General features: G+C 72.5%; 65 protein-coding genes and 2 pseudogenes (2 of these 67 only partly in view). 33 read left to right on the forward strand and 34 right to left on the reverse strand.

Going from position 1 to position 52,333, the window contains the following annotated elements:
• The 3 genes from ACZ63E_RS37610 to ACZ63E_RS37620 all read right to left on the reverse strand — a co-directional run.
• A protein-coding gene (locus ACZ63E_RS37610) for a cytochrome P450 (RefSeq protein WP_465341091.1) crosses the window boundary here: on the reverse strand, positions 1-1,022 show its 5' portion. Its footprint begins 187 nt before the window's first position; only the first 1,022 of its 1,209 coding nucleotides appear in the window; the start codon lies at positions 1,020-1,022; its stop codon lies off the left edge, out of view.
• Between the two features lie 216 nt (positions 1,023-1,238).
• Positions 1,239-2,630: an aspartate aminotransferase family protein gene (locus tag ACZ63E_RS37615; RefSeq protein ID WP_465341092.1), complete on the reverse strand. Its 1,392-nt coding sequence runs from the start codon at positions 2,628-2,630 to the stop codon at positions 1,239-1,241.
• Between the two features lie 117 nt (positions 2,631-2,747).
• Positions 2,748-3,242 carry an Lrp/AsnC family transcriptional regulator gene (locus ACZ63E_RS37620; protein ID WP_465313920.1) on the reverse strand — a complete coding sequence of 165 codons (495 nt, stop codon included), beginning with the start codon at positions 3,240-3,242 and terminating at the stop codon, positions 2,748-2,750.
• 172 nt (positions 3,243-3,414) lie between these two features.
• Here ACZ63E_RS37620 and ACZ63E_RS37625 point away from each other — a divergent pair, with 172 nt between their 5' ends.
• A complete protein-coding gene (locus ACZ63E_RS37625) occupies positions 3,415-4,791 on the forward strand; it encodes an APC family permease (RefSeq protein ID WP_465341093.1) in 1,377 nt (458 codons plus the stop codon).
• Position 4,792: 1 nt separating this feature from the next.
• On the opposite strand, the gene ACZ63E_RS37630 is transcribed toward ACZ63E_RS37625, so the two are convergent.
• Positions 4,793-5,350 carry a copper resistance CopC family protein gene (locus ACZ63E_RS37630; RefSeq protein WP_465341094.1) on the reverse strand — a complete coding sequence of 186 codons (558 nt, stop codon included), beginning with the start codon at positions 5,348-5,350 and terminating at the stop codon, positions 4,793-4,795.
• A gap of 125 nt (positions 5,351-5,475) precedes the next feature.
• Here ACZ63E_RS37630 and ACZ63E_RS37635 point away from each other — a divergent pair, with 125 nt between their 5' ends.
• From ACZ63E_RS37635 to ACZ63E_RS37655, 5 genes are read left to right on the forward strand one after another with little or no spacing between them, the layout of a single operon-like run.
• Positions 5,476-5,952, forward strand: coding sequence for a hypothetical protein (locus tag ACZ63E_RS37635; protein ID WP_465341096.1), 477 nt, complete (start codon positions 5,476-5,478; stop codon positions 5,950-5,952).
• Positions 5,945-7,108 carry a PPE domain-containing protein gene (locus ACZ63E_RS37640; RefSeq protein WP_465341098.1) on the forward strand — a complete coding sequence of 388 codons (1,164 nt, stop codon included), beginning with the start codon at positions 5,945-5,947 and terminating at the stop codon, positions 7,106-7,108. Before ACZ63E_RS37635 ends, ACZ63E_RS37640 begins: the two co-directional genes overlap by 8 nt.
• Positions 7,105-7,392, forward strand: coding sequence for a hypothetical protein (locus ACZ63E_RS37645; protein WP_465341100.1), 288 nt, complete (start codon positions 7,105-7,107; stop codon positions 7,390-7,392). Before ACZ63E_RS37640 ends, ACZ63E_RS37645 begins: the two co-directional genes overlap by 4 nt.
• Positions 7,385-8,077, forward strand: coding sequence for a hypothetical protein (locus ACZ63E_RS37650; RefSeq protein ID WP_465341101.1), 693 nt, complete (start codon positions 7,385-7,387; stop codon positions 8,075-8,077). The genes ACZ63E_RS37645 and ACZ63E_RS37650 overlap by 8 nt, the downstream gene beginning before the upstream one ends.
• Complete coding sequence (locus tag ACZ63E_RS37655; RefSeq protein WP_465341102.1) at positions 8,074-8,676, forward strand: hypothetical protein; 603 nt, start codon at positions 8,074-8,076, stop codon at positions 8,674-8,676. Before ACZ63E_RS37650 ends, ACZ63E_RS37655 begins: the two co-directional genes overlap by 4 nt.
• On the opposite strand, the gene ACZ63E_RS37660 is transcribed toward ACZ63E_RS37655, so the two are convergent.
• Positions 8,588-9,376 carry a helix-turn-helix transcriptional regulator gene (locus ACZ63E_RS37660; RefSeq protein ID WP_465341103.1) on the reverse strand — a complete coding sequence of 263 codons (789 nt, stop codon included), beginning with the start codon at positions 9,374-9,376 and terminating at the stop codon, positions 8,588-8,590. The two genes, ACZ63E_RS37655 and ACZ63E_RS37660, sit on opposite strands and share 89 nt — an antisense overlap.
• Positions 9,377-9,424: 48 nt before the next feature.
• On the opposite strand from ACZ63E_RS37660, the gene ACZ63E_RS37665 reads away from it, so the two are divergent.
• Positions 9,425-10,198, forward strand: a complete 774-nt coding sequence (locus tag ACZ63E_RS37665) for an ESX secretion-associated protein EspG (RefSeq protein ID WP_465341105.1) — start codon at positions 9,425-9,427, stop codon at positions 10,196-10,198.
• A gap of 9 nt (positions 10,199-10,207) precedes the next feature.
• Here the strand turns inward: ACZ63E_RS37665 and ACZ63E_RS37670 are convergent, their stop codons facing one another.
• Genes ACZ63E_RS37670 through ACZ63E_RS37685 form a run of 4 tightly spaced genes read right to left on the reverse strand, consistent with a single transcriptional unit; the run spans position 10,208 to position 12,723 of the window.
• Positions 10,208-10,705, reverse strand: coding sequence for a hypothetical protein (locus ACZ63E_RS37670; protein ID WP_465341106.1), 498 nt, complete (start codon positions 10,703-10,705; stop codon positions 10,208-10,210).
• A complete protein-coding gene (locus tag ACZ63E_RS37675) occupies positions 10,702-10,968 on the reverse strand; it encodes a YbaB/EbfC family DNA-binding protein (protein ID WP_465313931.1) in 267 nt (88 codons plus the stop codon). The genes ACZ63E_RS37670 and ACZ63E_RS37675 overlap by 4 nt, the downstream gene beginning before the upstream one ends.
• Entirely contained in the window at positions 10,965-11,996 is a 1,032-nt protein-coding gene (locus ACZ63E_RS37680) for a CHAP domain-containing protein (RefSeq protein WP_465341108.1), read from the reverse strand. Before ACZ63E_RS37680 ends, ACZ63E_RS37675 begins: the two co-directional genes overlap by 4 nt.
• Position 11,997: 1 nt before the next feature.
• Positions 11,998-12,723, reverse strand: a complete 726-nt coding sequence (locus ACZ63E_RS37685; RefSeq protein WP_465341109.1) for a transglycosylase SLT domain-containing protein — start codon at positions 12,721-12,723, stop codon at positions 11,998-12,000.
• Between the two features lie 140 nt (positions 12,724-12,863).
• On the opposite strand from ACZ63E_RS37685, the gene ACZ63E_RS37690 reads away from it, so the two are divergent.
• From ACZ63E_RS37690 to ACZ63E_RS37720, 7 genes are all read left to right on the forward strand, one after another.
• Positions 12,864-13,358: a L,D-transpeptidase gene (locus ACZ63E_RS37690; RefSeq protein WP_465341111.1), complete on the forward strand. Its 495-nt coding sequence runs from the start codon at positions 12,864-12,866 to the stop codon at positions 13,356-13,358.
• 12 nt (positions 13,359-13,370) lie between these two features.
• On the forward strand, positions 13,371-14,168 hold the full coding sequence (locus ACZ63E_RS37695) for a putative protein N(5)-glutamine methyltransferase (RefSeq protein ID WP_465341112.1): 798 nt from the start codon (positions 13,371-13,373) through the stop codon (positions 14,166-14,168).
• A gap of 13 nt (positions 14,169-14,181) precedes the next feature.
• Positions 14,182-14,664: an RNA polymerase sigma factor gene (locus ACZ63E_RS37700; protein WP_465341114.1), complete on the forward strand. Its 483-nt coding sequence runs from the start codon at positions 14,182-14,184 to the stop codon at positions 14,662-14,664.
• Positions 14,661-15,254 (forward strand): methylated-DNA--[protein]-cysteine S-methyltransferase, encoded by a 594-nt coding sequence (locus tag ACZ63E_RS37705; protein WP_465341115.1) that lies wholly within the window; start codon positions 14,661-14,663, stop codon positions 15,252-15,254. Before ACZ63E_RS37700 ends, ACZ63E_RS37705 begins: the two co-directional genes overlap by 4 nt.
• 579 nt (positions 15,255-15,833) lie before the next feature.
• Complete coding sequence (locus ACZ63E_RS37710; RefSeq protein WP_465341116.1) at positions 15,834-16,547, forward strand: 2OG-Fe(II) oxygenase; 714 nt, start codon at positions 15,834-15,836, stop codon at positions 16,545-16,547.
• Positions 16,544-16,921 carry a hypothetical protein gene (locus ACZ63E_RS37715; RefSeq protein ID WP_465341117.1) on the forward strand — a complete coding sequence of 126 codons (378 nt, stop codon included), beginning with the start codon at positions 16,544-16,546 and terminating at the stop codon, positions 16,919-16,921. Before ACZ63E_RS37710 ends, ACZ63E_RS37715 begins: the two co-directional genes overlap by 4 nt.
• Positions 16,921-17,409 carry a methylated-DNA--[protein]-cysteine S-methyltransferase gene (locus ACZ63E_RS37720; RefSeq protein ID WP_465341118.1) on the forward strand — a complete coding sequence of 163 codons (489 nt, stop codon included), beginning with the start codon at positions 16,921-16,923 and terminating at the stop codon, positions 17,407-17,409. The genes ACZ63E_RS37715 and ACZ63E_RS37720 overlap by 1 nt, the downstream gene beginning before the upstream one ends.
• Before the next feature lies 1 nt (position 17,410).
• Here ACZ63E_RS37720 and ACZ63E_RS37725 read toward each other — a convergent pair whose 3' ends face one another.
• Positions 17,411-18,013 (reverse strand): LysE/ArgO family amino acid transporter, encoded by a 603-nt coding sequence (locus ACZ63E_RS37725; protein ID WP_465341119.1) that lies wholly within the window; start codon positions 18,011-18,013, stop codon positions 17,411-17,413.
• 66 nt (positions 18,014-18,079) lie between these two features.
• On the opposite strand from ACZ63E_RS37725, the gene ACZ63E_RS37730 reads away from it, so the two are divergent.
• The gene (locus ACZ63E_RS37730) at positions 18,080-18,967 is read left to right on the forward strand and encodes a LysR family transcriptional regulator ArgP (protein ID WP_465341120.1); all 888 of its coding nucleotides are present in this window, start codon (positions 18,080-18,082) and stop codon (positions 18,965-18,967) included.
• A gap of 252 nt (positions 18,968-19,219) precedes the next feature.
• The gene (locus tag ACZ63E_RS37735) at positions 19,220-19,537 is read left to right on the forward strand and encodes a hypothetical protein (protein WP_465341121.1); all 318 of its coding nucleotides are present in this window, start codon (positions 19,220-19,222) and stop codon (positions 19,535-19,537) included.
• Between the two features lie 4 nt (positions 19,538-19,541).
• Here the strand turns inward: ACZ63E_RS37735 and ACZ63E_RS37740 are convergent, their stop codons facing one another.
• The 3 genes from ACZ63E_RS37740 to ACZ63E_RS37750 are packed head-to-tail and all read right to left on the reverse strand — an operon-like array spanning position 19,542 to position 22,084.
• Positions 19,542-20,333, reverse strand: coding sequence for an ABC transporter permease (locus ACZ63E_RS37740; RefSeq protein ID WP_465341122.1), 792 nt, complete (start codon positions 20,331-20,333; stop codon positions 19,542-19,544).
• Positions 20,330-21,061: an ABC transporter permease gene (locus tag ACZ63E_RS37745; protein WP_465341123.1), complete on the reverse strand. Its 732-nt coding sequence runs from the start codon at positions 21,059-21,061 to the stop codon at positions 20,330-20,332. Before ACZ63E_RS37745 ends, ACZ63E_RS37740 begins: the two co-directional genes overlap by 4 nt.
• A gap of 33 nt (positions 21,062-21,094) precedes the next feature.
• A complete protein-coding gene (locus tag ACZ63E_RS37750; RefSeq protein ID WP_465341124.1) occupies positions 21,095-22,084 on the reverse strand; it encodes an ABC transporter substrate-binding protein in 990 nt (329 codons plus the stop codon).
• Positions 22,085-22,212: 128 nt separating this feature from the next.
• On the opposite strand from ACZ63E_RS37750, the gene ACZ63E_RS37755 reads away from it, so the two are divergent.
• The 3 genes and pseudogenes from ACZ63E_RS37755 (at position 22,213) to ACZ63E_RS37765 (ending at position 24,173) form a co-directional block, all read left to right on the forward strand.
• Positions 22,213-22,923 carry a methyltransferase domain-containing protein gene (locus ACZ63E_RS37755; RefSeq protein ID WP_465341125.1) on the forward strand — a complete coding sequence of 237 codons (711 nt, stop codon included), beginning with the start codon at positions 22,213-22,215 and terminating at the stop codon, positions 22,921-22,923.
• A gap of 330 nt (positions 22,924-23,253) precedes the next feature.
• Positions 23,254-23,427: pseudogene (locus ACZ63E_RS37760) on the forward strand (NADP-dependent oxidoreductase); the annotation flags it as partial.
• An 86-nt stretch (positions 23,428-23,513) separates the two neighbouring features.
• A complete protein-coding gene (locus ACZ63E_RS37765) occupies positions 23,514-24,173 on the forward strand; it encodes an NADP-dependent oxidoreductase (protein ID WP_465341126.1) in 660 nt (219 codons plus the stop codon).
• On the opposite strand, the gene ACZ63E_RS37770 is transcribed toward ACZ63E_RS37765, so the two are convergent.
• The gene (locus tag ACZ63E_RS37770; protein WP_465341127.1) at positions 24,165-24,797 is read right to left on the reverse strand and encodes a TetR/AcrR family transcriptional regulator; all 633 of its coding nucleotides are present in this window, start codon (positions 24,795-24,797) and stop codon (positions 24,165-24,167) included. The two genes, ACZ63E_RS37765 and ACZ63E_RS37770, sit on opposite strands and share 9 nt — an antisense overlap.
• A gap of 65 nt (positions 24,798-24,862) precedes the next feature.
• On the opposite strand from ACZ63E_RS37770, the gene ACZ63E_RS37775 reads away from it, so the two are divergent.
• Complete coding sequence (locus ACZ63E_RS37775; protein WP_465341128.1) at positions 24,863-26,383, forward strand: FAD-dependent monooxygenase; 1,521 nt, start codon at positions 24,863-24,865, stop codon at positions 26,381-26,383.
• Positions 26,384-26,522: 139 nt separating this feature from the next.
• Positions 26,523-26,795 carry a hypothetical protein gene (locus ACZ63E_RS37780; RefSeq protein ID WP_465341129.1) on the forward strand — a complete coding sequence of 91 codons (273 nt, stop codon included), beginning with the start codon at positions 26,523-26,525 and terminating at the stop codon, positions 26,793-26,795.
• On the opposite strand, the gene ACZ63E_RS37785 is transcribed toward ACZ63E_RS37780, so the two are convergent.
• From ACZ63E_RS37785 to ACZ63E_RS37795, 3 genes are read right to left on the reverse strand one after another with little or no spacing between them, the layout of a single operon-like run.
• Positions 26,792-27,184 carry an RDD family protein gene (locus tag ACZ63E_RS37785; protein ID WP_465341130.1) on the reverse strand — a complete coding sequence of 131 codons (393 nt, stop codon included), beginning with the start codon at positions 27,182-27,184 and terminating at the stop codon, positions 26,792-26,794. The genes ACZ63E_RS37780 and ACZ63E_RS37785 overlap by 4 nt on opposite strands.
• Positions 27,185-27,217: 33 nt before the next feature.
• Positions 27,218-28,243, reverse strand: a complete 1,026-nt coding sequence (dmpG, locus tag ACZ63E_RS37790; RefSeq protein WP_465341131.1) for a 4-hydroxy-2-oxovalerate aldolase — start codon at positions 28,241-28,243, stop codon at positions 27,218-27,220.
• Positions 28,240-29,139 carry an acetaldehyde dehydrogenase (acetylating) gene (locus tag ACZ63E_RS37795; RefSeq protein ID WP_465341132.1) on the reverse strand — a complete coding sequence of 300 codons (900 nt, stop codon included), beginning with the start codon at positions 29,137-29,139 and terminating at the stop codon, positions 28,240-28,242. Before ACZ63E_RS37795 ends, dmpG begins: the two co-directional genes overlap by 4 nt.
• Positions 29,140-29,279: 140 nt before the next feature.
• On the opposite strand from ACZ63E_RS37795, the gene ACZ63E_RS37800 reads away from it, so the two are divergent.
• Positions 29,280-29,495, forward strand: coding sequence for a hypothetical protein (locus ACZ63E_RS37800; protein WP_465313954.1), 216 nt, complete (start codon positions 29,280-29,282; stop codon positions 29,493-29,495).
• Positions 29,496-29,781: 286 nt separating this feature from the next.
• Here ACZ63E_RS37800 and ACZ63E_RS37805 read toward each other — a convergent pair whose 3' ends face one another.
• Positions 29,782-30,096 (reverse strand): GTP-binding protein, encoded by a 315-nt coding sequence (locus ACZ63E_RS37805; RefSeq protein WP_465341133.1) that lies wholly within the window; start codon positions 30,094-30,096, stop codon positions 29,782-29,784.
• Between the two features lie 213 nt (positions 30,097-30,309).
• On the reverse strand, positions 30,310-30,873 hold the full coding sequence (locus ACZ63E_RS37810) for a helix-turn-helix domain-containing protein (protein WP_465341134.1): 564 nt from the start codon (positions 30,871-30,873) through the stop codon (positions 30,310-30,312).
• 18 nt (positions 30,874-30,891) lie between these two features.
• Here ACZ63E_RS37810 and ACZ63E_RS37815 point away from each other — a divergent pair, with 18 nt between their 5' ends.
• Entirely contained in the window at positions 30,892-31,452 is a 561-nt protein-coding gene (locus tag ACZ63E_RS37815; protein WP_465341135.1) for a GNAT family N-acetyltransferase, read from the forward strand.
• Here the strand turns inward: ACZ63E_RS37815 and ACZ63E_RS37820 are convergent.
• Entirely contained in the window at positions 31,397-31,981 is a 585-nt protein-coding gene (locus tag ACZ63E_RS37820) for a helix-turn-helix domain-containing protein (RefSeq protein ID WP_465341136.1), read from the reverse strand. The genes ACZ63E_RS37815 and ACZ63E_RS37820 overlap by 56 nt on opposite strands.
• A 77-nt stretch (positions 31,982-32,058) precedes the next feature.
• Between ACZ63E_RS37820 and ACZ63E_RS37825 the strand changes: the two genes are divergently transcribed.
• The 3 genes and pseudogenes from ACZ63E_RS37825 to ACZ63E_RS37835 form a co-directional block, all read left to right on the forward strand.
• Complete coding sequence (locus ACZ63E_RS37825) at positions 32,059-33,012, forward strand: NAD(P)/FAD-dependent oxidoreductase (protein ID WP_465341137.1); 954 nt, start codon at positions 32,059-32,061, stop codon at positions 33,010-33,012.
• A gap of 40 nt (positions 33,013-33,052) precedes the next feature.
• Positions 33,053-33,508: a group II truncated hemoglobin gene (locus ACZ63E_RS37830; RefSeq protein WP_465341138.1), complete on the forward strand. Its 456-nt coding sequence runs from the start codon at positions 33,053-33,055 to the stop codon at positions 33,506-33,508.
• Between the two features lie 161 nt (positions 33,509-33,669).
• Positions 33,670-34,200, forward strand: a pseudogene (locus ACZ63E_RS37835) (TIGR03086 family metal-binding protein); the annotation flags it as partial.
• A gap of 10 nt (positions 34,201-34,210) precedes the next feature.
• Here the strand turns inward: ACZ63E_RS37835 and ACZ63E_RS37840 are convergent.
• Positions 34,211-35,107: an NAD-dependent protein deacetylase gene (locus tag ACZ63E_RS37840; RefSeq protein ID WP_465341139.1), complete on the reverse strand. Its 897-nt coding sequence runs from the start codon at positions 35,105-35,107 to the stop codon at positions 34,211-34,213.
• A 222-nt stretch (positions 35,108-35,329) separates the two neighbouring features.
• On the opposite strand from ACZ63E_RS37840, the gene ACZ63E_RS37845 reads away from it, so the two are divergent.
• Both ACZ63E_RS37845 and ACZ63E_RS37850 read left to right on the forward strand, forming a co-directional pair.
• Positions 35,330-35,797 carry a CAP domain-containing protein gene (locus tag ACZ63E_RS37845; RefSeq protein ID WP_465341140.1) on the forward strand — a complete coding sequence of 156 codons (468 nt, stop codon included), beginning with the start codon at positions 35,330-35,332 and terminating at the stop codon, positions 35,795-35,797.
• 42 nt (positions 35,798-35,839) lie between these two features.
• Positions 35,840-37,282: a serine/threonine-protein kinase gene (locus ACZ63E_RS37850; protein ID WP_465341142.1), complete on the forward strand. Its 1,443-nt coding sequence runs from the start codon at positions 35,840-35,842 to the stop codon at positions 37,280-37,282.
• Here the strand turns inward: ACZ63E_RS37850 and ACZ63E_RS37855 are convergent.
• On the reverse strand, positions 37,272-38,189 hold the full coding sequence (locus ACZ63E_RS37855) for a DUF3800 domain-containing protein (RefSeq protein WP_465341143.1): 918 nt from the start codon (positions 38,187-38,189) through the stop codon (positions 37,272-37,274). The two genes, ACZ63E_RS37850 and ACZ63E_RS37855, sit on opposite strands and share 11 nt — an antisense overlap.
• Before the next feature lie 41 nt (positions 38,190-38,230).
• Positions 38,231-38,689 carry a DUF3291 domain-containing protein gene (locus ACZ63E_RS37860; protein ID WP_465341144.1) on the reverse strand — a complete coding sequence of 153 codons (459 nt, stop codon included), beginning with the start codon at positions 38,687-38,689 and terminating at the stop codon, positions 38,231-38,233.
• Between the two features lie 95 nt (positions 38,690-38,784).
• Between ACZ63E_RS37860 and ACZ63E_RS37865 the strand changes: the two genes are divergently transcribed.
• A complete protein-coding gene (locus ACZ63E_RS37865) occupies positions 38,785-40,338 on the forward strand; it encodes a hypothetical protein (protein WP_465341145.1) in 1,554 nt (517 codons plus the stop codon).
• Here the strand turns inward: ACZ63E_RS37865 and ACZ63E_RS37870 are convergent.
• Genes ACZ63E_RS37870 through ACZ63E_RS37880 form a run of 3 tightly spaced genes read right to left on the reverse strand, consistent with a single transcriptional unit; the run spans position 40,335 to position 41,987 of the window.
• Positions 40,335-40,757: a Rieske (2Fe-2S) protein gene (locus ACZ63E_RS37870; protein WP_465341146.1), complete on the reverse strand. Its 423-nt coding sequence runs from the start codon at positions 40,755-40,757 to the stop codon at positions 40,335-40,337. The two genes, ACZ63E_RS37865 and ACZ63E_RS37870, sit on opposite strands and share 4 nt — an antisense overlap.
• A gap of 13 nt (positions 40,758-40,770) precedes the next feature.
• Positions 40,771-41,316, reverse strand: a complete 546-nt coding sequence (locus ACZ63E_RS37875) for a DUF6529 family protein (RefSeq protein ID WP_465341147.1) — start codon at positions 41,314-41,316, stop codon at positions 40,771-40,773.
• A complete protein-coding gene (locus ACZ63E_RS37880; RefSeq protein ID WP_465341148.1) occupies positions 41,316-41,987 on the reverse strand; it encodes a hypothetical protein in 672 nt (223 codons plus the stop codon). The genes ACZ63E_RS37875 and ACZ63E_RS37880 overlap by 1 nt, the downstream gene beginning before the upstream one ends.
• Positions 41,988-42,118: 131 nt before the next feature.
• Here ACZ63E_RS37880 and ACZ63E_RS37885 point away from each other — a divergent pair, with 131 nt between their 5' ends.
• Together ACZ63E_RS37885 and ACZ63E_RS37890 are read left to right on the forward strand one after the other, a co-directional pair.
• Positions 42,119-43,141: an alpha/beta hydrolase-fold protein gene (locus ACZ63E_RS37885; protein WP_465312117.1), complete on the forward strand. Its 1,023-nt coding sequence runs from the start codon at positions 42,119-42,121 to the stop codon at positions 43,139-43,141.
• A 93-nt stretch (positions 43,142-43,234) separates the two neighbouring features.
• A complete protein-coding gene (locus tag ACZ63E_RS37890) occupies positions 43,235-44,098 on the forward strand; it encodes an alpha/beta fold hydrolase (protein WP_465341149.1) in 864 nt (287 codons plus the stop codon).
• Here the strand turns inward: ACZ63E_RS37890 and ACZ63E_RS37895 are convergent.
• The 5 genes from ACZ63E_RS37895 to ligD (ACZ63E_RS37915) form a co-directional block, all read right to left on the reverse strand.
• Positions 44,059-44,397 (reverse strand): DoxX family protein, encoded by a 339-nt coding sequence (locus tag ACZ63E_RS37895; protein ID WP_465341150.1) that lies wholly within the window; start codon positions 44,395-44,397, stop codon positions 44,059-44,061. The genes ACZ63E_RS37890 and ACZ63E_RS37895 overlap by 40 nt on opposite strands.
• A 303-nt stretch (positions 44,398-44,700) precedes the next feature.
• A complete protein-coding gene (locus tag ACZ63E_RS37900; protein WP_465341151.1) occupies positions 44,701-44,910 on the reverse strand; it encodes a hypothetical protein in 210 nt (69 codons plus the stop codon).
• Positions 44,907-45,881, reverse strand: coding sequence for a non-homologous end-joining DNA ligase (gene ligD / locus ACZ63E_RS37905; protein ID WP_465341152.1), 975 nt, complete (start codon positions 45,879-45,881; stop codon positions 44,907-44,909). Before ligD (ACZ63E_RS37905) ends, ACZ63E_RS37900 begins: the two co-directional genes overlap by 4 nt.
• A gap of 49 nt (positions 45,882-45,930) precedes the next feature.
• Entirely contained in the window at positions 45,931-46,350 is a 420-nt protein-coding gene (locus ACZ63E_RS37910; protein ID WP_465312122.1) for a DUF6292 family protein, read from the reverse strand.
• A 418-nt stretch (positions 46,351-46,768) separates the two neighbouring features.
• Positions 46,769-47,689, reverse strand: coding sequence for a non-homologous end-joining DNA ligase (gene ligD / locus ACZ63E_RS37915; RefSeq protein WP_465341153.1), 921 nt, complete (start codon positions 47,687-47,689; stop codon positions 46,769-46,771).
• Between the two features lie 87 nt (positions 47,690-47,776).
• Between ligD (ACZ63E_RS37915) and ACZ63E_RS37920 the strand changes: the two genes are divergently transcribed.
• Entirely contained in the window at positions 47,777-47,998 is a 222-nt protein-coding gene (locus tag ACZ63E_RS37920) for a hypothetical protein (RefSeq protein WP_465341154.1), read from the forward strand.
• A gap of 1 nt (position 47,999) precedes the next feature.
• Here ACZ63E_RS37920 and ACZ63E_RS37925 read toward each other — a convergent pair whose 3' ends face one another.
• The gene (locus tag ACZ63E_RS37925) at positions 48,000-48,395 is read right to left on the reverse strand and encodes an STAS domain-containing protein (protein WP_465341155.1); all 396 of its coding nucleotides are present in this window, start codon (positions 48,393-48,395) and stop codon (positions 48,000-48,002) included.
• A gap of 243 nt (positions 48,396-48,638) precedes the next feature.
• Here ACZ63E_RS37925 and ACZ63E_RS37930 point away from each other — a divergent pair, with 243 nt between their 5' ends.
• The gene (locus ACZ63E_RS37930; protein ID WP_465341156.1) at positions 48,639-49,550 is read left to right on the forward strand and encodes a PfkB family carbohydrate kinase; all 912 of its coding nucleotides are present in this window, start codon (positions 48,639-48,641) and stop codon (positions 49,548-49,550) included.
• 6 nt (positions 49,551-49,556) lie between these two features.
• Here ACZ63E_RS37930 and ligD (ACZ63E_RS37935) read toward each other — a convergent pair whose 3' ends face one another.
• Together ligD (ACZ63E_RS37935) and ACZ63E_RS37940 are read right to left on the reverse strand one after the other, a co-directional pair.
• On the reverse strand, positions 49,557-51,122 hold the full coding sequence (gene ligD / locus ACZ63E_RS37935) for a non-homologous end-joining DNA ligase (protein WP_465341157.1): 1,566 nt from the start codon (positions 51,120-51,122) through the stop codon (positions 49,557-49,559).
• Positions 51,119-52,333: the 3' portion of a glycoside hydrolase family 13 protein gene (locus ACZ63E_RS37940; RefSeq protein WP_465341158.1), read on the reverse strand. The gene runs 333 nt beyond the window's last position; 1,215 of the gene's 1,548 nt are visible here — the last part of the coding sequence; the start codon falls outside the window, past its right edge; the stop codon is at positions 51,119-51,121. Before ACZ63E_RS37940 ends, ligD (ACZ63E_RS37935) begins: the two co-directional genes overlap by 4 nt.

Raw genomic sequence — 52,333 nt, forward strand, 5'->3', positions numbered from 1 at the left:
TGCGCGTTCGGCTTCCGGTCCGGGTCGAACGACTCGGGGTCGTCGAACACCGCCGAGTCGCGGTTGGCGGCGGCCAGCGACAGGACGACGGCGTCCCCGCGGGCGACCGTCACCCCGCCGAGCTCGACGTCGTCGTGGGCGTACCGCAGCACCCCGAGCCCGCCGGGCGCGGACATCCGCAGGATCTCTTCGACGACGCCGTGCACCCGGCCGTCGGGGTCGGCGGCGAGCGCGTCGCGCCGGGCGAGGTCGGTCAGCAGGTACAGCACGCCGAGGTCGATGCGGTTGGACGTCGTTTCGTGGCCGGCGAACAGCAGGCCCGCGGCCAGCTTCGCGAGGTCGTCGTCGGTGAACGCCGGGTCCTCGGCCTGGGCCCGCACCATGTCGGAGACGACGTCCTGCCCGGGCTCGCGCCGCTTGGCCGCGGCGAGCCGGCCCATGTAGGCCGCGAACTCCTGGAGCGCGGCCTCGGCGCCGTCGCCGATGTCCATCCGGCCCATCCGGTCCGACAGCACGCGGAACGTGTCCCGATCCTCATACGGGACGCCGAGCAGCTCGCAGATCACCAGCACCGGCAACGGGAACGAGAGGTGCTCGTGCAGGTCGACCGGCTCACCGCCACCCCGGGCACGTTCCATCGAGTCGAAACAGCCGTCGGCGAGCTCCTGGACGTGCCCGGTGAGCCGGCGGATCCGGTTGGCCGAGAACGCGGGCACGAGCATCCGCCGCATCCGCGCGTGCTCGACGTGCTCGGTCTCGTGGTCACCCTGCGGCCGGCTGAGAATCGCCGCGGACGACAACGCCGACGCCTCCTCCGGCGCCGGGTGCGAGCGGCCGAACCGCGGGTCGGTGAAGACGGCGCGCACCTGCTCGAACCCGGTGACCAGCCAGGCCGGGTCGCCCGCCGGAGTGGTCACCGGCACCACCGGGCCCTCCCGGCGCAGCACCCCGAACAGCGGGGCGATCTCCAGGACGTTCGGCCGCGCGAAGGGCAGGCGCGGGGTGTCCGTGGTCGCGGTCATGGGGTCTCCTCCCGGGCGCGCGGCCGGAGGGCGCGAACACGGGCGGCCCGGTCACCGGCCGCTCCCCCGGCCCCCGACGTCCACGGTACCCAGGAACCCGGCCCCCGGGCGGGAAAGCCGGGTTCCCCGCCCGATCGGGCCAAAGCCGCGGCCACAGAGGCGGCCGAAACTGTCGGTGCCCACCGCTAAACTGGATTCCGGGGGCGGCGGCCCGTCCTACAGCAGTTTCCACGCCCGGGTCAGCGTGTCCCGCAGGATCTGCTCCATCTCGTCGAACTGCGCCTGGTCGCAGATCAGCGGCGGCGACAGCTGCACCACCGGCTCGGCCCGGTCGTCGGCGCGGCAGTACAAGCCCGCCTCGAACAAGGCGTCCGAAAGGAACCCGCGCAGCACGCGCTCGGACTCGTCGGCGCTGAAGGTCTCCTTGGTCGCCTTGTCCTTCACCAGCTCGATGCCGTAGAAGAAGCCCGCGCCCCGGACGTCGCCGACGATCGGCAAGTCGGTCAGCTTGTCCAAAGTGGACCGGAACGCCGCCTCCCGCGAAAGCACGTGCCCGTAGATGTCCTCCCGCTCCATGAGAGCCAGGTTGGCCAGCGCCACCGCGCAGGACACCGGGTGCCCGCCGTAGGTCGACCCGTGCATGAACGTCGTCGCACCACGGGTGAACGGTTCCATCAGCCGCTCCGAAGCCAGCACCGCACCCAGCGGCGCGTACCCGGACGTCAGGCCCTTCGCCGTCGTGATGATGTCCGGCTGGTAGCCGTAGCGCTTGGCGGCGAAGTCGTACCCGACGCGGCCGAACGCGCAGATCACCTCGTCCGACACGAGCAGCACGTCGTGCTTGTCGCAGATTTCGCGCACCCGCTCGAAATAACCGGGCGGTGGCACGAAACAGCCACCGGTGTTCTGCACCGGCTCGAGGAACACCGCCGCGACGGTGTCCGCGCCCTCGAACTCGATGGCCTGCTCGATCTGGTCGGCGGCCCAGCGCCCGTAGGCGGCGTAGTCGTCGGCGTGCTCGGGCGCGCGGTAGAAGTTCGTGTTCGGCACGCGCAGGGTGCTCGGCACGAGCGGCTCGAAGTCGGCCTTCGCGCCGGGGATGCCGGTGATCGACAGCGCGCCCTGCGACGTGCCGTGGTAGGCCAGCGCGCGGCTGATCACCTTGTGCTTGGTCGGTTTCCCGACGAGCTTGAAGTACTGCTTCGCGAGCTTCCACGCCGTTTCGACGGACTCGCCGCCGCTCACGGTGAAGAACACGCGGTTGAGGTCGCCGGGTGACGCGTCGGCCAGGCGCGAAGCCAGCTCGATCGCCGTCGGGTGCGCGTGGCCCCACAGCGGGAAGTACGCGAGCTGCTTCGTCTGCCGCGCGGCGGCTTCGGCGAGCTCTTCGCGGCCGTGCCCGACCTGCACCGCGAACAGGCCGGCGAGCCCGTCCAGATAGCGCTTCCCGCGGGCGTCCCAGATGTAGGCGCCTTCGCCTCGCACGATCACCGGGACGTCGGTCTCGTCGTAGGCGGAGTGGCGGGTGAAGTGCATCCAGAGGTTGCTGCGGGCGGACTGGGCGAGCCTCGATGCGTCGACGGAAGCGCGGTCGGCGGTAGTGGTCATGCCTCGGTTATCGCACGCGCCGTCGCCGTCACGCAAGTGATTCAGTCGCCCGGACGAACATCGACAACTAATCCATGGTCATTATCACGCCGTCAGCTTCGGATTTAGTCGTGACGCTCAGCGAGTGCCCCACTGGTAGGTCTGCTTCCGCAGCTTGAGGTAGACCATCGCCTCCGCGTGCCGGACCCCCGGCAGCGCGCGGATCCGCGTCGAGATCAGTTCGAGCAGCGCCTCGTCGTTCGCACAGACCGCCTCGCACAGCAGGTCGTAGCGCCCGGCGCAGAGGATGACGTACGCGATTTCGTCCATTTCGGCCAGTGCGTCGCCGACCGGCTCGAGCGGCCCCTCGACGGTGATCGCGATCATCGCCTGCCGGAACAGCCCGACCTGCAAGGGATCCGAGACGGCGACGATCTGGATGACCCCGGAGTCCGACAGCCGCTGCACCCGCTGCCGCACCGCCGCCTCCGACAGGCCGACCGCCTTGCCGATCGTCGCGTACGCGCGGCGGCCGTCTTCCTGCAGCTGCGCGATGATCTGCCGCGAGATGTCGTCGAGCACCGGCGGGGCGGGCCGGTTGGGCGTGTCCTGGCTGCTCACCCCCCGGATCATCCCCGACACGGGCGATCCCAGGCAAACGCGGCGCATTCGTCACGGAAGGTCACCGGATGCGCAAGCGCATCCCCGGAATGACAACGGATTTAGTCGTCTTCGGGCCGTTGACAACACCGAAACGGTGCTGTTCCATCCGTCGCACCTTGCCCCCGGCCGGAGGGAACGCCCCGTGTCCCGCACTCCCGCCCCGCCCGCCACCACCACCGCCGCGACGCCGAAGACCGCCCGCAAGCTCACCCGCTCCATCGGGGTCGGCGGCGGCACGCTCCTCACGCTCAGCTGCGTGACCCCGGCGTCGTCGCTGTTCGTCCTCGTGCCCCCGCTGTTCGCCGAGCTCGGCACCGGCACCGCCCTCGCCATCACGCTCGCGGTGCTGCTCTGCGTCGGGATCGCCTTCTGCTACTCCGAGCTCGGCACGCTGGTGCCGAGCGCCGGCGGTGAATACGCGATGATGACGACCGTGGCGAACCGGTTCGCCGGCTGGCTGACATTCATGCTGTCGTTCATCGTGATCCTTGTCGTGCCGCCGATCATCGCGATCGGCGTCGCCGACTACGTCGCCGCGGTCGCGGACATCAACCCCTCGGTCGCCGGGGCGCTCGTGATGCTCGCCTCGACCGTGATGGGCCTGCTGAACCTGCGGTCCAACGCGTGGATCACCGGGATCTTCCTCGTCATCGAGATCGTCGCCATCTTCGTCGTGTCCCTGCTGGGCTTCACGCACACCACGCAGAGCCCGGCCGTGCTGCTGAAGCCGAGCCTCGGCACCGGCGGGATCGGGCTGATCGCCGTGGTCGCCGGGCTCGCCGTCGCGTTGTTCGTCGTGCAGGGCTTCAGCACCGCCGTCTACCTCGCGGAGGAGATGCGCGAGCCACGCAAGACCGTGGCCAGGACGGTGTTCTGGACGCTCGGCATCAGCGCACTGGTCATCCTCGTGCCGGTCGTCGCCATCACCCTGGCCGTGCCGGACGCCGCCGCGCTCGCCGGGGTCGACCTCACCGCGCTGGTCACCGCCTGGAGCGGCTCCGCCGTCGGCGTCGCGATCAGCCTCTGCATCGCCGCGGCGATCGTGAACGCCGTCATCGTGATGGTCATCCAGAACTCGCGGGTGCTCTACGCCTCCGCCCGCGACCAGGCCTGGCCGGCGCCGGTGAACCGCGTGATGAGCGTGGTCAGCGAACGGTTCGGCGCGCCGTGGGTCGCCACGCTCGTGGTCGGGCTGTCCGAAGCCGTCCTCTGCTTCGTGCCGGTGGACACGCTCAGCGGTGTCACCGGGGTCGCCGTCGTCGCGCTGTACCTCAGCGTGGCGGCCGCCGCGCTCGGCGCGCGCCGGGCCGCGCACCGCAAGCCCCACGTCTGGCGGATGCCGGCCTGGCCGGTGGTGCCGGCGGTCGCCGTCGCCGCGCTGGCGTACGTCCTGGTCGAGCAGAGCGCGCTCGACCTGGGCATCACGGCCGGGGTGCTCGTGGTGTCGGCGCTGTACTGGTGGGGGTACCTGCGGCGGCGGCCCGAGCGGTGGGTCGTGACCGTCCCGCCGGAGGAGTAGGTCAGTCCTTCGGCCGGCCCCTCAGCTGGCGCACGCCGATGATGATCACCGCGAGCAGGCCGACGACGCCGACCAGGACCCAGATCCAGCTCGGGATGCCGACGGAGTCGACCCCGGCCGGGGCCGGAGAGCTGGGCGCCGCCGGCTGGGTCTGGGCGACCACGGACGTCGGAGCCGCCGAGCTCGAGGCCGCGGCGGTGAGGGTGAAGTGCACGGTGCCGGTGAGGTTGTCGCCGTCCTCCGCGATCACCTGCCAGGTCAGCGTATAGGCCTGGGCGGGCCCGGCCGGCGTCACGGGCACCGTCACGACCTTGCCCGCGACCGCCGGCGTGCCGACCTTCCAGGCGGTGCCGTCGCGCCCGGTCACTTTGACCGGGTCCGGCGGCAGCGTCACCGGCTCGCCGAAGGTCAGCTGGAGCTGCGTCGGCGCGGTCGCGATCGACGCGCCTTCGGCGGGGGAACTGGACTCGAGCTCGGTGTGGGCCGACGCCGGTCCGGCGAGGACGACAAGCCCCAACAGGGCGGCGAGGACGGCACCGAACGTGCGACGCGGGATCATCCGGACATCCTGCCCTATCCGCCCGTGCAGTCTTCGTGTCCACCCGTGCACCCGGGTGGGTCTCCCTTCTCTTCGCGCCGCCCATTGGCCAGGATGGACGCCTGGGTGGCGAGGGAAGGACCTCAATGGCGACAGTGCGCAACGAAGCCGACGCACGGCGGCAGCTGCGGGCGGAGCACCAGCGAGAGAAGCAGGACGGGCACGACCCGCGGGAACACGCCTCGGGTGTCGCGCAGCCGCAGGGCGGGGGCACGGCCGCGCTGGTCGCCGACGGCTCCGACGTCCTGGAGCTGGACTACGCCGAGGTCGACGCGGCGAAGAAGGCCCTCGACGAGCGTCACCAGGAGCTGTCCGGCTACCTCGAAAGCGCCCGTGACCTCGGCACTCCGCTGGCCGACGGCAAGGGGCCGGTCTCCCACTGGATGCGCCGCTCGTTCGGCGTCCGCGGGGGCGCCGAGGCCGGTGGGGTGCAGGCCGCGCTGACGTCGTACCTCGGCGAGCTCGCCGCGCTCCGGCAGGCGCTTGACACCGTCGCCGCGACGCACCGCCGCAACGACGAGGAGGCCGCCGCGTCCCTCCGGGCGGGTGAGCGTGATGCCTGAGTTCCATTCCACGCACCACGAGCCCACGAAGCGCGAGAAGGCGAAAGCGCGGCGCGTCCGCCGGGAGAAGGCCGCGAACGACCGTGAAGACACGTTCGGGCGGATCAACTGGGAGAGCTACGACCACCGCGAGCTGTGGGACATGGTCCAGTCGGCCGACCCGCCCCGGCTGGGCGAGCAGGCCCACCGGTGGGCCGAGCTCGGCAAGGGTGTCGACACGGCCACCGGCGACGTCCACGCGCTGGTGCAGAAGCTGCTGCTGTCGTGGCGCGGCCCGTCGGCGGCACAGGCGGCGGACTCGGTGCACCGGCTGACCGGCTGGGCCAGCACCGCGAGCGAGAACGCCCGCCACATCGGCGACGGCCTCGACAGTTACACCTCGGCGATCGGCGAAGCCCGGCGGAAGATGCCGGAGCCGGTGCACTACTGGGCCGAGCGGTGGTTCCAGGAGGGATACGCCGTCAAGCGGCTCGACGGGCCCGAAGGCGCGTACATGCTGGACGACCTGCTCGACGACAAGCTGCCCACCAAGAAGCAGGCCGACCAGGCCAAGGCCGAGGCCGTGCGCGTGATGGAGCAGTACGAGGGCGCGAGCCACGACGTCCGTCACCGGCTGCCCCCGGCGTTCGACACCGCGCCGCAGGTCAGCGCGGGCTCCGACACCCCGCGGGTGCCCACACCGGTGACGGTGGCCCCGCCCGTCGACTCCCCCGAACCGGACCACGACCCCGGCCGCGTCCCGGACGACTCGACGTCGTCCGCGGCCGCCCTGCCGGGCGCGCTCACCGGCACCGTGGTGCCCGGCGGGCTCGACGGGGTGATCGGGCCGGGGGTGACGACCGGCGGCCAGACCAGCGGCGCGGGGTACGGAACCGGCTTCGGCCCGGGCTTCCCCGGGGTCCCGGCCGGTTCGGCTTCCGGCGGAGGCTTCGCCGAAGGCGGCCGGACGGGCCTGGGCCGCGGACCGGGCGCCGGCGTGTCCGGCTTCGGCCCGGGCGGGAACGGCGGCCGCGGCTCGGCGGGCGGGTACGGGATGTACCCGCCGGGCCAGGGCGCCCGGCGCGAGGACGACACCGAGCACCGCGACAAGTACGCCGACGGGTACGACCTGCTCGACGACCTCCCGCCCGCGTACCCGCCGGTGTTCGGCGAATGAGCGGGTTCCACGCCGACCCCGCCGCGCTCGACGTCCTCGCCCGGCGGCTGGAGGACGCCGCGGAGGAGCATCGCGCCGCGGCGGCCGAGGTCGACGCCGCGGGCCTGGACGATCCGGGCCCGGTATCGGCCGCGCTCACCGCGCTGATCGGCGAGTGGTCCGGCAGGATGCGTGCCGTGCAGACGGACTTCGGCATGGCGGCGGCGAGTGTCCGGGCCGCGGCGAAGGCCTACCGGTCCACGGACGCGGAAGCCGCCGGCGACCTGGGCCTGGCCGATGGCTGAGTTCCGCGGCCTCGGCTTCGACCCGGCGCCCGGCAGTCCCGACGCCGTCGCCGAAGCGGCCCGGCGGTGCACCGAAGCGGCGGGCCGGCTCGGCGAAGCCCCGTCCCCCGGCGAGATCCCGGAATGGGCGGGCCGGTCCGCCCAGGCGCTGGCCGACCGCGCCCGCCGAGCCGCGGCGGGCCTGTCCGCCGTGCCGGACGCGATGCGCACGGCGGCAACGGTTCTCGGCGACTGGGCCGGAACGCTGCTCGCCCACCGCCGCCAAGCCGAAGACCTGGACCGCCGGGCCGCGGCAGCGCGCCGAGCCGTCGTCGACGCCGAAGACGACGTCGAGCGGGCCGAGACGGAAGCCCAGTTTTCCCCGGCCGGCCAAGGAGAACTCACCGCCGCCCGCGCCCGGCTCGCCGCCCGGCGCGACGACCTCGAGCGTGTCCTCGCCGAAGCGCAGGACCTCGAACGCGCCCACACCACCGAAGCGGCCCGCGTCGCCGCCCGGCTGCGGGCCCTCGGCGACGGCGCACCGCTGCCGAGCGCACCGGATTTCCCTTCCCTCACCACACATCTGGAGTCGTTCGCGGCCGCCGGACGTGAGCTGGGGGTGACCGTCGCACGGACACCCGTCGCGCCGGTGACCCCGCCGCCGGGCGCCGTGGGCGCGTTCGCCGCCGCGCTGGGTGGCCGGTGAAACTGCCCGCCGTCCCGGGGATCACCCCGGTGAGCCTGGACTCGGTCGAGCGCACCACGGCCGAGCTGCACACGCTGATGGCGCGCCTGCGCGGGCCCGACGCCGCCCGCGACCTCGGGCTCGAAGCGGCCGCCGTCCAGTCCGCGGAGATCGCCCACGAGCAGCGCGCGGGCCTGCTCGCGCTGGTCGAGCACCGCGACGCGGACCCCGCGCTGCTGATCGCCGGAATGATCGCCGCGGACGGGCCGCTCGACGAAGCCGCCGCGGCGGACCTCGGCCGGTTCGTCGCCGACCGGAGCCCGGGCATCCGCGACGTGAGCAGCGCCCGCACCGGCCGCGGTTACCCGGTGACGATCGTCGAGCGCATCGGCCTGTCCGGCGCGCAGCTGCAGGCCGTGGTGCTCGACCCGGACCGCCCGCGCGCGGCGGTGTTCACCCTGCACTCCCCCGGCGGCCGGGGCTGGCTGGAGGTGGCGGGCCTGGCGGGCACGCTCGTCGCCGGCGTCGACCTCACGGCCGCAGCGCCCGCTCCCGGAACTCCCGCGGGGTCCGGCCGGTCGCCGCGCGGAACGTCCGCGAGAAGTGCGGGGCGCTCGTGAACCCGCAGTCCCGCGCGATCTCCGCGATCCCGCGCCCGGCCTTCGCGGGGTCGGCCAGGAGCACCTTCGCGCGTTCGATCCGGAGGCCCTTGAGCCGTTCCGAGACGCCTTGGCCGTCGTCGAACAGCTGGTACAGCCGCCTTCGTGAGATGTACAGCGCGTCGGCGATCCTGTCCGCTGTAAGCGACTGCTCGGACAGGTGCGCGCGCATGTACTCCAGTGCTTCGCGCCTTCGCGCCGCGAGTACGTCGACACGGTCGAGCTCGACGCGCAACGCGCTGCGCAGCACCAGTTCGGCCAGCCCGAGCAGGTGGTGGGCCAGGCCGTGCGGGTCGAGGCGCGGCCCGGCCGCGAGGACGTGCGCCACGGCGCCGGCGAACAGCGACCGCAGCGGCGCGTCGACCTCGACCGGCCGGAACATCAGCGGCCGCAGCTCGGTGAAGGAGATCGACAGCTTCGCCGCGGCGACGGTCAGCATCACCACGCCGGACGGCTGCAGGTGCAGGGTCGCGTCGGCGAACGTCAGCTTCGCGCCGGACTCGGCGACCGCGCGCGGCACCGGGCAGCGCAGCAGCAGCTGGATGCCCTCCGGAGCACCGGCGGCGCCGCCGAGGATCGCCGCGCGCGCCGCCGCCGCGCCCGAAGCGCGGACGACGAGGTACCCGCTCGCGGGTACCTCCACATGGTGCGGCTCGGCCATCGGCACCATCGTGCCCGACGGCGGCCGCCCACCACGGGAAGGGGGACCATGGCGCGCCGCACCGCGACGACGGCGGGAGTGATCCTGTCGCATCTGGAATTCGATCTCCTCTGGGAGGACCTGGGACCGGGCGGGCCGCCACCGCACCCGTTCGACGTCCCGGCGCACGGCGCCACCCACGCCGAGCGCGACGACCTGGGCGTCCGCGTGTTCGCGGGGCTGTCCGAAGCCGGGCTGACCGACGGCGACGACATCGACCCGGGGCTGGCGGACCTGTTCGGGCTGCTGGGGTCACCGGCGCTGAGCGTCGACGCGCTGGTGCTCGGCGAGGCGCCGTGGCGGCTGCTCGCCGCGGTGCGGGACACGGCCGGGGTGCTGGCCGTGCTGGACGAACGTGACCTGGTGCTGGAGCCGTTGCGCCCGGCCGACCTGGTGCCGGCGGTGACCCGCATGCTCGGCGACCAGCCCCCGGGCCCCGGCGACCAGCTCCGCCTCCCTCGCGCGGCCTACTCGGCGGCGACGGAGGCGTACGCCCGCAGCGGTTACGACGCGTTCGAGCGGGCCTTGGGCGCGGCCGGGATCACCGGCCGGGCCGTGCGGCCGCTCGCCACGCTGGTCACGGCCGAGCGCTACGCGGCGGGCCAGCTCGCCGCGACGGGTCCGGCGGGCCGCACCCCGGTCGTGGCCTGGTTCGACACGGCGGTGGGGCGGTACGCGGTGACCCCGGAGAACGTCGGCGGCGAGCCGTGGGTGACGCTCACTCCCGCGGACAGCGCGTGGGTCGCGGACCGGATCGGCCGTCTGGTCGACGACGTCCGGTGAGCGGACCGGTCAGGTCGCCCAGGTCACGGGGGTGAAGGAGTCGTCGGGCTCGCGTGACCGGATCGCGGGCTGCCGTCGGGGCCGGATCGCCGGTCCCGAGGCTTGAGCCGGGTCGGGCTGGTCCTGCTCGCGCGGCCGGATCTCGGGTCCCGAGGCTTGAGCCGGACCGGACTCGTCCTGCTCGCGCGGCCGGATCGCGGGCCCCGCCATCCCGCCGGGCTCCTCTTCCGGCAGCAGATCCCCGAGCAGCTCCCGCCCCTGTCGCAGCGCATCAACCGCGGCTTCCTCGGCCAGCCGTCGGATCACCCCGGCCAGCTCCCCGGGCGCCCGGTTCAGCGCCCACCGGTCGAACCGCAGGTCGACCAGCGCGCCGTGCAGATCGACCAGCACCGAAACCCCGTCCCCGGCCGCACCCGCGCGAATCGCCGCCAGCCGCGCCCCGTACCCCGGGTCCGGCGCCGCGAAGGCGTCGTCGGCCAGCTCCACCGCCGTCCGCTCGCCGTTCACTGCGCCCGCCAGCTTTCCGGCGTCGTCTCTTCCGCGGCTTCCCCCGGCGCGGGCAGGCCGAGGCCTTCGAGCCCGTCGTCGACGGTGTGCCACAGCGACGCGGTGGCGCGAGCCGACGCGGCCGCTGTCAGCAGCAGGATCCGGCGGGCGAGCTCGTCCGGCTCCAGCCGCAGCGCTGACGCCTCCAACGTCAGCTCCCGCAGCGCCCCACCGGGCGCGACCTCCACGGCGACCGTCCGGTCGGCGGCTTTTCCGGTGATCACGGGTGGACCCCTCCGTAGAACGTCGACGCCGAGAGCGTGTGCGTGTTCCGGCGGACGGCGTCCCCGGAGTTGCCCTCGATCATCGTGACCTGGTTCCCCTCGACCTTCTCGACGATGCCGATGTGCGTGCTCGTCGACGTGTTCTGCGGCCCGGTGCCGAAGATCAGCACGTCACCCGGGCGCGCCTGGTGCAGCGAGTTCTTGCCGTACGCGTGCCCGTTCTCCTGGCCCCAGTGGTAGACGTCGCCGCTGAACGGCAGGATCGGGATCTTCACCCCGGCCTTGCGCCACATCGCGGTGGCGAACGACGAGCACCACGCGGCGGTCGGGCCGTACGGGTTCCGGTTGCTGCCCGGCGGGTTCTCGCGGACGCCCAGCTGCGTGCGCGCGGCGTGGACGACGTCCTTCCCGCGCCCCGATGCTTTGCCGGGATGAGTCGACTTGCCGGGATGAGTCGCGTGCGCGGGCGCCGTCTTGTCGGCGACGCCGTCGTGGGTCAGGTCCTTCCGGAGCTCGTTCAGCTTCTTCGCCGCCGCCTTGAGCTCGGCGTCGACGTGCCGCAGTGTCGACGCGGACTGGCGCGTGTACTGCGGCGCCAGGTCCGCGGCGTGCCCGACGGCCCGCATGAGCGCGGCCTGCGTCCCGGTCGTCGCGCCGGCGTCGAGGATCTGCTTGGCCTTGGCGGTGTACTCGTCGACCAGCCGCTGCACGGCTGTGTGCCCGCTGTCCACAGTGGACGCCACGTGCGCGACGAGCTTCTCCGCCGCGGCTCCGGCAGCGCTGGTGACCTTCAGCTCCTTCGTGAGCTTCGCGCTGGTGTGCTCGAAGCCGTCGGCGCCGTGGCCCTGCCACTGGCCGAGCACCGTGGCGCTTTCCTTGTGGTAGGCGTCGTGCTGGGCGTCCAGCGCGCCCGCCACCTGGTGCAGGGCGAACTCGGCGCGGACGGCGTCTTCGGCCTTCCCGGCGAGCTTGTTGCGGTGCGCGATGAGGTCCTTGGCGAAGGAACGCGCGAGCGCGGCGGTGTCCATGTCAGTTCCGTCCGTTCAACGCGGCGGCGGTCGCCGTCTCGTGGTCGCGATAGGACTTCGCGGCCTTCTGCGCGGCCGTAGCGAGTCCGTCGGCGTGCGCGCCGACGCCCTTGACCTGCTTCTGCAGGGCCAGACCGAAGCCAGCGAGCGCGTCGGCGAACCCGGACTCCTTGCCGATCTTGCCGAAGCTCTCGTGACCGATCTCCCGCACGTCGCGCAGCTGCCCGGTCGTGGCGCCCAGCGTGTCGGCGACGTGCCGGGTCCGCTTCACATAGGAGTGCAGGACGGTGTCGTCCACGCGCAGCGGTTTGCCATGGGACGCGCCGGACTGGGCGTGCGGCTTGCCGTGGTGCTTCGTGACGACCTCCTGGGCGGCCTTGCGCGCGGCCGTGAGGTGGTCCTTGTAGGCGCCGTTGGTGTACGTCGACCAGGGCGTGAAGTCGTGCCCGTCGCTGGAGATGTCCTTCGCGACCCGGGCGTTGGTGTCCGGGTTGAACAGCGCGTCGTTCGACTTGAGGTGGTACTGGTGGCGCCGGTCCGGGCCGAGCGCGCCCAGCATGTTGATCTGCCACAGGCCGTAGGAGTTGTCCGGCGGCGTGGCGTTGTGCGCGGTCGTCCGGCCGCCGGACTCGGCCAGCGCGACCGCGACCGCGGTGGTCAGGCCCTGGCCGCGGAACCCGGCGTCGTAGGCGTGCCGGGCGATCTGCTCGGCGCTCAGCTTGGTCATGGGTTCGACCTTGACCGTCCGGGTACCCGCCGCGGTAGCCGCGCTGCACGCAGGGACAACCCCGCTGCACACGCGGCTCAACCTTCGGGGCCGGTCAGCCGTACTGATCCCGGGAGGACCCGCGACGAGGGGAAAGACGGATGCGCAGCACCGGGGTGGCGACCCTGCTGGGGTTGATGCTGGTCACGGCGGCGTGTTCGCCGCCGCGGACGACCACGCCGAGCCCGATCGCCGAGCCGGCGCCACTGACCAAGGCGACCACGCCGACCACGACGGCTCCCCCGCCCGCGCCACCCTGCGCCGTCATCACCGGCGCGTGCGTGAGCCTGACCCAGCGGCTCGCCTGGCTGCTGCGGGACGGCCAGGTCGTGCGCGGCCCGGTCCCCGCCGGCTTCGGCCCGCCCGACCAGGCGACCCCCGCGGGGTCGTTCCGCGTCGCGTGGAAGGACCGCGAGCACACCAGCAGCAGCTACGGCACGAACATGCCCTACTCTGTGTTCTTCGCGGCCGGCGGCATCGCCTTCCACGAGGGCCCGCTGGACACGCCGTCGCACGGCTGCGTCCACCTGAACGACGCCGACGCGGCCGCGTTCTTCGACGGGTTGAACGTCGGTGACGCGGTGCAGGTCGTATAAACTTCGCTGACCTTGACCACTTCCCTTTCCGACGTCGTCGCGCGGCTGCGTGCCGCCGGTTGTGTGTTCGCCGAGGACGAGGCCGAGCTCCTCGTCACCGCGGCCGCTTCCCCCGCCGAGCTCGAGTCGCTGGTCGAGCGCCGCGTCGCCGGCCTGCCGCTGGAGCAGCTGCTCGGCTGGGCGGAGTTCCACGGCTTGCGGATCACCGTGCGGCCCGGCGTGTTCGTGCCGCGGCGCCGGACGGAGTTCCTCGTCGACGTCGCCGTTTCGCTCGCCCCGCCGGACCCCGTCGTGCTGGATCTGTGCTGCGGTTCGGGCGCGCTCGGCGCCGCGTTCGCCGCGGTGCTGCGGCCGCGGGAGCTGCACGCCGCCGACGTCGAGCGCGCGGCCGTCGAATGCGCCCGCGTGAACCTTCCAGATTTCCACGTCCACCAGGGCGATCTCTACGACGCGCTGCCGTCGTCGCTGCGCGGCCGGGTCGACGTGCTGCTGGCCAACGTCCCGTATGTCCCGTCGGAGGCCGTCGCGACGATGCCGCCCGAGGCCCGGCTGCACGAACCCCGCGTCGCGCTGGACGGCGGCGCGGACGGTCTCGACCTCGCCCGTCGTGTCGCCGCGGGGGCGCCGGACTGGCTGGCCCCCGGCGGGACCGTGCTGGTCGAGGCGAGTGAGCGGCAGGCGCCGGTGCTGGCGGCGCTCTTCGCCGAGGCCGGCCTGGCGCCGCGGGTGCACGAGTCCGAGGAGCTGGGCGCCACCGTGGTCACCGGGTCTCACATCACCCATCCGAGATCTCACGTTTCGGCGCCGTGAGCGTCTACCAGGTGTGATCGTGAAACCGTTCGAGCAGATCGTGGCCGAGCACGGACCGATGGTCTTCCGGGTCTGCCGGGCCATGCTGGGCCCCGCAGACGCCGAAGACGCCTGGTCGGAGACCTTCTTGTCGGCGCTGAAGGCGTATCCCGAGCTGCCCGCGGACGCGAACGTCCAGGCGTGGCTCGTCACGATCGCGCACCGCAAGGCCATCGACGTCACGCGGGCGCACGCGCGCGCCCCGGTCCCGGTCGGCGAGGTCCCGGACCGCCCGGGCCGCGAGCCGACGTGGGACGGCGACCTGTGGGCGGCGCTGGCCCGGCTGCCCGACAAGCAGCGCGCCGCCGTCGCCTACCACTACCTGGGCGGGCTGCCGTACCGCGAAATCGCCGAGATCCTCGGCGGCACCACGGAGGCCGCCCGCCGCGCGGCCGCCGACGGCGTCAAGGCCCTGCGGGCCACCTATCCCGTGAACTTGGAAGGAGCGCACACATGACCGACATCTTCGCCTCGCTTCCGGTGGAGTACGAGCTCAACCCGAACCGCATGCACGAGCGCCTGACCGCGGCCGCCGAGCGCGAAGGCCTGCTCGACCTCGCCTACCGCACCCTGGACAGCCCGGTCGGCCCCCTGCTGCTGGCGGCGACCGAGCGCGGCCTGGTCAAGGTGGCGTTCGACCGCCAGGATCACGACGCGGTGCTGGCGGCGCTGGCCGAGAGCATCAGCCCCCGCATCCTCCGAGCCCCGGCCCGCCTTGACGCGGTGACCAGACAACTCGACGAGTACTTCACGGGCGGCCGCCAGTCGTTCAACGTCCCGCTCGACTTCCACCTGGCCCGCGGGTTCCGCCTCTCGGTCCTGGAGCACCTACCGGAGATCGCATACGGCCACACGGAGAGCTACGCCCAGGTAGCAGCGGCGGCGGGCAGCCCCAAGGCGGTCCGCGCAGTGGGCACGGCGTGCGCGCTCAACCCACTGCCGGTGGTGGTGCCCTGCCACCGAGTGGTCCGTTCCGACGGTTCGTACGGCCAGTACGCAGGCGGCGAAGAGGCCAAGCGAGTGCTCCTGACCTTGGAGGCGGCTTGAGCCGCTGCTAGGCGCCGGTCTTCAGCTACTCCACCTTCGGCCCGAGTCAGCGGGGTCGAAGGTGGAGGAGCGCTGTCCCGTCTCTCTCACTCTCTCCCCCCCCGGCGGGGGGCGGCGACTGACTAGGCGTCGCCGTGTCCTCAGCACGCCCCGCCGGGCCCGGCGACGCCACCCCCCCTCCGCAGCACGCGCATCCCCGCCCCCCACAGCACACTCGTCCTCACCACCGCTCCGCAGCGCACTCATCGTCGCCCCCCAACAGCACACCCCCTCCTCACCACCACCCTCCGCAGCACTCACCCTCGCGGCCGCCGCCACAACAGCCACCTGGCCAGGACAGCCGCATCCAGCAGATCCGCCCGCCTTGCCCACCGGCACCGAACCACTCGCCCGGCCGCCCCACCTGGCACCGGGACCGCTCGTCCATCCACCGGCAACGCCCGGCACGGGTCCCCTCGCGCCCCGGCTGCCTCGCCCTGCCGAGCCGCCGCTCCCCCGTTCTCACCCCGCGTCCACACCAGAACCAAATCGCCCTCCCCACCGATCTCACGTTTCCCCCACCCGGCGCGTCTACCAGGTATGAGCACATTCGAGAAGCGGGTCGCGGCGGCCGACTGGAACACCGTGGCCGCCGAAGTCGACGACTACGGCTGCGCCTTGCTGCCGCAGCTCCTGACCCCGGCCGAGTGCGCCGAGCTCGTCGCGATGTGGGACGAGCCGGAGCACTTCCGCGCCACGGTGAACCTGCGGCGCCACCGCTTCGGCGACAACGGCGACTACCACTACTTCGCGGCACCGTTCCCGGAGCCGGTGCAGCGTCTCCGCCAGGCGCTCTACCCCCGGCTGCTGCCGATCGCCCAGGACTGGCACACCCGCCTCGGTCGCGACGCGGAATGGCCGTCCACCTTGGACGAATGGCTGGACATCTGCCACGCCGCCGGCCAGCGGCGGCCGACACCGATCCTGCTGCGCTACGAAACGGGCGGCTGGAACGCCCTGCACCGCGACCTGTACGGCGACAAGGTCTTCCCGCTCCAGGTCGTCATCAACCTCAACAACCCGGGCACCGACCACACCGGAGGCGAGTTCCTGCTGGTCGAGCAACGACCACGCGCTCAGTCACGCGGCACCGCGACACTCATCCCCCAGGGTCACGGCCTCGTGTTCACCACCCGCGACCGTCCGGTCCGCTCAGCCCGCGGCTGGTCGGCATCTCCGGTACGCCACGGCGTCTCAGCAGTCCGTTCAGGCCGACGGCACACACTCGGCCTCGTCTTCCACGACGCGACATGACCGACGCAGAACTCGAGGCACTGGTCGGCCTCATTGGCTCGGCCCGCCACATCGTCCTCGGCACCGCGGCTGATCCAATGTCCCGGGCCGACGGAGCACGCATCGCCGAGGCCTGGGGCGGGCTCGTCCTGGCCACGGTGACGTGGCCGGAGACGGCGGCGTCCTGGCTTCGCCAAGCCCGCCGGTTCGCAGCACCGGAACCAGACATCTGGGTGGTCAGCGCAACCCCGGCCGGCTGGGCCGGGATGGCACAGCGGTTGCGGATGTCGACGTCCTGGAGTCCACATCGGACGGTCGCCACCGCAACATTGGCAGAATTTCGCATGCCCGGCGTACGCGGCGCACGGGCTGACGGCACCACTTGGGAGGACTGATGAAACACACGATCGTCGACTCACCGATCGGCCCTCTGACCCTCGTCGGAGACGGCGAGGTTGTCACCGGCCTGTACTTCCCGCACCACTGGACGCGCCCCGATCGGTCGACGTTCGGCGAGCAGGACGACACGGCCTTCCCGGAAGCGGTCCACCAGCTGAAGGAGTACTTCGCCGGCCAGCGCACCGAGTTCGACATCGGCACGCGCGCCGACGGCCCCGCCTTCGACCGCGCAGTGTGGGCCGAGATCGCGAAGATCCCCTACGGCCACACCGCCACGTACGGCGAACTCGCGAAGGTCGCGGGCGGCCTGCCGCACGAAGTCGGCGCGGCGGTGGGCCGCAACCCGCTGAGCATCCTCGTGGCGTGCCACCGCGTCGTCGGCAAGAACGGAAAGCTGACCGGCTACGCAGGCGGCCTGAAGCGCAAGGAGTTCCTCCTGGAACTGGAACGCCCACCGGCGTCGGAGCGTGGCCAGCTCTGGTGAGCTAGACGTGGCTCAGCAGCATCGTCGCACCAAGGCCGGTCATGGTCACGGCGATGAGGACGTCCAGGACACGCCACGCCACCGGCTTGGCAAACACCCCGGCCAACCGCTTCGCGCCAAAGCCCAGCGCACTGAACCACACGGCACTGGCAATGCCGGCTCCGACACCGAAGACCCACCGCCCATCGCCGTGAGCGACGGCGATCGAGCCGAGCAGCAGCACGGTGTCGAGGTAGACGTGCGGGTTGAGCCAGGTAAAGGCAACACAGGCAAGCACCGCCTTCCGCAGCGGCGTGCGTTCCTCACCCACGGTCATCACCGAAGGCCGGAACGCCTGCCGCGCGGCCAGGGCCCCATAGGCAAGGAGGAACAGCCCACCCCCGACAGCGATGACCCCGATGGCGGTCGGCCACCGGCCCAGGACGGCCCCGATCCCACTGACCCCCAGCCCGATCAGCACCAGATCGGACACGGCGCAGATGACCACCAGCGGCGTCACGGCTCCCCCACGCAGACCCTGCTGCAGCAAGAAGGCGTTCTGAGAACCGATGGCAACGATGAGCGAGAGGCCGGTTCCGAACCCGGCGACGAGCAAAGGGAGCACGCCACCACGGTATGACCGTCCGGCTGCATTACTCCAGCTAAAGATTCTTACGTAACATTAGCGCTCATGATGTCGGACCTCCCCCTGGACCAGGTCAGAACGCTCCTGGCCGTAGTGGACGAGCAAAGCTTCGACGCGGCGGCGTCGGTCCTGCACGTCACGCCGTCCGCGGTCAGCCAGCGAGTAAAAGCCCTGGAGCAGCGCACCGGCCGAGTCCTCCTGCTCCGAACCAAGCCAGTACGCCTGACCGAATCCGGCAAGGTGGTAGTCCGCTACGCGCGGTCCCTGACCCAACTGGAACAAGACGCGCTGTCCGAGCTGGGCCTGGGCTCGTCAGCCGTCCGCACGCTCACTATCGCGGTAAACGCCGACTCCTTGGCAACGTGGTTCCTCCCGGCCCTCTCACAAGTCCCGGAGTCCTTGTCCCTCAGCTACGACCTGCAACGCGAGGACCAGGACCACACAGCAACCCTCCTACGCGAAGGCCTGGTGATGGCCGCAGTAACGGCGGCTCCCCAGCCAGTGCAAGGCTGCACCTCCCACCGCCTTGGCCGCATGCGCTACCGGGCAATGGCGTCACCAGCATTCGTCAAGCGCTGGCTCTCATCAGCCCCGCTCCCATCCGCCCTCCCCACCGCACCGGTGATCGTGTTCGACCGCAAGGACGACCTCCAGGACCGCTTCCTCCGAGCCCTGACCCGCCGCCGAAACTTCACCCTGGTCCGCCACTACGTCCCAGCCTCAGAGTCCTTCACCGACGCCGTAACAGCCGGCCTAGGCTGGGGAATGGTCCCAGAAATCCAGGCGGCCTCCCGCGGAGACGCCCTGGTCGATCTGGCACCGGACCGTCCCTTGGACGTCCCCCTGCACTGGCAGCAGTGGAAGCTGGACTCCCCAGCCCTGGCAGCAGTGGCCCAGGCAGTAACGCAAGGCGCAAAGACCGCACTCCGCTGAACAGCCACAACTCAGCCTCGGCTACGGGTGCGAGCGGGGACCGGGTCCCGCACATCGCGCGAACCCGGCCTACGCTGGCGACGAGCGGTTGGTGCGGGTGCGATCGGACGCCAGGGTCTGGAACAGGAGAAGCGGTTGACTCGGTCTGCAAGCATTGGTTTCGAGTTCGTGGCCCCGATAACAGTTTCGGGGACGCTGAACGCACTGGTCGCCGCCGGCTGCTCGCTTTCCCATCGAGGGCAAATCAGTTACGTGTTCGACGAGAACACCATGTTCGACTGGGTGCACGCTGACGACCGGCAAGTAGGTGATCTTCTTGCCCAAGCAGACGCCACACCGGCAGATCTCGTGACGGTGGGGTTTTCGATCCTGTTGGACATACCAAGCGAAGTGGGTGGCGAATTACTCTTTCACCAGGGAAGGTCGGAGATATCGTTCGTAGCCTCGATAAACCGCAGGAAGCTCGGCGGCCCATCCAATTTCTCCGACCTCGGCTGGTACCTGAATCGACTCATTCCGATCTTCGAGCCGCTGGGGCTGCTGGACGTTCAGGCAACGGATTTGGCCTAGCTCATCAGGCCTGCACCTCCACCGAGTTCGCTGCGACATGACGGCCTAGCGCTCGTTTCTCCACCACCAGGAACAGCCAGTTCAAGACATTCCCCAGGACCCCAACCAACACGATCCAAGCCCACACAGCCGACAGATCGAAGCTCTGGCTGGCGAAAAGAAACTGATAACCAATCCCGTTCGTAGCGCCGACGAGCTCCGAGATCACCATCAGCACCAGAGACAGCCCAAGCGCGATCCGCATGCCCGAGAAGATCTTGGGAAGCGACGCCGGGAGGATCACCACGAACAGCAGCCGTAGCCGTCGGGTTCCGAACACCCTGGCCGTGTCGACCATGATCGGGTCCACCGACTGCACGCCCTGGACCGTGTTCAACAGCACCGGCCACACCACGCCGAAGACTATCGTGGCCAGCTGGACCGGGGTGCCGATCTTGAACAGCACCAAGAACACCGGCAAGAGCGCCGGCGCCGGGAGTGCTCGGCCGAAGTTGATCACCGCGTCCGCGTAGTCGAGGCCTGCTCGAGACCGGCCCAGCACCAGACCGAAAACCACTCCCGCCGCGCTGCCGATGAGCCAGCCGGTCAGCAGGCGGCCCAGGCTGGGCATGATGTTCTCGATCGCCAGCCTGGTCAGGAACAAGTGGCTCGGCGGGCCGGCGAACCACAGTTCGTGCATCTTTCCGGCTATCTCTACCGGGGTCGGGAAGTACGCGTCGTCGAAGTACGCGGTCAGGGCCTGCCACACGACCACACCGATGACGAACACCGCCCACCGCTGGAGGACACCCCTCATCGCGGCTCCCCCGGCGCCCACACGACGAACTTCCGTTGCAGCGCCGCGAATGCGCTGTTGCTCAGGTATCCGACGAGTCCGGCGAGGACCGCTCCAGCGAGCACGACGTCCAAGTGGCCGCTCTCCTCTCCGTACCGGATGAGGTAGATCCCGATACCACGGTCGCCGCCGAACACCAGCTCTGTCGAAACCACCACCAGCAATGCGAACGTCGATGCGATGCGCAGGCTCGTGATCGCGAACGGCACCACGTCGGGCAGCTTCACCCACAGGAGCACCGACAGCCGGCCGAGGCCGAAGGTTCGCGCCGTTTCGATGTAGCCGCGCTCGACCTCGCCGAGCGCGTAGACGATGTTGAACACAATCGGCCAGATCGCCGCGTACGCCGCGAGCGTGATCTTCGTTCCCGGTCCGTCCGAAAGAATGATGTAGAACAGCGGCCACCACATGATCGCCGGGATCGGGCGCAGGAACTCGATCACCGCGCCCGCCGCCGTGCGCACCACCGGGATGCTGCCGAGCAGCAGGCCGCCGGGGACCGCGATCAGCGCCGCGACGCCCAGCGCGATCAGCCACGCGAGGAGCGTCGCGACCAGGTCGAGCTGGAACTCGCGCTCGCCGAGCATTCGAACCAGCGCGACGACGACTTCGGACGGTGGCGGGAAGTACTCCCGCGCGATCACGCCGGAGCGGCTGAACCCCTCCCAGGCGAGGAGGAGCACAGCCACCCCGGCCAGACGGCGGAGGAACCGGCGCATCACCTACGACGCCGGCGCCTGGTAGATCATCGGACCGACGTCGAACTTCTGCTTGAGGTCACCGTAGGTCAGCATCAGGTCGGCGACCTTCTGCAGCCGGGCCCGGTCGACCGCAGCCGGGAAGACACCGACGCCGGCCGCGTTCGCGACACCCGGCTCGATCTTGGCGTAGTCCTGCAGGGTCTTCCGGACCATCTGCTCGTCGGCCAGGTCGCCCTGCCCCTTGGCCATCGCGCGGGCGAACGCGGCGGTCGTCTTCGGGTCGTTCTTGACGAAGTCCGCCGGCGCGACGTAACCGCTGATCGAGAAGTCCGCCACCGGCCCGGTCGCCCGGTCGACCACCACCTTGGCACCGAGCTGCTGCTTGGCCATGGTCAGGTTCGGCTCCTGCAGCGACATGACGTCGATCTGCCCGGTCTGCAGGGCGTTGAGGGCGTTCGCGGTCGGGATGACCTTGAACTGGACGCCGCCGGGATCGACCCCGGCGGCCTTGATGACCGCCTTGCTGGTGAGCGTCACGTTGCCGACCAGCGCGTTGACGCCGACGGACTTGCCCGGCAGGTCCTTCGGCGAGCTGATCGGCGACTGCGGCATCGCGACCAGCGCGGTCATCCCCGGCTTGGCCTGCAGGCCGTCCGCGACCGTCCGCAGGTCGACCGTCCCCTCGGACTGGGCCGCGATGAACGAGGTCCAGTTGCCGAAGGCGAAGTCCAACTCCCCCGTTTTGAGCTTGGGCACCGCCTCGGTGGCGCTCTTGATGGTGACCAGCTCGACCTGCAGGCCCTCGGCGCCGAAGTAACCCGCGCTGCGTGCCCGCTCGAAGCCGGCGATGTCGATCAGCTGCGGGATGATGCCGACCTTGACGGTGGCCTTCTCGACCTTGTTGTTGCTGCCGGCGTTGTCGTCCGACCCGCCGAGCAGGCCGCACCCGCCCAGCGCGGCGACAGCGGAAACGACGGCTGCGGCGGTGATCCACCGCCGGAATGTGTTCATGGGGCCCCTCCCTCGATGACGGGAAGGGAGACTACCGGTTCATTGTCGTCCAACCGGGCGGCAATGGGAAAATAAGTGACGGGCAGGAGGGGGAAGTCCTCTCATCGGATTGCCATGGGGAGACAACGATGACCAAACCGGACGAACTGCGCCCCGAGAACCGGATCGGCGCGGTGCTCGTCAGCTCGCGTTCGCTCGACGAATACCGCCGGATGTTCGCCCTCACCGACGCCGACCTCGCCGGGCGGATCCTCGACTGCCCCGGCGGCGCGGCCAGCCTGACCGCGGAGGTCAACGCGGCCGGCGGGACGACGCTGGCGTGCGACCCGGTGTACGAGCGCCCGGTCGAGCAGGTCCGGGAGGCCGCGCTCGAGAGCCTGCGCCGCGGGTACGCCTACCACCAGGCCAACCCGGACGAGTACGTGTGGACGTACTTCCGCGACCCGGGCCACTACCTGGAGTCGCGGACCCGGTCGGTGGAGCTGTTCGCGGCCGACCGCACCGCGCACCCGGAGAACTACCTCCGGGCCGCGCTGCCCGCGCTGCCGTTCCCGGACGGGGAGTTCGACCTGGTGCTGAGCTCCCACCTGCTGTTCAGCTACGCCGACCGGCTCGACCGCGCGTTCCACGTGGCCAGCCTGCGCGAGCTGGCGAGGATCGGCCGCGAGGTCCGCGTGTTCCCCTTGGTGCCGATGGGCCTGGCCGAGAACCCGGAGCTGGCGCCGGTCCGCGCCGAGCTGGCGGCGGCCGGGCTGCACACGGCCGTCCGGCCCGTGGACTACGAGTTCCAGCGCGGCGGCGACGCCATGATGACGATCAGCCGGGCCACCCACGAGTGATGTTCCGTTACACACGTTGACGTCATGTCCGAGATCATCGCGGGAGTGGACGTTCCCGAGACCGCGGCCGTCGCCGAGGCGACCCGGCTCGTCCAGGCCACGACCAGTCCCCCTCCTCTATCACCGCCGCGGCCGCCGAAACCGTCTGGAGGGCCATCGCGCTGCACACGACCCCGGGCATTCCCGGCCGCATGGGGCCGGAGATCGCCACCACGCATTTCGCGGTGCGGACCGACATCCTCAGCACCTATCTCGACGGCCTGAAGAACCGCCCGGAGACGGCCAGCTGACGCACGCGGCCCGGCGAAGACCACCCCGAAAGGAACCGCCATGCAAGCCGTCACCGTACGAGACCGCGACGCCGGTGTCGGCGGGCTCACCCTGACCGACCTGCCCCACCCGCACGCCGCCGAGAACGACGTCATCGTTCAGGTGCACGCCGCCGGCTTCACGCCCGGCGAGCTCGACTGGCCCGCCACCTGGACCGACCGCGCGGGCCACGACCGGACGCCGAGCGTGCCCGGGCACGAGCTGGCCGGGGTGGTCGTCGACTCGGGTACGGCACCACCGGTTTCACCATCGGCCAGCGGGTGTTCGGCCTCGGCGACTGGGCCCGCGACGGCTCCCTCGCCGAGTACACCGCCGTCGAGGCCCGCAACCTCGCGCCGCTGCCCGCCGACATCGATTACGCCGTCGCCGCGGCGCTGCCGGTTTCAGGGCTGACGGCGTGGCAGGGCCTGGTCGACCACGCCGGGCTCACGACCGGGCAGACCGTCCTGATCCACGGCGCGGCCGGCGGGGTCGGCTCGATCGCCGTCCAGCTCGCGCGCGAGCTCGGCGCCCGGGTCATCGGCACCGGCCGGGCCGCCGACCGCGACGTCGTGCTGGAGCTCGGCGCGCACTCCTTCGCCGACGTGGCCGCCGATCCCTGGTCCGGGATCGGCGAGGTCGACGTGGTCCTGGACGTCATCGGCGGTGACGTCCTCGAGCGCTCGGCCGCGCTGGTGCGCCCGGGCGGCACCGTCGTGACCATCGCGGAGCCGACCGCCGTGCGGCCGAAGGACGGGCGCACCGTCTTCTTCGTCGTCGAGCCCGACCGCGCGCGGCTGGCGGACCTCGCCCAGCGGGTGCGGGACGGCCGGCTGCGGCCCCTCGTCGGCGACGTGCGCCCGCTCGCCGAAACGGCCGACGCGTTCACCCGTCGCCGCCGCACTCCCGGCAGGACGATCATCCAGGTGTTGTCAGACTGACTCCGCCGGGAAGTCGCCGACCCCGTTCTCGGCCAGGTCGAAGGCCTGGTTGATGAACCCGACCTGCTCCTTCCGGACGACCTCCGGCTCGTCGCCGGCCATGATGCGGCTCATCGCGTGCGTGAAGATCGTCGTGATCGCCGTGGTCACCAGGCCGGCGACCATCCGGGAGCGGAAGGCGTCCCCGGTCTCCTTCTTGAACACCTCCGCCAGCGCGTCGGCGATCTCGCGCTCCTGCTCGTACCAGCGCGCCGTCAAGGCCGGGCTCGAGGTGAGCACCCACCAGAACCCGGGGCCGCCGGCGATGGCGCCCGACAGCGGGTGGCCGGCGGCCAGCAGCTCCTGCTGGTGGTTTCGCAGCGCGGCCACCACCGACGTGCCCGCGGGGCGGGACGTCACGGCCGCCACGAGGTCGGCCAGGCGGTCGGCGTGGCGGTCGAGGAACAGGTCTTCCTTGCGCGGGAAGTAGTTGAACACGGTCATCTTCGAGACGCCGGCCGCTTCGGCGACCTCCGCGACCGTCACCTCGTCGAAGCCGCGGTGGATGAACAGACCCGTCGCCACGTCCGCGATCAGCTGGCGGGTGGCCCGTTTTTTCCGTTCGCGCAGTCCGTCGTCCACCATGAGCCGAGAGTATAGACTGATCATAAAGTTTGACTCGGTAAAAGTTTGTCGGCATCATCGGAGCCATGAACAGGGATGTGGTGATCTCCGGGGGCGGACCGGTCGGGCTGATGCTCGCCTGCGAACTGCGGCTCCACGGCGTCGACGTGCTCGTGGTCGAACGGCTGCCCGAACCGGACCAGACGATCAAGGCGGGGTCGATCAACCTGCCGACGGCCGAGGCGTTCTACCGCCGCGGCATGCTGCCCGCGCTCGACGAGAACGTGCGGCAGAACTTCGAACGGATCCAGGAGTTCCTCAAGTCGCGCGGCGGGGGCGGGCCCGGGCCGAAGCCCGTGATGCCGGTCGGGCACTTCGCCGGGATCATGGTCGGCGCGAATGGGGTCCACTTCGACGACCCCGACTTCCGCGACGTCGGGCCCGCGGCCCGGGTCGTCGTGATCCAGCAGCAGGCCGTCGAGGCGATCCTCGGCGAACGCGCGAAGGAGCTGGGGGTCGAGGTCCGGCGCGGCGCCGAGGTGACCGGCTTCGACGCCGACGACGACGGCGTGACCGTCCGGATCGGGGACGAAGAGGTCCGCGCGGGCTGGCTCGTCGGCTGCGACGGGGGTCGCAGCTTCGTCCGCAAGCAGGCCGGCTTCGCCTTCCCGGGCACCGATCCCGCCATCACGGGACGGCAGGCGATGGTCGAGCTCACCGGCGCCGACGGGCTGCCCGGCGGCTGGCAGCACGGCACTGGCGGCCTGTACGTCCACGGGCCGATGCCGGGGCGGATCCTCACCGTCGAGTTCGACGGCCCGCCCGCCGACCGCGACGCGCCGATCACCGCGCAGGAGCTGGAAGACAGCTTCCGGCGGGTGTCCGGCGCGGACGTCCGGGTGACGAAGGTGCACAGCGCGACCCGCTTCACCGACAACGCCCGCCAGGCGGCGACCTACCGCCAGGGCCGCGTCCTGCTGGCCGGCGACGCGGCGCACGTCCACTCGCCGTTCGGCGGGCAGGGGCTCAACCTCGGTGTCGGGGACGCCGTCAACCTCGGCTGGAAGCTCGCCGCGACGATCCGCGGCTGGGCGCCCGGCGGCCTGCTCGACAGCTACACCACCGAACGCCACCCCATCGGCGAGTGGGTGCTCGAGTGGACCCGGGCGCAGGTCGCGCTGATGCGCACCGACGCCCGGACCCGGGCGCTGCGCCAGGTCGTCACCGATCTCCTGCACACCGACGACGGCGCGACGTACCTGGCGAAGAAGCTCTCCGGCGTCCTGCACCGCTACCCGATCGAGGACGAGCACGACCTCACCGGCCGCGGGGCGCCCGACTTCGCGTTCGCCGACGGCACCCGGCTCGGCGAGCACCTCCAGGACGGCCAGGCGCTCCTGCTGGACCTCGCCGAGAGCGCCGACGTCCGCGACGCGGCTTCCGCGTGGGCCGGGCGCGTCCGGGTGCTGAGCGTGAAGTGCGAGAGCGAGCCGTCCCTCACCGGCGTGCTGGTCCGGCCGGACGGGCACATCGCCTGGGCGCGGGAGGACGGCACGACCGCGGGACTGGCGGACGCGCTGCACCGGTGGTTCGGCGAGCCCGCCTGACTTGCACGCCAGGCGCCGACAACGACGTCGACGCCTGGCGTGTGCTGGGCCGATCGAGTGAATTCCCGGAAGGCGGTAAACCGGATCAGCGGCCGGCAGTGATGCGGCTGAGGGGCGACGGATCCAGGAACGGAGACCCGTGCGTGCGAAACGGGCACTGATCGGGTTCACGGCACTCGCCGCCGCGCTCACCGGAACCTCTCTCACGGCTCCGGCCGCCTCCGCGGCGCCCCGCTACGGCCGCCCCGACCTGTACCTCTGCTTCTACTTCAACAGCGGCTTCGCGTCGCAGTCGTTCGGCATGTACAGCGGGCACGACTTCACCGCCACCATGAAGAACAACAACGCGAGCTTCCGGTGGCCGTCGGCGGGCGCGATCTTCAGCGACTGCGCCAACCGCGACCAGGGCTAGCGCGGGATCGCGTCGACCACGGGGAGCACGGCGAAGACCACCAGCACGTAGGAGGTGAACAGCCACTCCTTGACCAGCAGCTCAAACGTCGCTTTTTCGCCGATCGGTTCGACCACGCAGCGCAGGCCGAAGAGCGCCCTGCCGAGCGTGGCGCCCCACCACCACTGCAGCAGGACCCGGTGGGCGAACGACACCACCGCGTACGTCGCGATCGCCGTGAGCAGGAACGGGAAGCCCAGCCGCGCGGCGACCACGAGGGCCGCCGTGAGGTGCAGCGCGAGGTCGAGCACGATCGCCCACGTCCGCCGCCACTGGGCGGGCTCGCCGTGGCCGCGGCGGCGTACGACCGACAGCGAGGGGTCCTCGTCGGCCCGCGGTTTTGTTTCCATGCCTGCTTCACGCGCGAGCCCCGCGAACGGTTGTCATCCCTCCGCAGCCAGTTGCACGGCGACGTCGATGATCATGTCCTCCTGGCCGCCGACCAGCGCGAGCTCACCGCAGCGGCGGAGGATCGCCTGCGCCGGGACGCCGTAGCGCTCGGCCGCGCGTTCGGCGTGCAGCAGGAAGCTCGAGTAGACCCCGGCCCAGCCCTGCACGATCGCGTTGCGGTCCATCTTCGGCCAGCGCCGCAGGTACGGGCGGACGACCTCCTCGGCCGCGTCGAGCAGCGCGCCGACGTCGAGGCCGGTCGTGATCCCCAGCCGGTCGAACACCGCCGCGAGGACTTCGGTCGGCGAGTTCCCGGCTCCCGCGCCGAGCGCGCAGAGCGACCCGTCGATGTAGCGGACGCCGGCTTCGTGGGCGAGCACGGAGTTCGCGACGCCGAGGCTCAGGTTCTGGTGGCCGTGGTAGCCGACCCACGCCGTGTCGCCGACTTCGGCGACCAGCGCTTCGAACCGTTCGCGGGCTTCGTGCATCAGCAGCGCGCCGGCGGAGTCCGTCACGTACGCCGCCTGGCAGCCCGCGTCGACCATGATCCGGGCCTGTTTCGCGAGGTCCTCCGGCGGTGTCCGGTGCGCCATCATGAGGAACCCGGCCGTCTCCATCCCCAGCTCCCGCGCGAGCCCGAAGTGCTGCGGTGAGACGTCGGCCTCGGTGCAGTGGGTTGCCACGCGGACCATCTCGGCGCCCGCGTCGAACGCGCGCTGGAGGTCTTCGGCGGTGCCGATTCCCGGCACGAGCAGCACGGCGATCTTCGCCTGCGTCGCTTCTTCGCGCGCCGCGGCGATCAGCTTCAGCTCGTCGACGGCGGAGAACCCGTAGGTGAACGACGAGCCGCCGAGGCCGTCGCCGTGGGTCACCTCGATCACCTCGACGCCGGCGCGGTCGAGCGCGCGCACCGTGTCGCGCACCTGCTGCTCGGTGAAGCGGTGCGCCATGGCGTGGCTGCCGTCGCGCAGGGTCGTGTCGACGATCCGGACGTCGTGCTTCAGCTCCGGGCGGGTCATGCCGGCACCTCCTGCTTGGCGCGGGCCATCAGCTCGCCGACACGGGCGGCCGCGGCGGTCATGATGTCGAGGTTCCCGGCGTACTCGGGCAGGTAGTCGCCGTTGCCGCGGACCTCGAGGAAGATCCCGACCCGCGCGTGGCCGTCCCATACCTCGCGCGCGTCGTCGAACTGCGGATCGGCGCGGAGCGAGTAGCCGGGCACGTACTTCCGCACTTCGTCCGCCATTTCGTGGATCGACGCGGTGATCGCGTCGCGGTCGGCGTCGAGCCCGATCGCGCAGAACACCGTGTCTCGCATGATCATCGGCGGTTCGACCGGGTTGAGGATGATGATCGCCTTGCCGCGGCCGGCGCCCCCGATTTCGGCGACAGCGCCGGACGTCGTGCGGGTGAACTCGTCGATGTTCGCGCGGGTTCCGGGGCCCGCGCCGCGGGACGCCACCGACGCGACGATCTCCGCGTACGGCACCGGCGTCACCCGGGAAACCGCGTGCACCATGGGAATCGTGGCCTGGCCACCGCAGGTGATCATCGAAACGTTGGGCGCGTCGAGGTGGGCGCCGAGGTTCACCGGCGGGCACACCATCGGGCCGAGGTGCGCCGGGGTCAGGTCGATGGCCTGGATGCCGGCTTCCTCGTACCGCGGCGCGTTCGCGGCGTGGGCCTTCGCCGACGTCGCCTCGAACACCAGCTCCGGCAGGGGGTCCTGGCGCAGCAGCCAGTCGACCCCCTCGGCGGACGCCGCGATCCCCTGCGCGCGGGCGCGGTCGAGCCCGTCGGACTCGACCACCCCGACCACGTAACCGACTTCGAGTACCTCACTGCGTCGCAGCTTCGCCAGCAAATCGGTGCCGATGTTGCCGGGGCCGACGATCGCCGCCTTCACGGGAGCCATGCCCCGACCGTCGCACCGCGGCCGGGTGTCGGGACAGCGGGGTGTTCCGACCAGCGGAACGTCGGCGACCGTGGGCTTCCCGCCGGTTTGATCGACTCGGGATCGGGGCAGCTTGGACGCGTACCGACCGAGGAGGTCCGATGGCGGAACGAAACCACTGGCACGTGATCCCGAGGACGGCCCCGCTGTGCTGGCTCAGCCTGGCGGCGGGCGTGCTCCTGCTGGTGTCGAGCATCATCACGCTGACGACGGCGGCGAACGTGCCGGTGCTGGCTGTGGTCGTGGCGGTGCTGGCGGTGGTGTTGATGGCGCTGGCCGGGGTTGGGCTGGCGCGGCCGGACCTGCGGGGCCGCTGACCGGACCCGGCTCAGCGGGGGCGACGGCGGGTCGTGGTGCTCCGGCGCGGAGTGGTCGGCTTCTTCGTCGTCGCCGTGGGGGTGTGCGCGCGGGTCTGGGTCGTCCCGGGTGCGGTTGTCGTCGCCACCGGGGAGTCCGTTGTGGCCGGTGCGGTGGTCGTGATCGGCGTGGTTGTGGTCGGCGGTACCACCTGGCCGCTGCCCGACCGCGCGCCCGTGCAGGCCGTCGCCACCAAGGCGGCCGCCAGAACCGGACCACACCAGCACATTCGCATCTTCGCCGACGCTAGCAGCGCCGGGCGCGCAAAACTGGCGAACGGCAAAACCGGAGCGGGCCCGTCCCCAACCCTGGGACGGGCCCGCTCTTCAGTCCACCACCTCCGCCCGCGAGCGCGCGCAGCCCGGACACGCGGACCACCGGGACTCGGTCGCCGTCGAACCCGTAGCGGGTCAGCAGCTCCCGGACCTCGAGCTCGACCAGGTCGAGTAGGTCCTCGTCCTCGGCGAGGTCGGCCTTGTTGAGCGCGACCACCAGGTGCTCGACCCCGATCCGCCGGTCGAAGGCGACGTAGTGGTTGGCGCCGCCCTGCTCGGCGAGCACCTTGGTGATGGCCGCGGCGAGCGCGGTCTTGCCGTGGTCGGATGCGCGGAAACCGGGCGAGCGCGTCAGCTTCGAGCGCCGGTGGACACAACCGGGAACAGCCGTGCCGAACGGGCGCTCGGCAGGGACAGGCCTGCGAGCGTCGCGCGATCGGACACGAGGAACATGCCGGGAAGAGCGCCACGGCGGCGGTCGCCGTGGCACCGGGTCTTCCTAGGAGCGCGGCCGCATCACGAGCGCGGCGACGTGGTATTCGCACGCGTCGTCACCGCGGTTGGCATAGGAATGCGTTACGTCGGCGGGAAAGTAGACCGAATCCCCCGCGTGCAGCACGTACTCCTCCGATCCCACACCGAGGTGCAGCGTGCCCGCCGAGACCGCGACGAACTCGTGGGAACCCGGGGCGTACGCGGGGAACGTGCCCGCGTCGACGTGCGGCGGCAGCGTCGTGCGGATCCATTCGAAGTTGACGCCGGGGACGACCGGCGTCAGCACCGTGCGGCGCCAGCCGCCCGGCTCGGCGACGTGCTCCTGCGCGGCCGCGCGGCGGAGGATCACCCGGTCGGCCTCGAGGTCGGCCAGCAGCCGCGAAAGCGACAGCCCGAGGCCGTCCGCGATCCGTGACAGCACCACGACCGTCGGCGTCTTCTCGCCGCGTTCGATGGCCGACAGCATGCTGACGCTGACCCCGGCCGCCTTCGCCAGTGCGCTCAGCGCCAGCGCCCGGTCGGCGCGCAGGTCGTGCAGGCGGCGGCCGAGGGCGACGGGATCGATCATTCCTCTATAATACAGATTATGTCCACTATAGAGGAAATACGGCCGGTGACCGAGGCCGACGCCGAGGGCATCGCGGCGGTCTTCGCGCCGTACGTCACCGACTCGGTCGTCACCTTCGAGACCACCCCGCCGACCCCGGCGCAGTGGCGCGCGACGATCCGGGCGAGCGAGCTGCCGTTCCTCGTGCTGGCGAACGGAACCGACGTCCTGGGGTACGCGCTGGCCACGCCGTGGCGGCCGAAACCGGCGTACCGGTTCTCGGTGGAGACGACGATCTACCTCGCGCCCGGCGCCACCGGCCGCGGACACGGCCGGCGCCTGCTCGACGAACTGCTCAAGCACTGCAGTGAAGCCGGGGCGCGGCAGGCTGTCGCCGTGGTAGTCGACTCCGGCAGCCCCGCGTCGCGGAACCTGCACCGCGCGGCCGGGTTCACCGACGCCGGTGTGCTGCGCCGCGTCGGGTTCAAGCACGACCGCTGGCTCGACACCGTCCTGATGCAGCGCGAACTCGGCCAGTGGCCGGTCAGCGCGACTTCGCCCGCAGGTGCAGGCGCTCCCCCTGCTTCCCGAACAGGCTGAGGATCTCCGCCGGCCGGTCGACCGCGCCGAACCAGTGCGGGAGCCGCGTGTCGAACTCCGCCGCCTCGCCCGGGCCGAGCGTCATGTCGCGGTCGGCCAGCACCAGGCGGAGGCGGCCCGACAGGACGTAGAGCCACTCGTACCCTTCGTGCACCTGCGGGTCGGGCTCGCTCGTGTCCGGCTCGAGGATCATCTTGAACGCCTGGGGCGCGCCCGGCTGGCGGGTCAGCGGGAGCACCGTCATCGCCGTGCCGTTGTGGCGCGGGATGCGGCGCGCGGTCAGGCGGACGCGCGGGTCGCCGACCTCCGGGGCGCCCACCAGCTCGTCCAGCGGAACCTGGTGGGCCTGGGCGATCGGCAGCAGCAGCTCCAGGCTCGGCTTCCGCTGCCCGGACTCCAGCCGGGACAGCGTGCTCTTCGAAATGCCCGTCGCCGTCGACAGGTCCGCCAGCGTGACCCGCCGCTGGGTGCGGACCCGCTTGAGCCGGGGGCCGACCTCGGCCAGGGCCTGGGTGATCGCGTCCGTCATGCCCCCAGGAAACGCCGTCGTTGCGGAAATGGCAACATTTGTTGTCGGATCCGCGACGCCGGGCGCAGGGTGGCCGCATGACCGAAAACAACTATGACGTCCTGGTGGTGGGTGGCGGCGCGGCGGGTCTCAGCGCCGCCCTGATGCTGGGCCGGGCGCGCAGGCGCGTCGCGGTCGTCGACGGCGGTGCGCCCCGCAACGCGCCCGCGTCGCACATGCACGGTTTCCTTTCCCGCGACGGCCTCCCGCCGTCCGAACTGCTCAAGATCGGCCGTGAGGAGCTCGCCGGGTACGGCGTCGACCTCCTCGACGACCAGGTCACCCGGCTCGACGACGGGTTCACCGCGCGGCTCGCGAGCGGCCGGGAGCTGACGGCCCGGCGCGTCCTGGTCGCCACCGGCGTCCACGACGACCTGCCGGACCTGCCCGGCCTGCGCGAAAGCTGGGGCACCGACGCGGTGACCTGCCCGTACTGCCACGGCTACGAGGTGCGCGACCAGCCGCTCGGGGTGCTCGGCACCGAGCCCGCGAGCGTCGAGCACGCACTGCTGGTGCGCCAGTGGTCGCCGGACGTCATGTACTTCGCGCACACCGCGCCACCGTCCGAAGAGGACCGCGAACGGCTCGACGCACGGGGCATCCGGGTCGTCGACGGCGTCGTGACCGCCCTGCGGCGGAAAGACGGGCACCTCACCGGGCTCGAGCTGGCCGGCCGGTTCGTGCCGCGGGCGGCGCTGTTCGTCCGGACCCGGACGGTTCCGCACGACGACGTGCTGCGCGGGCTCGGCTGCGCCGTCACCGAAGAGGACGTCGTCGCCGTCGACCCGATGGGCAAGAGCAGCGTGCCGGGCGTGTGGGCGGCCGGGAACGTCGTCGACGCGCGGGCCACCGTGATCATCGCCGCGGCCCAGGGCGCGGCGGCCGCGGGCGCGCTGAACCACGACCTCGTCGCCGAAGACGTCCGGCAGGCGGTCGAGGCGTTCGGCGGTTTCACTCCGGCCGCGGAACGCGCCGCCGCCGCGGCGCGCTGACGTCCTGGCGTCCGGCGGGCGCGCGTGCCAGGCTCGGCGGGTGCGCCCGACGTTGTACGACTTCGCCGGCGGTGACCCCGCGTTCCTCGCGCTGGCCGCCGCCCACCACGAGCGTTGCCTGGCCGACCCCGAGCTGAACCACCCGTTCTCGCACCCCGGGCAGCACCCGCGGCACGTCGAACGGCTGGCGCGGTACTGGGCCGAGGTGCTGGGCGGGCCGCCGACGTTCTCCGCCGAGTACAGCGACCACTCGGCGATGCTGCGGATGCACGCCGGCAACGGCGACATGAGCGACCTCGGCCGCCGGTTCGTGGCGTGCTTCGTGCAGGCCGCCGACGACGCCGGTCTGCCCGCCGACCCCGAGTTCCGCGCCGCGCTGCGGGCCTACATGGAGTGGGCGGTGGCCGAGGTGCTCACCTACCCCGGCCCGGCCGGTGACGTCCCCGCCGGGCTGGCGATGCCGCGCTGGTCGTGGGACGGACTGCAAGCACTGTAACGACGTGAGGGGCACGCGCGTCTTGTGAGCAACGACCGGCTGTGGAGGTCCGTCGCAGAGCCGGCCCGGACGGGTTTCCCCCCGATCCGCCCGGGGCCGGCTCGTCCACGACGTCCGATTTCCGCGAGCACCACCACCGCCCGCCCGGACAGACTGCGGCCATGACGCTCCTGGACCGCTACCTCCTCGCCGCCGAGGGTTTCGAGCACCGCCTCCGGGCGGTCGCGCCGGACGGCTGGGGCGCTCCGACGCCGTGCTCCGAGTGGAACGTCGGGGCGCTGGTGAACCACATGACCCGCGGCAACCTCAACTACGTCGCGCTCCTGCGCGGGAGCAGCCGTGAAGAGTTCCTGGCCGTCCGCGACGTCGACGCGCTCGGGACCGACCCGGTCGCGGCGTACACCGCGTCGGTGCGGGGGTGCGCGGCGGCGTTCGCCGAACCGGGCGCGCTGGACCGGGTCGTCGACTACCCGCTGGGCGAGCTGACCGGGCGGCGGGCCCTGGCCGTGCGGACCACCGACAGCACGGTCCACACCTGGGACCTGGCGCGGGCGCTCGGCGCCGACGACACCCTCGATCCGGGTCTGGTCGCGTGGATCGACGAAGACTTCGACACGATCTTCGCGGGGCTCGCGCTCGGCCCGGCGTTCTTCGCCGACCCGCCACCCGCCGCACCCGGCGCGTCCCGGCAGGACCGGCTGCTCACGCGCTTCGGCCGTGACCCCCGCAGCCCAGCCGTGCGGCCAGTTCCGGCAGCGCCCGCCCCAGCGGCAGGTCCACCCGCACCGACGCGTGCCGGTCACCGCGGGTCTGTCCGCGGTTGACGATCGCCACCGGCTTGCCCGCGGCCGCCGCGTGCCGGACGAACCGCAGGCCCGACATCACGGTCAGCGAAGAACCCAGCACCAGCAACGCGCCGGCGTCGTCGACCAGCCGGTAGCACTGCTCGACGCGCGGGCGCGGCACGTTCTCGCCGAAGAACACGACGTCCGGCTTGAGCACCCCGGCGCATTCCGTGCACGGCACCGGCGTGAACCGGCGGACGACCTCCTCGGGCAGTTCGACGTCGCCGTCCGGGTTGATCCGGGTGGCCGTCCCCTCGAAGGCCGGGTTCGCGGCCCGCAGCCGCCGGTCCAGCTCCGCCCGGGGGCTCGTGCGGCGGCAGGCCAGGCAGATCACGCGGTCCAGGCTGCCGTGCAGCTCGACCGCGTCGGCGGTGCCCGCCGCCTGGTGCAGCCCGTCGACGTTCTGCGTGATCACGCCGGAGACAAAACCGCCGTCGCGCAACGCCGTGACCGCGCGGTGGCCGTCGTTCGGGTCGGCGCGGGCGATCGTGCGCCAGCCGAGGTGGCTGCGCGCCCAGTACCGCTGCCTGCCCTCGGCGCTGGAGACGAACTCGTCGTAGGTCATCGGCGTGTGCCGGCGCAGGCTGCCGCTCTCGCCGCGGTAGTCGGGGATCCCGGACTCGGTCGACAGGCCGGCACCGCTCAGCACGGCCACCCGGCGCCGCGCGAGGACGTCGGTGACTTCGTCGAGGCTGGACGTCCGCGGCAGCGGCGCCTCCGCCGACGTCCAGGTCAGGGTGGGTCGGGTCCGCACCACGCCAGGGTACGCACATGAGGCTGCACGTGCCGCGACACCGCGTTCACCGGCGGTTCCCGAAATTCGCCCGCCCGGCGAATCCCGCGCCCATTCCCGGTGAATTCCCCAGCCTCTTCGCACGCTCCGTACCAGCGGTTTCCTTCGCTCGGGCGCGTTTGGTCACCCGGGCAACCGGCGCAGTTTCCCGGTGTCGGAAAAACCGTCGAAGAGGAGGTCGTCATGTTCCGCGAAATCGTGGCCGGGAGTGCCGCCGCCGTCCTGGCGCTGCTCGTGCCGGCCCCGCCGGCGTCCGCCGCGGGGTCCTACCCCACGCAGGTGCTGCAGCTGACCAACGCCCAGCGGGTCCGGTTCGGGTGCGGGCCGCTCACCGCCGACCCGCTGCTCACCGCCGCGGCCGACGCGCACACCGCCGACATGGCGCGTTACCGGTACTTCAGCCACACCGGCCGGGACGGCGGCGACCCGTCGGCCCGGATCACCGCCGCCGGGTACCGGTGGCAGCGCTGGGCCGAGAACATCGCCGCCGGCCAGCGCACCCCCGAGCAGGTCGTGGAGAGCTGGATGAACAGCAAGGTGCACCGGGCCAACATCCTCGACTGCCGGCTGACCGAGCTGGGGGTGGGCTACACCGTCGACTCGGGCCGCCGGGCGTACTGGACGCAGGACTTCGGCACCCCGAAGGGATAGCGCCCGGTAACCTCCCTTCGCACGGGCAACGGAGGGAAACGCGTGAGCTGGCAGTTCGGGCCCTACCGCGTGGAGTCGCTGGTCGCCCGCGGCGGCATGGGCGAGGTCGTGCGGGCCTACGACACGCGTCACGACCGCGTTGTCGCCCTCAAGCTGCTCGCGCCCGAGTTCGCCGAGGACCGGGAGTTCCAGGAGCGGTTCCGGCGGGAGGCGCACGCGGTGGCGCGGCTGCGCGAGCCGCACGTGATCCCGATCCACGCCTACGGGGAGATCGACGGCCGGCTCTACCTCGACATGCGGCTGGTCGACGGCGAAGACCTCGGCGGGCGGCTGGCCGCGGGCGGCGCGCTCACCCCGGCGGAAGCGGTCGACGTCGTCGGGCAGGTCGCGCAGGCGCTGGCCGCCGCGCACGCCGAGGGGCTGGTGCACCGCGACGTCAAGCCGTCGAACGTGCTCGTCGGCGCGACCGGGTTCGCCTATCTCGTCGACTTCGGCATCGCTCGGGCGGCCGGGCCCGCGACGGGGCTCACCGCGACCGGCGGCGCCGTCGGCACGCTCGACTACATGGCGCCCGAGCGGTTCACCGACGCGCCGGCCGACCACCGCGTCGACGTCTACTCGCTGGCCTGCGTGCTGCACCAGTGCCTGACCGGCAGCAAGCCCTTCGCCGCGTCGACGGCCGTGGCGCTGATCGGCGCGCACCTGCACCAGCCGCCGCCGCGGCCCAGCCGGCTGCGTCCTGGCCTGCCTGCCGCCTTCGACGACGTTATCGCGCGGGGCATGGCGAAGGACCCGGCCGAGCGGTTCGGCAGTGTGACCGAGCTGGCCGAGGCCGCCCGCGCCGCGCTCGGCGGCACCAGCCCGGTCCCGGCCGCCGCTCCCCCGACCCGGCAGGCGACGCGGGTCGGCTCGGCTCCCGAGACGCCGCCGGCGACGGTGGTCCGGCGCGGGTCGAAGGCGCCGTGGCTGGTCGCCGCGGCCGCGCTGGCCGCGCTCCTCGCCGTCGTCGGCTGGTTCACCTTCCACGAGACCTCGACGCAGGCCGCGGCGTCGTCCAGCCCGGCCCCGTCGTCCTCGCCGAAGTCGACGGCGCCCGCGCCGCCGGTGACCGCCGCGCCGGTCACGACCACCCGGACGACCGTCGCCACCAGCGTCGTGAGCAGCGCGGACCTCGGGCTCGCGACGGCGATGAGCACCCCGGCGTGCGACGGCTCGTTCGTCGTTGTGCTCGGCTCGGCCGTCACCCCGGCCCGCTACCGCGCCGACGTCCAGCAGTTGCTGACCACGAACCCCGGTTCGGGGTACCTGCACGCGCCGACCACCGGCTGCGGCTCGCTGCGGCAACGGCTCGACGGTGCCGACGTCTACGCGGTGTACGCCGGGCCGTTCGGCAGCAAGGAAGCCGCGTGCGCGCGACGAACCGGAGCCGCGTACGTCAAACGGCTCGACAACACGTCTTCGCCGGCGCAGGTGGTCAGCTGCTGACCGCGGCCCAGACCGACTCACGGTCCACAAAGGACCGCAGCAGGCCGGTCAACGTCGGGTCCTCGCGGCCGTTCAGCGCGTCGGAGGCGATCCGGCGGGCGACCCCGGCGAGGAAGTCCGCGACCTGGACCCGGGCGTCCGAGCGGGAGTCGACGAACCGGACGCCGGCCAGCCGGTGCCCGAGCCCGGCCTTGAGCTGCAGCACGCGCTCCGGGGTGAGGGCGAGCTGTTCGTCGTGCACCAGCGCGACCGGCGTGCCGCCGGCGCTCCAGTGGCGGACGGTGTGGACCACCGCGGGCACCAGCGGGTCCAGCACCGGCACGAGCCCCGGGTCGCTCGCCAGCCGGGCGCGGTAGGCGGCCACGCGCGCACCGCCCCCGCGGAACCGCGCGACGATCTCGCCGGCCTCGCCGGGGATCGCGGCGAGCTCCTCGACCAGGGCGAAGAACTCCGCCGGTGACGCCGTCGGCCCGCGGCGCGGCTTCAGCCGCAGCACACTCGTGAACGCGGTCAGGAAGAATTCCCAGCGGGCGGCGCCGAAAGCGGCCGGGCCGGCGCGGTACAGCGTGCGCGCCACCGTGTCCGTGCCGTCCTCGGCCAGCAGCGTGACGGCGGCCCGCACGGCGAAGAGCGTCTTGTCGGTCAGGTGCACGTGCCCGCGGCCGGCTAACGGGCCGGCCGGGTCGAGCAGCCACTCGAGGACCGCGCGGTGCTTGGCGCGGAGCAGGTGGTTGGCCTTGTACTCCTCGGCCGGCGAGCCGATGCGGCGGCGGATCTCCCGCACGCACGCGGCGGCCTCCGCCGGCGTCAGCCGCACCCCGGCGTGGGCAAAGACGTCGGTCTCGCCGCCGAGGAGGTTTTCGCCCTCGGAGCCCGACTCGTCGCAGGCGATCTCGACCGGGCTCACCGGTCCGATGGTGCCAGACCGGCCCGCCGGTGGCGACCGGCTTACCGGCCCGGGCGCAGCGGCCGTCCGTCCACGGTGAACTGCCGCAGCAGCGAGAAGGCCTGCGGCGACGGCCCGTGGTCCTGCAGGAACCGCAGCCGTGCCAGCGCCTGCGCGACGTCCGGCCGGCCGCCGTCCGAGACCCACCACAGCGCCGTCGACGGCTGCCGCGTGCGGCCGAACCACCGGCGGCGGCGCAGCAGGGCCTGCCCGTGCGCGCCGTGGTAGACGAACTCGTGCAGGCTCCGGTAGTCCCGCCACACCGACACGTTGACGACCAGTTCGGTGTCGCCCGCGGTGACGATCGGATGCCCCGAACCCGCGCCGAGCCGCCAGACGAACCCGGGCGCGGCCTCGGCGAGCCGGGCGACGGCGTCGAACACCGTCACGAATCCGGCCATGACGGGGTCGTCCAGCGGCGCCCGCGGCACCGCGACATTGACCTGGGCGAGTTCGGCCACCGGGACAGCGTAGGTCCGGTCACGGTTGGGCCACACCGGCTAACGACCATGAGCCCCCCGCGGACTGGGGAGGCACAGGGGTTTCGGGAGGCGTGATGGCCGCGAACGACACACGGGCCCGGCGCGCGCTCGTGGTGGCCGTGGCCGTGCTGCTGCTGGGTGGCGCGGGAGTCCTGGTCCACCAACGGCTTTCCGGCCGGTCGGCCGTGGCAGGCGGGACGCTCACCGTCGGCGGCGTCGAGGTCGTCGCGCCGGCGGGCACGCGCCTGTCGGCGGGCCCGGCGCCGGAGCCGGGTGCCGAGACGCCGATGACCCGCCGCGTCGGCAGCGGCGTAGAAGTGGCCTTCGAGGGCGGCAGGCCGCGAGTGCGGATCCCGCTCGTCGCCGCGCCGCCGCCGGGGTTCGTGCCCGTGCTCGTCACCGCGAACGGCTCCCGGCTCGTGCCCGCCGGGTACGACGCCGGGGGCATCGTCGCCGAGCTGGACCGGCCGGGCGCCTTCTGGGGCGGGCTGCTCGACCTCGCGGCGCTGGGCCGCAGTGGGGTGCCGGACCCGGCGCCGCGACCGGACTGCGCGGGGCGGGCCGCGAGCTCCGCCGGGGTGACCGTCGGGATCGGCGTGGCGGATCCCCAGGCACCAGTGCAGGCGTGTGTAACCGCCGCCGGTGGCCGCGCGAGTGTCACCCTGACCTCGAACGCGCGGGTGCCCTACCGGCTCGAGGTGCCGGCGGGCTGGCCCGAGCCGAGCGCCCGGACCGCGGCCGCGAGCACGTCCGCCGTGCAGCTGCTCGGCCGGCCACGCCAGCGGGAGCTGCTCTGGCCCGGTTCCGGCGTGACCTACGACGTGCCGTTCGGCCGGCTGCCGGCGAGCGTCCGCGGCACGGCCGAGCCCGGCCCCGCGCTCGGGACGGCGCTCGCCACGGCTGCGCACCGCGTAGCCGCGCTGTTCGGCCTGGCCACCGGGCCCGAACCCGCGTCCGGAGTGCTGACCTGCGCCGCCGACACCGCCGCCGCCCGCTACTCCGCGGGCCGGCCGCTCGACGCCGTCGCGGCCGAGGTGTGGACCGCGCTCGAACCGTGCCACCCGGACGGCGGCGGTGTCGTGCGGCGGCTCCTCGCCGCCGGGATGGGGCCGGTGACCGGCGGGTTCGCCGACGCGCTCGCCGGGGCCGCCGTCGAGATCCCGGTGACCACGAGCCGCTCGGCGCGGTTCACGCAGAACGTCGACTACCGGCCGTGGACCGGCACCCGCGTCACGACGGCGCTGCGGGTGACCGGGACCTGCGCCGCGGTGTCCGCGGTGTCCGGCCGCCACGACGCCTACCGCTGTTCGACCCGCGACAAGACCTACGACCCCTGTTTCGCCGGGACCGGCGCCCGGCCGCAGGTGCTCTGCCCGACGTCGGCGAGCAAGGCCGTGCTGCTGACCTACACCGGCGCGCTGCCGTCGCCCCCGGAGCCCGGTGGCACTGCCGATCCGTTCCTGCTCACGCTGGAAGGCGGCCTGGAGTGCGCCGCCGTCACCGGGAACGCGCCGCCGGGCGCCCGGTTCGCCTGCACCGACGGCAAGACCTTCCTGCACGGTGAACCGGACACGTCGAGTCCCTTGTGGACGATCGACGCGGCGACCGTCGCCAAGGCCTACACCTAGCCCAGGGTGATCTTGCCGCCGGTGACGGTGACCTTCTTCTTCTCCAGCGGCTGCGACGCCGGGCCGTTCGCCACCGAGCCGTCGGCGATGGCGAACTTGCTGCCGTGGCACGGGCAGTTGATGGTGCCGTCGGCGACGGCGTCGACCGCGCAGCCCTGGTGGGTGCAGACCACGGAGAAGGCCGCGAAGGTGCCGGCCGCCGGCTGCGTGACCACCACCTGCTGCGCGGCGAACACCTTGCCCCCGCCGACCGGCACGTCGGCGGCGTCGCCGAGCGCGGTGCCGGCCACGGGCGCCGGCGCGGCGGACGTCGAGGCCGAGGTGCCGCCGTAGGTGCTGCACCCGGCGGCCAGGCCGGCGCCCAGGACCGCGAGGGCCGTCCGGCGCGCCAGCACCGGGTCCGTGTTGTCGTCGCGCAAGGTCGTCCTCCGCCTAGAAGGTCAAGCCGAATTGGGTGAAGAACCACAGCGACGCGCTCAGCCACAGCCCGACCAGCGCGGTGAAGACCAGGCCGCCGACCACCGGCAGCGACCACCCGGGGGCGCCGTCCTTGCGCAGCAGCAGCATCTTCGCGACGAACACGCCGTAGAAGAAACAGCCCAGCAGCGAATGCAGCAGGACCCGCGTGTCGAACGACTGGAACCCGAGCGCGTAGAGGCAGTGCAGCGCCACCGGGATCGACACGAGGAAGGCCAGCCGCCCCGACCAGCGGTGCACCGGCGCGACCCACGCGGGGGTGGTGCGGCCGAGCTTGCCGTACATCGCCAGCGCCGAAACCAGCTGCACGAGCGCCAGCACGACGACGACCGTGGCGAGCCACGCCTTCACCGACTGCGGGCTGGAGAAGCCGGCGACGTTGATCGCGACCCCGGTCGGCGTGTGCAGGCTGCCGTAGACACCGAGCACCACCGAGACGACGGCGCCGACGGCCAGCGAGACCAGGAGCACCACCGCGGCGCGGTTGCCCGCCGTGGTCATCAGAAGTCCCCGTTCCCGGCCAGGCCGCTGACGGCTTCGGCCGACACGGGCGCGCCGTCGACGGTCGCCGTGGCGGCGGCCGGGTCGAGCGCGGGCGCCGGCGTCGAGTCCTCGTCCGTCGTGAGGATGCCGACCTGGCTGCCGTCGGGCTGCACGATCCAGCCGACCTTGCCCGTCTTGCCCTTCACCTTCGGCGTCGCGCGGTAGAGGCCCGCGGGTTTCTTCGCCGGGGGCGCGGAGAACTGCCAGGTCTTGCCGGCCGCCGTCACCGTGCCGGTGACCGCGGCCGTGTCGAAACTGCCCGTCAGGCTGGCGTTCTTGGCGCCCTTGAGGTCGAGCTTCCCGCCGACCGTCACCCCCTGGAGCCAGGCTTCGACCTTCTTGCCGTCGCAGAGGTAGGCGATGGCGTGCCCGTCGCGCACCGACACGGCGACCGACGCGCCGCCGCCGGTGACGCGGCCGGCGTAGTCCGCTCGCGCGGGCGCTGCTTCCTGCTTCGGCGCTTCGGACGTCTTCGGCGGCGGCGCGGCCGTCGTGCTCGCGGCGCCGGCCGCGCTCGCGGCGCCGGCGACCGGCGCCACGCCCGTCCCCGTCGCCAGGTTGGCGATCCCGATCCCGCCGGCGAGCACCACACCGGCGAGCAAGGTGAACAACGGCCCCGGATGTTCCATGATCTCCCCGCTTCTCCCTACCCACCACCGTGCTCGTAACACGAGGGTCGGGGCGGAACGGCTCAACGCTACGCGTGGAAAAGAGGTATCGCTTAGCCTCTGCAACCGGTGAGCCGTGGTTGACTGGGCGCATGCTGCCCTGGGACGGCGACCTCGCCGGCCGGCTCGACCGGCACACCGTCGACTCCGCGCTGTTGCGCGACAATCCGCTCGGCGACCCGCACGAGCGTCCGCTGTGGGTGTACGTGCCACCGGGGTACGACGACGGCGACCAGCGCTACCCCGCGGTGTACGTCATCCAGGGGTACACCGGGCACCTGTCGATGTGGGCCAACCGGACGCCGTTCCGGCAGCCGTTCGTCGAGACGGCCGACGCGCTCTTCGCCGGCGGCACCCCCGGCTGCGTCGTCGTGTACGTGGACGCCTGGACCGCGTACGGCGGCTCGCAGTTCGTCGACTCGCCGGGCACCGGCCGCTACCACTCGTACCTCTGCGACGAGATCGTGCCCTGGGTCGACGAGCACTACCGCACGCTGCCCGACCGCGAGTCCCGCGCGATCACGGGCAAGTCGTCGGGCGGCTTCGGCGCGATGATCACGCCGATGCTGCGCCCCGACCTGTTCGGCGCGCTGGCCACGCACGCGGGCGACGCGCTGTACGAGATGTGTTACGTCCCGGACTTCGGCAAGGCGGTCCGCGCGCTGCGCGAGTACGACCAGGACGTCGAGGCGTGGTGGGCGGACTTCCGCAGCCGCACGGCGTTCACCAAGCCCGAGGACTCAAACCTCCTGATGCTGTACGGCGTCGCGGCGTGTTTCTCGGCCACCGAAGACGGCACCCCGGAGCTGCCGTTCGACCCGGCGACCGGCGCGCTGCGGCCCGCGGTGTGGCAGCGCTGGCTGGACTGGGACCCGGTCCGGATGGCGCCGGACCACGCGGAGGCGATCCGTTCACTGCGCGCGGTGTGGATCGACGCGGGCACGAGCGACGAGTGGTACCTCGACCTGGGCGCGGAGGCGTTCCGGAACGCGGTGGCGGAGGTCGGCCTGCCGGAGGAGCGGGTGCGGTTCGAGCTGTTCGATGCGGGGCATGGGGGGATCGACTACCGGTATCCGCTGTCGCTGGCTTGGTTGGCGGAGCGGCTGGCCCGCTGAGCCGGGCCGCCGTCGTCGGTCAGCCTGAGGCCGTTGCCGATCAGGTGGATCATTCGCAGCCCCGGTTTTCGTACAGCCGCTAGGCTCGGCCGCATGGTGACCGAGACCGACGTCGCGCTGCCCGGCGGAGCCACCCTGCACGTCTACGACAGCGGCGGCCCGGCGCGGCTCACCGTGCTCTGGCACCACGGCACGCCCAACCTCGGCGCGCCGCCCGGGCCGTTGCTGCCGCTCGGCGAGCGGCTCGGGGTTCGGTGGATCTCCTACGACCGGCCCGCCTACGGCACCTCCACCCCCGCGCCCGGGCGGACCGTCGGGGACGCCGCCGGGTGGGCGACCGCCGTCGCCGATGCGCTGGGCGTCGGGAAGTTCGCCGTCATGGGGCATTCCGGGGGCAGCTCGCACGCTCTCGCCTGTGCCGCGCTGCTGCCGGATCGCGTTATCGCCGTTGCGAGCCTGGCCGCCGTCGCGCCCTTCGACGCCGAGGGGCTCGACTGGTTCGGGGGGATGGCCGCCGCCAGTGCCGCTTCGCTCGGCGCCGCCGCCGAAGGACGCTCGGCCAAGGAAAAGCACGAGGCCGCCAGTGAGTTCGATCCGGACGTCTTCACCGAGGCCGACTTCGCCGCGCTCAAGGGTTCCTGGTCGTGGCTGGACGAGGTCGTCCAGCCCGCGCTCGCCGGCGGGCCGGACGGCCTGATCGACGACGACCTCGCCTACGTCACGCCCTGGGGTGGCGACCCGGCCGCGATCACCGCGCCGGTCCTGCTGCTGCACGGCGAAGCGGACCGGATGATCCCGGCGACGCACAGCGCGTGGCTCGCCGGCGCCTGCCCGGACGCGGAGTTCCGGGCCACCGCCGGCGACGGGCACATCTCCGTGCTGGACCACGCCGCCGGCGCCCTCACCTGGCTCGCCGGTCACAGCAGCGCGAGCGAAGCGACCACCGGCGCCAGGTAGATCACCGGGAACGCCAGGTGCCCGTACGACCGGGCGCGGGCGACGGTGACGAGGGCGCCGAGGAAGTACAGCACCAGGCCGATCGCCGCGGCGACGCCGATCGGCGGCACGAACAGGCCGGCGACCAGCCCGGCCGCGCCGGCCGCCTTCGCGGTGCCGAGCCACGGCCACCACGCCTCCGGCACGCCGTAGGAGGTGATCGGCTCGACGACCCATTTCGCGCGGGTGAACACCGAGACGGCGGAGAACCCGGCCAGTGCGGCGGCGACGAGGGTGACGATCAGGTATGCGGTCGACATCGGAGCTCCTCAGGAGATCGCGGGCGCCGGGGGTTCCGGCGCCGTCACCCCCTCGACTCCGAGGTCGGGACCGATGTGACAGCTCTTCTCGTGACAGCGGTCACAGCGTCAGCCGGAGCACCGTTTCGCCGAGGTCGACCTCGCCCCGGAACCAGGGCTCGTCCCGAGGGTTCCGGCGAAGTCGGATTCGCCGGTCGGCTCGCAGCGCGGACGGCCAGGTACACCACACCGGAGGTCGCGGTAGCGGCCCGGGAAGGGTCATGAATGACTCATTCATGACCTCTGACGAGGTGAATGAGTCATTCACGACATCGCAACGGCTCGCCGGTCACGTTCGCCCCGGCACCAGCGCCAGCGGTAGCCGCCAGGCGGGATCCCGGCCCGCAGACCGAGGGCTTCGGGCCGGTCGCCGGCCTTGACCGTGGTGCACACCGTTGAGGTGCCCGCCCGTTCGTCGGCGCCCGCGAACATCCGGCGGCCGCACGGCGCGGCGCTCAGCACCGGCGAGCTCACGGGACGCGCACCTCGTCCGGCGTCCGGTCGGGCCGCAGCCCTCGCCACGCCGTGTGCCGCAACCGGCGGTCCGGCGTGATCCGGCGGTAAACCACCTCGCCGACCAGTGACGGCTCCACCCACTTCGCCCCCAGTGCCCGGTCGCGCGGCAGCTCGGTCGCGAACGGGCTCGCGGTGCGGACCAGCGGCGCCAGCGCGTCGCTGAGGTGGTCGAGCGCCTCGTCGGTGAACCCCGTGCCGACGTCGCCGAGGTACACCAGCTCGCCGGCGTCGTCGAACGCGCCGAGCAGGAGCGCGCCGAACGTGCCCGCGCGGCGGCCTTCGCCGGCGCGCCAGCCGCCGACGACCACTTCGCACGTCTGCCTCAACGCGTGTTTTGTCCACAGGGGTGAGCGCGCGCCGGGCAGGTACGGCGCGTCGAGGCGCTTCGCGACGACGCCTTCGATGCCGTGCTCGGCGGCCGTCGCCAGCAGCTGGTCCGGTGAGATGTCGGCCCGGCAGTACCAGGGCGGCACGACGAGGCGGCCATCGGCGGGCCGGACCAGCTCGGCGAGCAGCTCGCGCCGCTGCTCGTACGGGAGCTCCAGCAAGGACTCGTTCCCGATCCGCAGCACGTCGAAGGCGAAGTAGACGACCGGGACCTCGGCCTGCAGCTCCGGCGTCGGCGGGTGCATGGCGCGGCGCTGCATGAGCACGAACTCCGGGCGCCCGGCCTCGTTGAGCGCGACGACCTCGCCGTCGAGCACCGCCGCCTGGCCGCCGAGCGCCGCCCCGAACACGTCCCGCAGCTCGGGGTAGCGGTGCGTGTGGTCACTGCCGCTGCGGCTGGTGATCCGGGCCTCGCCGGTGTCGGCGACCCGGGCGCAGCCGCGGAAGCCGTCCCACTTCCACTCGTACCCGTGGCGGTCGTCGTCGGGCAGCGGCCCGTCGACGGCCAGCATCGCGGCCACCGCCGCCGGGATCGTCCCCATCCCCCACCTCCGCGCTCGACGTCCAGTGTGGAGGATCGGCGGCCGCGCGTCACCCGGCGGGCAGCAGCGGCAAGAGCTCCTGGTGGCTCCCGGCGCGGCGCAGCACCGGCGAACCCGGCCCGTCCGGCGCGAGGTCCCCGGCGCGCAGCGCGGCCAGGAACCGCACGATCACCCGCGGCGGCGGCAGGATGTCGGCCCCGCCGAGGTAGGCCAGCACGATCATCTCCTCGCCGCACGCCGCCTCGACCGCGACCGCCCAGCCGTGCACCTCGTCCCACAGCAGCGCCACGTCGCGGTCGGGGAACCGGCGCAGCCGCCAGTCGACCGCGAGGTAGGCCGACACCGGGACGTCGACGTCCACGGTGCAGGACTCGAGGCCGAAGCCGAGCGCCCTGGCCACCTCGCCGAGGTAGGCGCGCAGGCCGCGCTGGAACCAGAACTCGAGATCGGTGTCGATCAGGCCGGACACCCGTTTCCTTTCTTCGCACCGGAACGCCGGCCGCGCGCCCTGCCGGCCGGAGGAGCAGGATCGGCCGAGCGCGCATTCGACAAGAATGGCTACCGTCGCGAGAACAATGTCTCCGGCCACCGCGGCGGCCGTGCGCCGCTCACCGGCGAACGCGGTGAGCGTGAACAGCTTGCGGCGATCGGAGACCCGTCCTGACGGTTTACGCGTAGACCGTACCCACTTCGTCCAGCTTGCCGCACAACGGAAAGATCGTCCAGCGACGAGCCGTGCACCGGCACGCGCCGTCTGCACGTGCAACAGTCCACTGAGGACGATCAAACCGCCTGGTCCCGACCCCGCCCCGGCAATTCGCCCGGAAACCGCGGGCGCCGCGCCGGGAACCGGCCGGGATTCACCACGGAATTGCGGTTTCCGAAATTCAGCCGAACGCAGGAATCGGGACGCGCGTGCGCTCCAGATCGGCGAAGAGGTCGCCCAGCTCGTCGACGCGCGCGAGGACCTCGTCGGCGGTGAACCGCAGGTGCGTCACGTGCCGGCAGGCGCGGACCTCGTCCCACGTCACCGGGGTCGACACCGTCGGCTCGTCGCGCCCGCGCAGGGAGTACGGCGCCACGGTGGTCTTGAAGGGGTTGTTCTGGCTCCAGTCGATGAAAACCTTGCCCGGCCGCAGGGTTTTCGTCATGCGGGCGACGACGCGGTCCGGCGTCTCCGCGGCCAGCCGCTCGGCCAGCGCCCTGGCGTACTGCGACGTCTCCGCGCCGTCGGTCGTGACGACACCCGCGTACAGCTGCATCCCCTTGGAGCCACTGGTCTTCGCGACCGGCGTGAACCCGTCTTCGGTGAGCACCTCGTAGAGCTGCTCGGCGACGCGGCAGCAGTCGACCACGGTCGCCCCCGGCCCCGGGTCGAGGTCGAACACCAGCCGGTCCGGGGTGCTCCGCTCGTCGCCGTCCTCGACCGTCCACTGGTGGACGTGCAGCTCGAGCGCGGCGAGGTTGGCCGCCCACACCAGCTCGGGCAGGTCGTTGATCAGCGGGTACTCGATGATCTCGGGGTCCTTGCCGCGGCCGCCGACGGCGAGGCTCGCGGTCCGGACCCAGTCCGGCGCGTGCCGGGAGACGTTCTTCTCGAAGAACGAGCTGCCGGTGACGCCGTCCGGGAACCGCACGAACGTCATCGCCCGGTCGCGGATGTGCGGCAGCATCAGCGGCGCGATGCGCGTGTAGTAGTCGAGGACCTCGCCCTTGGTGAACCCGTGCCGCGGGTAGAGCACCTTTTCGAGGTTCGAGAGCGTCAGCTGCCGCTCGCCCACCTGCACCGTGATCCGGCTCCCCGCCACACCGCACACGCTACCGCCCCCGGCGGTGGAGCACACCGGTCACTCGTGGTTATGATGCAGTCGTATTACCAACGAGAGGGGACCACGGTGAAGTTCGACGTGCTGCAGATCGTGGGAGCGGTGCTGACCGTCATCGGCGCACAGGGCGTCATCCGGCTGCTGATCGACCACGAGCACCTCGGCCTGCTCGGCTGGCTCGACGCCGGTTTCGCGGGCACGCTGGTGTGCTACGTCGTGGCGACGGCGATCGGCGTTGTGCTCGCCGGCTGGGCGCACGACCGCGCCAAGGCGCTCGGCCGCCGCAAGTAGGTCAGCTGGCCGCGTCCTGGATCCCGGCCGAGAGCAGCTCCCGCAGCGCGTCCGAGAGCGACGCGAACATCGGGACCACCGCGGCCAGGCCGGTGATCCGGAACAGCCGGGCGAGGGTGCGGCTGTTCGCCACGACGCCGAACCGGCGTCCCTCGCTGCCGGCCCGTTCCGCGGCCGCCGCCAGCGCCCGGGCGCCGGCCAGGCCGACGAACGCCACCTTCGTCAGGTCCACCACCGTGGTGCCCGGTGGCGCCGCCCGCAGCTCGCGGTCCAGGATCGGCAGGGTCAGGGCGTCGATCTCGCCGGTGAGGGTCAGCACGAGGAAACCGGGGCGGTACTCCGTCCGGCGCGCCGCGAGCGGCGCGGACCGGGCCGGGACCGGGGAGGTGGGGGACACGGGGTCGTCAGGCCTTCCGCGCCGGGCGGGCCGGCGTCGCAGCGAGGTGATCAAGGACGGGGTCTTGATACCCAAAGTCCCGCGCGGGAAACGCCCGCTTTCTCCGGGCCTCCCACGATCCGGGAAACTCGGCACCCTCGAAGAAAAACGAGCCCCCCGATCGTGCGGTTTGCGCCTCGCGTCGCTCCGGGTAACCGAACCGGGGAACCGAGGAGGCGTCATGACCGACCGGCGGTGCCGATGATGTACAGCGAAGTGGTCGTTGTCGGCCAGGTGGCCTGCGACCTCGTGCTCCCGGCCGCGGACGCGCCGGTCGAGCACGGACAGGCGACGCTCGGCGGGAGAGGCGCCCACCAGGCCGTCGCTCTGCGCCAGCTCGGGACGTCGGTGTCCCTGGTCAGCGTGGTCGGCGACGACCCCGCCGGGGACACGCTGCGCGCCCAGGCCCGGGCCGACCGGATCGGGACGACCCACGTCGTCCGCCGGCCCGGCACCGAGACCGCGCGGCTGGTCGACGTGGTCGACGACCAGGGCCGCCGCCGCCACTGCGAGCACGTCCCGGACGGCACGCTCGTCACCGAGACCGACGTCTTCGCCGCGTCCGCGCCGATCTCGGCCGCGGCCTCGCTGATCGTCCAGCTGCGCCAGCCCGCCCCGGCGGCGCTGCTGGCGGCCCGGCTGGCGCGCCGGGCGGGCACCCGGGTCGTGCTGGACGGCGCGCCGGAGGCCCTGACCCCCGAGCTGCTGGCGCTGGCCGACGTCGTGCGTGCCGACGGGCACGACGCCGAACTGCTCGCCGGCGAGCCCTTGGCCGACGTCGCCACGGCGGCCCGCGCGGCCACCGAACTCCGCCGGCGCGGGCCGTCGCTCGTGGTGCTCGAGGTGACCGGGCAGGGCACCCTGTTCGCCGGGCCCGAGGGCACGTGGTTCCTCCCGGACGTCGAGACCGAGGTGGTCGACCCGACCGGCGCGGGGGACGCCCTGGTCGCGACGCTGACGGCGGCGCTCACCCGCCGGCGGCCGCTGGAGACGGCGGCGTGCCTGGCGGTGGCCGCGGCGGCGGCGACCACCGAGCACGCGGGCGGACGGCCCCGGCTGACCCGGCCCGACCTCGACCGGCTGCAGCCGCAGGGGCTGGAAGTCGTCCACGCGTGAACCCGGCTACAACCCCGGCAGCTCCTGCGCCACCCCGAGCAACGCCGCGAACGGGTCGCCGCGCTCGGCCAGGCGCGCCGGCACCTCGCGGATCGTCCAGCCGTCCGGTTTCAGGTCCGGGTCGTCCAGCTCGTCCCACTCCAGCGGCACCGACACCGGTGCTTCCGGGCGCGGGCGGACGCTGTACGGCGCGACCAGCGTCTTGTTCCGCACGTTCTGCGTGTAGTCGAGCCGGGCGCGGCCCCGGCGCCTGTCCTTCGTCCACGCCCAGCTGACCAGCTCCGGGAGCACCTGCCCGATGGTCTTGGACACCGTCTCCGCCCACGTCCGGGTCTCCTCGAACGTCCGGTGCGGCGCGATCGGCACCCAGACCTGGACGCCGCGCTGCCCGGTCACCTTGGGCCGCCCGGTCAGGCCGAGGTGCTCCAGCGCCGTGCGGTGCAGCCGCGCCAGCTCCAGGACGTCGGCGAACGTCGTCTCCGGGCCCGGGTCGATGTCGAACAGCACCCACGTCGGGTGGTCGACGTCGGCGGCACGGGACGTCCACGCGTGCAGCTCCAGCGCGCCGTAGTTGGCCAGCCAAGCCAGCGTCGCGACGCTGTCGGCGACGACGTACCGCTGGCTTTCACCGGCGTCGGCGCGCTCGTTGTGCCAGGTGGTCAGCCAGTCGGGCGCGTGCCGCGGGACCTCCTTCTGGTAGAAACCCGGCTCCGTCACCCCCTGCGGGAACCGCTGGGTGTTGAGCGGGCGCCCGGCCAGGTACGGCAGCATCGCCGGCCCGGCCATGACGTAGTAGCGGATCAGGTCCCGCTTGGTGCCGGGCGCCGGGCCGGGGAAGAGCACCTTGTCGAGGTTGGTCAGCGTGAGCTCCCGGCCGCCGATCGACCACTTTCCCTTGGCGCCCAGGTCGTCGAGCGCCGCCAGCTCGTCCTCGGTCGCGGCCGCGAACCCGACGGCCTCCTCCGCCTGCGCGGCCAGCCGGTCACCGTGCCACAACGCCGAGGGCGCGGCGGCCACTTCGTCGTTCGTGCGGCCGCTCTTCACCGACCGCGGATGGTCCTCGGCGTCCCAACCGGCCTGGTCGTGTTCGTCGGTCTTGTGCAGGAGGAACCACTGTTCCTTGTCCCCGCGGCTGGTGCGCACCAGGACGAACCGCCCGGCCAGCTTCTCGCCGTCGAGGTCGAAGTGCAGCGTGCCCTCCTCGATCGCACGGGCCGGGTCGGGCTCGACCGGCCGCCACACCCCGCGGTCCCAGACGATGACGTCGCCGCCGCCGTACTCCCCGTGCGGAATGACCCCTTCGAAGTCGGCGTACTCGATCGGATGATCTTCGACGTGCACGGCCAGCCGGCGCGCTTTCGGGTCCAGCGAAGGACCTTTCGGCACCGCCCAGCTGACGAGCACCCCGTCGAGCTCCAGCCGGAAGTCGTAGTGCAGCCGGCGGGCGCGGTGCCGCTGCACGACGAACCGGTGACCGTCGGGGCCGGATCCGCCTCCGCCGGCCGGCTCCGCGGTCCGGCCGAAGTCACGCATCTCCTGGTAGCGCCGCAGTTTGCGGTCCTCGGGGCTCACCTCTCGACCCACACGGCCGCGTCCGCAGGCACCCGGCCGTCCGCAAGCGGCACGCTCGCGAGCAGCACCCGCGTGTCCCTGGGCAGCTCGTACGGCTCGGCGGACAGGTTCACCACGCACTCGAACCCCGGCTCCCGCCCAAACCTCAGCACGCCCTCCCGTGCGGGCAGCCACGCCAGCGTCCCGTCCCCCAGCGCCGGGTGCGCCCGGCGGGCGGCCAGGGCGGCGCGGTACAGGCTGAGCATCGACGCGGGGTCGGCAGCCTGCTTCTCCGCGGTCAGCTCCCGCCAGTGGCCGGGCTGCGGCAACCACGTCCGGACGCCGTCCCCGGTGAACCCGAACGGCGGCGCCGTCCCCGACCACGGCAGCGGCACCCGGCAGCCGTCGCGCCCGCGGCGGGTGTGGCCGGAGCGTTCCCACGTCGGGTCGGCGAGCACCGTTTCGGGCAGGTCCTCGACCTCTTCCAGCCCCAGTTCTTCGCCCTGGTACAGGTAAACGCCGCCGGGCAGCGCCAGCATCAGCAGCAGCGCGGCGCGGGCCTGCCGCCGGCCGGACTCGAGGCCGGACTCCCCCGCGAAGCGCGTCACGTGCCGGACGACGTCGTGGTTGGACAGCACCCACGTCGCGGGCGCGCCGACCGCGCCCAGCGCGTCGAGGGTCCGGTCGACCACCGCCCGCAGCTTGACCGCGTCCCAGTCGCCCAGCAGGAAGTCGAAGTTGAACGCCGTGTGCAGCTCGTCCGGGCGGACGTACCGCGCGAGGCGGTCCGGCCGGTCGACCCACGCCTCGGCGACGAACACCCGGTCGGGGCCGAACTCGCCGGCGACCTTCCGCCACGAACGGTAGACGTCGTGCACGCCGTCGCGGTCCCAGTGCGGGCTCACGCCGGTTTCGGCGCCGAGGTCGGGGAAGCCCGGGTCCTTGAGCAGGCCGTGGGCGACGTCGATGCGGACGCCGTCGACGCCGCGCGCGAACCAGAACCGCAGCAGGTCCTCGAACTCGGCGCGGACCTCGGCGTGGTCCCAGTTCAGGTCGGGCTGCTCGGGGGCGAACAGGTGCAGGTACCACTCGCCGCCGGGCACGCGGGTCCAGGCCGGGCCGCCGAAGACGCTGCGCCAGTCGGTGGGCGGCAGCTCGCCGTCCGCGCCGCGGCCGGGCCGGAAGTGGTACCGCGCACGCTCGGGTGAGCCGGGGCCGGCGGCCAGCGCGGC

The sequence above is a fragment of the Amycolatopsis sp. NPDC104819 genome (genome assembly GCF_055583145.1).

Bases quoted from the DNA above. Each gene is read 5' to 3' on its own strand.
- ACZ63E_RS37615 (WP_465341092.1), bottom strand. From the start codon at position 2,630: ATGACCACTACCGCCGACCGCGCTTCCGTCGACGCATCGAGGCTCGCC.
- ACZ63E_RS37620 (WP_465313920.1), bottom strand. From the start codon at position 3,242: ATGATCCGGGGGGTGAGCAGCCAGGACACGCCCAACCGGCCCGCCCCG.
- ACZ63E_RS37630 (WP_465341094.1), bottom strand. From the start codon at position 5,350: ATGATCCCGCGTCGCACGTTCGGTGCCGTCCTCGCCGCCCTGTTGGGG.
- ACZ63E_RS37635 (WP_465341096.1), top strand. From the start codon at position 5,476: ATGGCGACAGTGCGCAACGAAGCCGACGCACGGCGGCAGCTGCGGGCG.
- ACZ63E_RS37640 (WP_465341098.1), top strand. From the start codon at position 5,945: ATGCCTGAGTTCCATTCCACGCACCACGAGCCCACGAAGCGCGAGAAG.
- ACZ63E_RS37645 (WP_465341100.1), top strand. From the start codon at position 7,105: ATGAGCGGGTTCCACGCCGACCCCGCCGCGCTCGACGTCCTCGCCCGG.
- ACZ63E_RS37650 (WP_465341101.1), top strand. From the start codon at position 7,385: ATGGCTGAGTTCCGCGGCCTCGGCTTCGACCCGGCGCCCGGCAGTCCC.
- ACZ63E_RS37660 (WP_465341103.1), bottom strand. From the start codon at position 9,376: ATGGCCGAGCCGCACCATGTGGAGGTACCCGCGAGCGGGTACCTCGTC.
- ACZ63E_RS37665 (WP_465341105.1), top strand. From the start codon at position 9,425: ATGGCGCGCCGCACCGCGACGACGGCGGGAGTGATCCTGTCGCATCTG.
- ACZ63E_RS37680 (WP_465341108.1), bottom strand. From the start codon at position 11,996: ATGGACACCGCCGCGCTCGCGCGTTCCTTCGCCAAGGACCTCATCGCG.
- ACZ63E_RS37685 (WP_465341109.1), bottom strand. From the start codon at position 12,723: ATGACCAAGCTGAGCGCCGAGCAGATCGCCCGGCACGCCTACGACGCC.
- ACZ63E_RS37690 (WP_465341111.1), top strand. From the start codon at position 12,864: ATGCGCAGCACCGGGGTGGCGACCCTGCTGGGGTTGATGCTGGTCACG.
- ACZ63E_RS37705 (WP_465341115.1), top strand. From the start codon at position 14,661: ATGACCGACATCTTCGCCTCGCTTCCGGTGGAGTACGAGCTCAACCCG.
- ACZ63E_RS37710 (WP_465341116.1), top strand. From the start codon at position 15,834: ATGAGCACATTCGAGAAGCGGGTCGCGGCGGCCGACTGGAACACCGTG.
- ACZ63E_RS37715 (WP_465341117.1), top strand. From the start codon at position 16,544: ATGACCGACGCAGAACTCGAGGCACTGGTCGGCCTCATTGGCTCGGCC.
- ACZ63E_RS37720 (WP_465341118.1), top strand. From the start codon at position 16,921: ATGAAACACACGATCGTCGACTCACCGATCGGCCCTCTGACCCTCGTC.
- ACZ63E_RS37730 (WP_465341120.1), top strand. From the start codon at position 18,080: ATGATGTCGGACCTCCCCCTGGACCAGGTCAGAACGCTCCTGGCCGTA.
- ACZ63E_RS37740 (WP_465341122.1), bottom strand. From the start codon at position 20,333: ATGAGGGGTGTCCTCCAGCGGTGGGCGGTGTTCGTCATCGGTGTGGTC.
- ACZ63E_RS37750 (WP_465341124.1), bottom strand. From the start codon at position 22,084: ATGAACACATTCCGGCGGTGGATCACCGCCGCAGCCGTCGTTTCCGCT.
- ACZ63E_RS37755 (WP_465341125.1), top strand. From the start codon at position 22,213: ATGACCAAACCGGACGAACTGCGCCCCGAGAACCGGATCGGCGCGGTG.
- ACZ63E_RS37770 (WP_465341127.1), bottom strand. From the start codon at position 24,797: ATGGTGGACGACGGACTGCGCGAACGGAAAAAACGGGCCACCCGCCAG.
- ACZ63E_RS37775 (WP_465341128.1), top strand. From the start codon at position 24,863: ATGAACAGGGATGTGGTGATCTCCGGGGGCGGACCGGTCGGGCTGATG.
- ACZ63E_RS37785 (WP_465341130.1), bottom strand. From the start codon at position 27,184: ATGGAAACAAAACCGCGGGCCGACGAGGACCCCTCGCTGTCGGTCGTA.
- dmpG (WP_465341131.1), bottom strand. From the start codon at position 28,243: ATGACCCGCCCGGAGCTGAAGCACGACGTCCGGATCGTCGACACGACC.
- ACZ63E_RS37795 (WP_465341132.1), bottom strand. From the start codon at position 29,139: ATGGCTCCCGTGAAGGCGGCGATCGTCGGCCCCGGCAACATCGGCACC.
- ACZ63E_RS37800 (WP_465313954.1), top strand. From the start codon at position 29,280: ATGGCGGAACGAAACCACTGGCACGTGATCCCGAGGACGGCCCCGCTG.
- ACZ63E_RS37810 (WP_465341134.1), bottom strand. From the start codon at position 30,873: ATGATCGATCCCGTCGCCCTCGGCCGCCGCCTGCACGACCTGCGCGCC.
- ACZ63E_RS37815 (WP_465341135.1), top strand. From the start codon at position 30,892: ATGTCCACTATAGAGGAAATACGGCCGGTGACCGAGGCCGACGCCGAG.
- ACZ63E_RS37820 (WP_465341136.1), bottom strand. From the start codon at position 31,981: ATGACGGACGCGATCACCCAGGCCCTGGCCGAGGTCGGCCCCCGGCTC.
- ACZ63E_RS37825 (WP_465341137.1), top strand. From the start codon at position 32,059: ATGACCGAAAACAACTATGACGTCCTGGTGGTGGGTGGCGGCGCGGCG.
- ACZ63E_RS37845 (WP_465341140.1), top strand. From the start codon at position 35,330: ATGTTCCGCGAAATCGTGGCCGGGAGTGCCGCCGCCGTCCTGGCGCTG.
- ACZ63E_RS37865 (WP_465341145.1), top strand. From the start codon at position 38,785: ATGGCCGCGAACGACACACGGGCCCGGCGCGCGCTCGTGGTGGCCGTG.
- ACZ63E_RS37875 (WP_465341147.1), bottom strand. From the start codon at position 41,316: ATGACCACGGCGGGCAACCGCGCCGCGGTGGTGCTCCTGGTCTCGCTG.
- ACZ63E_RS37880 (WP_465341148.1), bottom strand. From the start codon at position 41,987: ATGGAACATCCGGGGCCGTTGTTCACCTTGCTCGCCGGTGTGGTGCTC.
- ACZ63E_RS37885 (WP_465312117.1), top strand. From the start codon at position 42,119: ATGCTGCCCTGGGACGGCGACCTCGCCGGCCGGCTCGACCGGCACACC.
- ACZ63E_RS37890 (WP_465341149.1), top strand. From the start codon at position 43,235: ATGGTGACCGAGACCGACGTCGCGCTGCCCGGCGGAGCCACCCTGCAC.
- ACZ63E_RS37895 (WP_465341150.1), bottom strand. From the start codon at position 44,397: ATGTCGACCGCATACCTGATCGTCACCCTCGTCGCCGCCGCACTGGCC.
- ligD (WP_465341152.1), bottom strand. From the start codon at position 45,881: ATGGGGACGATCCCGGCGGCGGTGGCCGCGATGCTGGCCGTCGACGGG.
- ACZ63E_RS37930 (WP_465341156.1), top strand. From the start codon at position 48,639: ATGTACAGCGAAGTGGTCGTTGTCGGCCAGGTGGCCTGCGACCTCGTG.